Raw genomic sequence first — 57,077 nt, forward strand, 5'->3', positions numbered from 1 at the left:
GACGACGTCGCTGTGCCGGGCCACCGGCAGCGTCGCGTGTGGGTCCCCACCTTGGGCGGCGATCATCGCGCGCCACCGGTCCATGGCTGTGCCGTCGGCCAGTTTGTCGGCGGGGTCGATACCGTCGATCCCGGCCGCTGACAGCATCTCCCGCGCCAGGACCAGGGTCAGCTCGACGACGTCCGACGGCCCGCCGCCTGCCAGCACCTCGACGGATTCACGTACCTCGAGGGCGTTGCCCGCCGTCAATCCGAGCGGGGTGTCCATCCCGGTGATGAGAGCGCTTGTACGCACGCCGGCGTCGTTGCCAAGCTCGACCATCGTGCGTGCCAACTCTCGCGCGTCGCCGAGGTCCTTCATGAACGCTCCGGAACCGACCTTGACGTCGAGCACCAGGGCGCCGGTTCCCTCGGCAATCTTCTTGCTCATGATCGAACTTGCGATCAGCGGAATGGATTCCACCGTTCCGGTCACGTCGCGCAGCGCGTAGAGCTTCTTGTCCGCGGGGGCCAGATTCGCTCCGGCAGCGCAGATCACCGCGCCGATTTTCGGATCCGAGAGAATGTCGACCATCTCCGTCGCCGTGAGCTCGGCTCGCCAACCTGGAATGGCCTCGAGCTTGTCGAGAGTTCCACCGGTGTGGCCGAGTCCGCGGCCCGACAACTGCGGGACTGCAAGACCACAGGCAGCGACGAGGGGTGCGAGCGGAAGGGTGATCTTGTCCCCCACTCCACCGGTCGAATGCTTGTCGACGGTGGGCAGCGGCAAGTCCGAAAAGTCCATCCTCCCGCCGGATTCGATCATCGCCTCGGTCCATCGACCGGTCTCTGCTCGCGACATTCCGCGGAAGTAGATCGCCATCGCGAGCGCCGACATCTGCTCGTCGCCGACGATCCCCTGTGTGAACGCCTGAACTATCCAGTCGATCTCGGTTCCCGACAGCTCGCGGCCGTCACGCTTGGCGCCGATGATGGAAACTGCGTCAAACATGGCGGAGCCCCTCTGCTTGTTCCGGCCCGAAAGCATCAGGCAACAGCTCGCTCAGCGGCTTGAACCCACTGCTCGTGTCGACAAGCATCTCACCCCCGCCGTGCTCGAGGAGAAGCTGTCTGCACCGGCCGCACGGCATCAGAATCGAGCCCTTCGCGTCGCAGCACGTGAAGGCAAGCAGCCGGCCACCCCCGGTGGCGGCCAAGTTACCGACGAGTCCACATTCGGCACACAGGCTCAAACCGTATGAGACATTTTCCACATTGCATCCTGAGACGATCCGACCATCGTCTACCAGGGCCGCTGCACCCACCGCGTACCCCGAGTACGGCGCATAGGCGTGCCGCATGACCACTTGCGCGTTGTGCCGCAACAACTTCCAGTCGATGTCACCCATGGTTCGTTATCCAATCACGCCGACTGAATGGATGCAGAAACCACGCCGAAACCGTCTCGGCGAGATTGGAAAGGCAAACCTTACAAAGAGTTTGGTACGCGTACGAATCCCGCATCTGATTAGTTCCCGGTTTCACATAGGTTTAGAGTCTGAGTCAAGTCGGTTCAGGATCCCGTCGAGCCCGGGCTGAGGTACATCGAAGCTCTCTGCAGGCTCGACGCGTCCACCAATGACGTTGGAGGCACAGCACTCGATGAGTACTACGACTGAAGCCGCTCCTCAGAAGGAGCGCACGAGGTCGCTTTACCGGGGCGACCCCGGAATGTGGTCCTGGGTTCTACACCGGATCACAGGCGTCGCTACTTTCTTCTTCCTATTCGTACACGTTCTCGATACGGCACTCGTTCGGGTCAATCCCGATACGTACGACGCCGTCATCGACACGTACAAGAACCCCCTCGTCGGCCTCATGGAGATCGGCCTCGTCGGCGTAGTCCTCTACCACGCCCTCAACGGCGTGCGCGTGATGTTGGTGGACTTCTGGTCGAAGGGCCCGAAGTACCAGCGCGTCATGCTCTGGACCATTCTGACGATCTGGTTCCTGGTGATGATCCCAGGCGCCGGACGCATCCTCATCAACATGTTTGCGGAGCACTGACATGGCGACTACTCACGGACCCGAAGCCAAGAGCCTGGGCACCTCATACGACCGTCCCGCAAGCCTGGACAACCCGCGGTCCCCGCGCGCGAAGGCTCGGAACAACTTCGAGTTGTACGCATGGCTCTTCATGCGCTTCTCCGGCGTCGCCCTGATCGTTCTGGTCCTGGGCCACATGTTCATCATGCTGATGCTCGACGGTGGCGTTCACCGTTTGAACTTCGCGTTCGTCGCAGGTCGCTGGTCCAGCCCATTCTGGCAGTTCTGGGATCTGACGATGTTGTGGCTGGCACAGCTGCACGGCGGTAACGGTCTGCGCACGGTCATCGCGGACTACTCCCGCAAGGACTCCACGCGCTTCTGGCTGACCACGATCCTCGTTCTCTCGATGATCCTGATCATGGGCCTGGGCACGTACGTCATCTTCACCTTCGACCCCAATATCTCGGCGAGCTAGGGGAGCACAGACTTCATGCAGGAACATCGTTATGACGTGGTCATCGTCGGCGCCGGTGGCGCAGGCATGCGTGCGGCAATCGAAGCTGGCCCCCGTGCCCGCACGGCCGTACTGACCAAGCTCTACCCCACCCGCAGCCACACCGGCGCGGCCCAGGGCGGCATGTGTGCCGCACTGGCGAACGTGGAGGAAGACAACTGGGAGTGGCACACCTTCGACACCGTCAAGGGCGGCGACTACCTCGCCGACCAGGACGCCGTCGAGATCATGGCCAAGGAGGCCATCGATGCGGTGCTCGACCTCGAGAAGATGGGTCTGCCGTTCAACCGCACGCCCGAAGGCAAGATCGACCAGCGTCGATTCGGTGGCCACACACGCGACCACGGCAAGGCACCCGTCCGCCGTGCGTGTTACGCCGCCGACCGCACCGGTCACATGATCCTGCAGACGCTCTACCAGAACTGCGTCAAGCACGACGTCGAGTTCTTCAACGAGTTCTACGCGCTCGACATCGCCATCACCGAGACCGAGGACGGCCCGGTTGCCACCGGTGTCATCTGCTACGAGCTCTCGACCGGCGAGCTGCACATCTTCCACGCCAAGTCGATCGTCTTCGCGACCGGCGGCTCGGGACGCATGTACAAGACGACGTCCAACGCGCACACCCTCACCGGTGACGGCATGGGCATCATCTTCCGCAAGGGCCTGCCCCTCGAGGACATGGAGTTCCACCAGTTCCACCCGACAGGACTCGCCGGTCTCGGCATCCTGATCTCGGAAGCCGTCCGCGGTGAAGGTGGCATTCTCCGTAATGCCGACGGTGAACGCTTCATGGAGCGTTACGCACCCACCATCAAGGACCTCGCTCCGCGTGACATCGTGGCTCGTTCGATGGTCCTCGAGGTTCTCGAAGGCCGCGGCGCCGGCCCGAACAAGGACTACGTCTACATCGACGTGACGCACATCCCCGAGGAAGTTCTCGACGAGAAGCTCCCCGACATCATGGAGTTCTCGCGCACCTACCTCGGCGTGGACCCCGTCAAGGAGCCCGTGCCCGTCTACCCGACGTGCCACTACGTCATGGGCGGTATCCCCACCAAGATCAACGGTGAGGTGCTGCGCAACAACGACGAGATCGTCAAGGGTCTGTACGCGGCCGGCGAATGCGCCTGTGTCTCCGTACACGGTGCAAACCGTCTCGGTACCAACTCGCTCCTCGACATCAACGTGTTCGGCCGTCGCGCCGGCATCGCTGCCGCCGAGTACGCGAACTCCACCGAGTTCGTCGACATGCCGGAAACCCCGGCCGCGATGGTCGAAGACTGGGTCGGCGTCATCCTGTCCGATCACGGCCACGAGCGCGTTGCGGACATCCGCACCGAGCTGCAGCAGTCGATGGACAACAACGCCTCCGTCTTCCGCACCGAAGAGCGCCTCACCCAGGCTCTCAAGGATGTGCGTGCTCTCAAGGAGCGCTACAACCACATCACGGTCCAGGACAAGGGCAAGCGCTACAACAGCGACCTGCTCGAGGCCATCGAGCTGGGCTTCCTCCTCGAAATGGCAGAGGTCACCGTCGTCGGCGCCCTCAACCGCAAGGAATCGCGCGGCGGCCACGCTCGCGAGGACTTCCCGGATCGCAACGACGCCGAGTACATGAAGCACACGATGGCGTACAAGGAGGGTGACGGCCTGCTCTCCGACATCCGTCTGGACTACAAGCCGGTGATCCAGACCCGCTACGAGCCGATGGAGCGTAAGTACTGATGTCTGCGCCTGCTGTAGATGCACCCAAACTCCCCGCTGTTCCCGAGGGGGCCGTCATGGTCACTCTCAAGATCGCGCGGATGAATCCCGAATCGGGCGAGGGCCAGCACTGGGACAGTTTCCAGGTCCCGGCACTGCCCACCGACCGTCTGCTCAACCTGCTGCTGTACGTAAAGGGTTACCTCGACGGCACCCTCACGTTCCGTCGCAGCTGCGCACATGGAGTCTGTGGATCGGACGCGATGCGGATCAACGGTGTGAACCGTCTGGCCTGCAAGCTGCTGATGAAGGACATGCTGCCCAAGGACGGCAAGCCGGTCACCATCACGGTCGAGCCCATCAAGGGCCTGCCCGTCGAGAAGGACCTGGTTGTCGACATGGAGCCCTTCTTCGACGCATTCCGCGCCGTGAAGCCGTTCCTCATCACCAGTGGCAACGAGCCCACTCGTGAGCGCATCCAGAGCCAGCACGACCGTGCTCGTTTCGACGACACCACCAAGTGCATCCTCTGCGCATGCTGCACCACGTCGTGCCCCGTGTACTGGAGCGACGGCAGCTACTTCGGTCCCGCTGCCATCGTGAACGCACACCGGTTCATCTTCGACAGCCGTGACGAGGCCGCTTCCGAGCGTCTCGACATCCTGAACGACAAGGACGGCGTGTGGCGTTGCCGCACCACGTTCAACTGCACCGACGCATGCCCCCGCGGCATCCAGGTGACAAAGGCAATTCAGGAAGTCAAGCGAGCTCTGCTCTTCGCTCGATAGTCAGGCCTTCGGCCCTGTGCGCGGTTAGGGAGTCTCCGGACTCCTTGACCGCGCACAGCTATGTCGGGGGCATGTTGAGCGGTGTCACGACTTGAACCGGTGACGTCGTAAAGCCGAAGTGAGCGCCCATGGCGCCGTGTTCTTTCATGACCACTCGACAGGCAGTGCGAACATCCGCCCGCAGATCGTGGTGGAGCACCGCTGATATTCGCCTCTCCCCCAGCAACTTTCGATTGTCACCGTCGAGATCGTGAGCGATGAAGACACTGCACTCCCGGTTCAGTTCTTCGAACGCGTCGACAGTGGCCAGGTTGCCACCACCGATCGAATACACGGCACGGATCTGCGGATCGGATTCGAGTGCCGCTCGCACCAATTTCCTACTCGTCTGATCCAGACCGTCACTGTTCGGAATGTCGATCAAACGGCGATGCGGAGCCGAGACGCGCATAGCGGAGCGAAATCCCATCTCCCGTTCTTCCTCCCCACGGAAGAAGCCGCTACTCATGCTGACCAGCACGTTGCCGTCCCGATCCCCCAGCCACTGATCTATCAAGTACGCGGCGGTGGCTCCGGCGGCTCGGTTGTCGATGCCGATGTAGGCGGCTCGCCTGCTACCGGGAACATCGGTCACCAACGTGACGACCGGAATCTTGGCCGCCACCAACCGGTCGATCGCCGCCACGACTTCCGGAGTGTCGGGAGCCTTGACGATGACTCCGTGGGATCCGCGTCGGCGAATCTTGTCGAGCGTCGACGTCATCGCTTCGACCGAACCGGTTTCACGAAAGTGGAACCGAGAACGAACAACAGCAGGCGCAAGGGTCGGCAGTTCGGCCTCGAGCGCGTCACGGACTGCGTCGGAAAACCTTGCGGGAGTTTGCAACACGACGTCGACGATGAACGTGCGCCCGACCAGTTTCAGTTGCGAGCGTTGACGTTCCAGGTCCGTGATCGCCTGGCGAACCTCCGATCGTGTGCCGTCGCGAACTCCAGGACGGTCGTTGAGCACCCGGTCGACGGTGGCCTCACTCAGGCCCGACTGCTGAGCGATCTCCCGTACTTTGAATCGATGCGCCACAACTACCTCACGATGATGGATATTTGATGGTTTTTCGCTGTTGCTCGAGGTCTTCGTCACAGCCAGACTAAACCCATGACTTCTCCGCCGGGCGTAACCAGGCCCGCACTCCTAGCCGACACCGTCGTACTGGTCAGTGGCGGCTCGCAAGGCGTCGGCGCCGGCGTCGTTCGCGCCGCAGTCCGTGAGGGCGCTCAGGTGGCTTTCACCGGCCGACGCCCGGACGTCGGAAAGGCTCTCGAGGCAGAACTTCCGGGAACTCACTTCATCGAAGCCGATGTGGCGCAGACCGATTCCGCGCTCGCCAGCGTGGCCGAGACGATCTCTCACTTCGGCCGCGTGGATGCCCTCGTCAATTCTGCCGGACTCACCTCGCGCGGCACGCTGCTCGACACCACCGAGGAACTCTTCGACCAGCACATCGCGGTGAACCTCCGCGGTCCGTTCTTCACGATGCAGGCAGCCGTCAAGGACATGCGCGAGCGTGCGGTCCCCGGGTCCATCGTCAACATCATCTCCACGTCCGAACTCGGCGGGCAACCGTATCTCGCGCCGTACGTGGCAGCGAAGGCCGGGCTGGCGGGGCTGACCCGCAACGCCGTCCATGCGCATCGCTGGGATCGCATCCGGATCAACGGTCTCGACATCGGGTGGACACAGACCGAGGGAGAAGACCTCACGCAGAGAGCTTTTCACGACGCCGGTGACGACTGGCAGGAACGTGCGGGCAGCACCCTCCCCATGGGCAAGCTCGGACAGGTCGACGAAATCGCCGAATTCGTCGTCTTCCTGCTCTCCGATCGCAGCGGAGTCGTGACAGGTTCGATTATCGACTGGGACCAGAACGTCTTCGGAGGGCTGGACTGATGGGCGCTCGCATCGGAGTCATCGGGCTCGGACGAATCGGCAGCTACCACGCCCGAAACCTGCTGACGATGGACGGCGTCGACGCACTGATTGTCACCGACGTCGACGCACGTCGAACCTCGGACGTGGCAAGCGAACTCGACGTGGAGTCCGCTGCCGATCCCGACGCGCTTTTAGCGTCAGGCATCGACGGCGTTCTGATCGCCGCGTCGTCGAGTTCGCACGCCGACCTGATCGAAGCCGCTGTCCGCCGAGACATCCCGACGTTCTGCGAAAAGCCGGTAGCCGACTCGATCGAATCCTCGGTTCGTGTCCTCGCGACTGCCGAGCAGACGTCGGTACCAGTCCAGATCGGATTTCAGCGCCGATTCGACCCGTCATCTGTGGCGGCGTACGACGCAGTTCGATCCGGAGAACTCGGTTGGATCCACACTCTCCGATCGACCACCCTCGACCCCGCTCCCCCGCCGATCTCGTACATCGCACACTCCGGCGGCATCTTCCGCGACTGCTCGATCCACGATTTCGACATCGTCAGGTGGGTCAGCGGCCGCGAAGTCACCACGGTTTTTGCCACCGGCTCGAATCAGGGTGATCGCGGGATCGCCGATGCCGGTGACGTCGACACCGCCGCAACGGTTCTCACTTTCGAAGGCGGAACCATCGCGGTCGTGTCAAATACCCGCTACAACGGCCGCGGCTACGACTGCCGACTCGAGGTACTCGGCTCGGCGGACTCCGTCGTTGCCGGGCTGGACGACCGCTTGCCACTCCGCTCTCTCGACCCCGAAACATCGTTCCCCTCGAAGGAGCCGTACACGTTCTTCATGGACCGCTTCACGTCCGCCTACCGTGCGGAACTCGAAGCATTCCTCGGCGTTGTCGCCGGGCGTCGGGAATCACCGTGCACGCCCACAGATGCGGTCGAGTCGGCGTGGATCTCCGAAGCTGCAACGCACTCTCTGCGCGAGGGTCGGCCCGTCACGATCACCGAAGTCAAAGATCTGTTCCTTCACGACAAGAATGAGGCACACACATGAGCACTCCTCGCATCGCCGGCGCACCGATCTCCTGGGGCGTGTGCGAAGTCCCGGGCTGGGGCTACCAACTCGACCCTGCGCAAGTCCTCCGGGAAATGCGCGAAGTCGGTCTGGCGGCAACGGAAATCGGACCGGAGGGCTTTCTGCCGACAGCACCCGCCGAAATGGCCAAGGTGCTCGCGGATCACGACCTAAGCGCAGTCGGCGGGTTTGCACCAGTACTGCTGCACGATGACGATCATGATCCGGTACCCGGCATCTCCCCCATCCTCGACGGTTTTGTCGCCTCGGGTGCCGAGGTTTTGGTTCTGGCCGCCGCGACGGGTTCCGACGGCTACGATTCACGCCCAGAACTGGACGAGCAGAGTTGGAAAACCCTGCTACACAATCTCGATCGCCTCACCGACGCCGCGGCCGAGCGTGGAATCAGGGCAGTTGTCCACCCTCACGTCGGAACGATGATCGAGCAGCGCGACGAGGTCCTGCGAGTGCTCGACGGCTCGGCCATCCCACTGTGCCTGGACACCGGCCACCTGTTGATCGGCGGCACCGATCCGGTCGACCTGGCGCGTCAAGCTCCCGAGCGCATCACCCACGTGCATCTCAAGGACGTCGACGATGCCCTCGCATCACGCGTTCGCAGTGGTGAGCTCACCTACACCGACGGCGTGAAGGCGGGAATGTACCGTCCGCTCGGTGGCGGCGACGTCGACATCGCCGGTGTCACAGCCATATTGCAGCGCCACGGTTTCGACGGGTGGTACGTGCTCGAGCAGGACACCATTCTGGCCGAGGCTCCGTCCGACGAGGGACCGGTGCGCGATGTGCGAGCGAGCGTCGAGTATCTGCGGTCGGTTCTGTGACACCTGCCCCGCTGCGGATAGGCATTCTGGGAGCCTCACGCATCGCCGAGAACGGGATGATCAAACCTGCAACGGCCACCGGGCACCGCCTGGTGGCCGTTGCCGCACGCAGCCCCGAGCGGGCCAGAGCCTATGCAGCCCAGCATGGGATCGAACGGGTGGTCGATTCGTACGCCGAGCTGATCTCGGATCCGGAGGTGGACGTCGTCTACAACGCGCTGCCCAACAGCCTGCACGGACCGTGGAATCTCGCCGCCGTTCAGGCCGGCAAGCACGTGCTGACGGAGAAACCGTTTTCGAGCAACGCGGTGGAAGCGCGTGCTGTAGCCGAGGCAGCACGCGTGAGCGGCGTGACGCTGCTCGAGGGGTTCCACTACCTCTTTCATCCGGTGAACCGGCGCCTGCTGGATCTGGTTCGAAGCGGCGCCGTCGGCGCGGTCACTCGGGTGGAAACCGTACTGCGGATGCCCACACCATCCGAGAACGACCCGCGGTGGGAGCTCGCCTTGGCAGGCGGGTCACTGATGGACCTGGGCTGCTACGGGTTACATGCTTCCCGGACGCTGAGTGACGTCTGTGGTGGTGCGCCAGTGGTGACCGAGACCCGCCACGAGGAATATGCTCCGAGGGTTGATTCGTGGTTCGACATCGAACTCGAATACCCCAGCGGCGCCACGGCATCCGTGGTGACCACGATGTTGGACGAGCGGTATCACTTCACCTTCCGAGTATTCGGCACTGAAGGAGACGTCCTGGTACACAACTTCCTGCAGCCGGACATCGACGACCGTGTCTCCGTCACGGCCGGTGGGCGCACGAGCGTCGAGCATCTGGGCACGAAGTCGTCGTACACCTATCAACTCGAAGCGTTCGCCGATCATCTGTCCGGGGTCTCGGCGCTGCCGATCGGGCCGGGCGACGCGGTAGCCAACATGACGATGATCGACGAGGCGTACATGCATTCCGGCCTCGGGGTTCGGCCGACGACCATCCTGTGACGAAACGACTACAGCCTCGGTTCGATTCGAACCGAGGCTGTAGTCGCGAGGTTTTGATCTAGCGGCGAAGCTCGTGGGTCAGCGTCTCGAGCTCGTCACCGCCCGCCATCTCCTTGGTCAGTTCTTCGAGTGAGATGTCGTCGTACTTGGCGTCGAGCTTCTGCCTGCCTCGGTTGAGGAGCACGAAGTGATCGCCGACCATGTACGCGTGGTGCGGATTGTGCGTGATGAAGATGACGCCGAATCCCTGTTCCTTGGCAGCGGTGATGTAGCGCAACACCATTCCCGACTGCTTGACGCCGAGCGCTGCTGTCGGCTCGTCGAGAATCAGCACGCGCGCGCCGAAGAAGATGGCGCGGGCGATGGCAACACACTGACGCTGACCGCCCGAGAGACTACCGATCGGTGCGTCGACGTCAGGTAGTTCGATGCCCATCTTCGACAGTTCCGAAAGAGTCGTCGCGCGCATGGCGTTGGCGTCGAGCGACTTGATCAGACCGCCCTTGCGCAGTTCCTGCCCGAGGAAGAAGTTGCGCCACACCGGCATCAACGCAACGACGGCGAGGTCCTGATAGACCGTCGCGATGCCTTTGCCGAGAGCTTCTTTCGGCGAGTGGAATGTTGTCGGTTCACCGTCGACGAGTAGTTCACCTTCGCTCTGTTGGTGCAGACCGGCGATGATCTTGATCAGCGTGGACTTGCCTGCGCCGTTGTCACCGAGCACGCCCGTTACTTCACCCGCACCGACGCGCAGGTTGATTCCCTTGAGCGCGATGATGTTTCCGTATTGCTTACCGACGTCCTTGAGCTCGATCAGTGGCACGTTGCCGCCCGAGTTCGAGAGAGCGGGAACTTCAGCTGTGGTACTCATGTGTCACCTTTTCGCAGCGTAGTTGCGGAATGCGTTGTTGGCGATGACCGCGAAGAGCAGCATGGCGCCGAGGAAGAACTTGAACCAGTCCGGGTTCCAGCCTGCGTAGACGATGCCCTGGTTGGTCATACCGAAGATGAATGCACCGATCGCAGCGCCGATCGCGGTTCCGTAACCACCGGTGAGCAGGCAACCGCCGATGACTGCGGCGATGATGTACAGGAACTCGTTACCGACACCCTGACCGGACTGAACGGTGTTGAACGAGAACAGCAGATGCATGCCCACGAACCAGGCAGCAAAGCCGACGGTCATGAACAAGCCGATCTTGACTGCGGTCACGGGCACACCGATCGCGCGGGCACTGTCCTGATTGCCGCCGACCGCGAAGATCCAGTTGCCGATCTTGGTCTTGAACAAAACAAATGTTGCAATCGCGGTGAACAGCAGCCACCACACGACCGTGATCTTGACGGACACCCCGAAGACCGAGAACGACGACGCGAATACCTTTTTGGCGGAATCGAATCCAGCCATGTCGGAGACGCTGGGTGTGGCCACCTGACCACTCACGAGCTTGGTGACGGCCAGGTTGATACCGGTCAACATCAGGAAAGAACTCAAGGTGATGAGAAAGCTGGGAATCTTCGTCTTCATGACGAGGTAGCCGTTGAAGAATCCGACGGCGAGCGAGACGACCAGCGCCAGAATCGCGCCCACCCACAGGTTGAGGTGCAGGTTGTAGGCGATCATCGACGCGGCGAGCGAGGACGTGGTAACTGCGACGCCGGCGGAGAGGTCGAACTCGCCGCCGATCATGAGCAGGGCGACCGCGCAAGCCATGATGCCGATCGTGGAGCTGGAGTAGAGCACTGTCGCAAGCGCTTCCGGCGTACGGAACGGTGCCGCGACGATACAGAAGAAGATGAAGATGGCGATGGCGCCGACAAGTGAACCCATCTCCGGGCGGAGCAGCAGACGCTGAATGCGCTTTTGCTCCTTCACCCGTTCATCGGTCACGACTTTATGGGCGGCAAGGTCGAGATCTGCCTGAGTGGACATGATTTCCCTTCCGTGCTGGACAGGCGCACGGAGGGCGGACTCTCAGCCCTCCGTGCGCCCGGATCAGCGAGTTCCGTTCTTGGCGTACTCGGCGACCGAGTCGATGTTGGTGTTGTCGATGAACGCGGGTCCGGTCAGGGTGGGCAAGCCACCACCGATCACGTTGCCGTTGTTGAGGTAAAGCCACAGCGAATCGATGGCGAGGTAGCCCTGCAGGAAGGGTTGCTGGTCCACTGCCCACTGCACGTCACCGGATTTGATGGCGTCGACGAGCGCCGCGTTGGTGTCGAAGGTGACGACCTTCGCCTTGCTGCCCGCATTGCCGACCGACGTCACGGACGTCAATGCGAACGGCGCACCGAGCGCGAGAACTCGATCGATTGCCGGGTCCTGTTGAAGTTTCGCGGTGATGGTCGACTCCACCGACGGCATGTCCTTGCCGTTGACGTTGAGAATCTCCGTCGTTCCCTTGAACGACTTCTTCACACCGGCACAACGTGATTCGAGGCTCACGTTGCCCTGCTCTTGAATGACGCACAGCACCTTGGTGGCTCCTTCGGTGTTGAGTCGCTCGCCCGCAGCTTCACCGGCAATCGACTCGTCCTGACCGAAGTACTCCTTGACGCCCATGTCCTTCCAGGTTTCGAGGCCCGAGTTGAGGGCGACCACCGGAATGCCCGCGGCGGTGGCACTTTGGACCGCGGCAACCATGGCGTCGGGCTTCGCGAGGGTAACGGCAATCCCGTCGACCTTGCTGTCGATCGCGCTCTGAACCAAGTTGGCCTGATTCGGGGCCTCGGGATCGGCGGAGTACCGAAGTTCGATGTTGTCCTTGGCCGCTGCGGTTTCGGCTCCCTTGCGCACCAGATCCCAGAACGTGTCACCGGGAACTTCGTGGGTGATCATCGCAATGGTGGCGCGGGGCGTGTCCGCCGTACCCGCGCCCATTCCGGATCCGGATGAATCCGGCTTACCGCCGGTGCTGGAACAGCCGGCCAGACCCAAGACCACGACTGAGGCTCCGGCCAGTACGGCAACGCTCTTGCGCCCCGTGAGAAACGACATGTGAACTCCCTCTCGACATCAACCAACGGCCCGCGAACGGATGGTGCTCGGTTGTATGTGAAAGATGTAATACCCGTCACAGTCGAATGTCAATAGTTTGTTCTGACATTAGGACTGCTTATCAAAGACCAGACAAACTGAAGGGAGCGGAAAGGCCAGGTCAACGCGCTGCAGGTCCAGTTGAACCTCGAACCACTAGTTGTGGTTGCGCGACTATGTCCTTGCCCAAGAGTCCACTTCCGCCATCGAGACGTTCGGAGATTCGCTCCACCGCGGCGCCACCCAGAAACGCCGTGTCCTGCCCGACGCTGGTCAGATCGATGTGCACCAAACCTGCCAATGCACTGTTGTCGAATCCGATCACGGAGACGTCGCCGGGCACCGAGACCCCGGCACGCAGGAAGACGTCGAGAACCCCCAGTGCGCAGCGATCATTGAAAGCGAAGACCGCACCGGGAATCCCTTGTTCGACCATCGACCGCGCGGCGTCCGCGCCGAACTCCTCCGTGAGGCCGCCGGGAAGTATCCGCGATTCCAGTCCGGCCGCCCGCATGGCCTTCCGGTAGCCCTGACGCCTCTCCTGGGCGCCCGGACCGCGTCCGCCGTCGACATGGACAATCGAGCGGTGCCCGAGTCCGACGAGATGATTCACGGCCATCACGGCGCCCGCCTCGTCGTCCGTGCGGACAACGTCCACATGTGCTGAGGGCATCTTCCGGGCGAGCACGACGACGGGAACCTTGGCCGCCAGGTCGACGATCTCCGATTCCGGCGCCTGCGAACCCAACAGCAAGATCGCCTCGCATCGGTCGTCGAGCAGGGTGCGCACGGCGCGCGAGCCAGGCCTGCGGTCCGAGACAGCGCTGAGAACGACGTCGTAGCGCAAGCGTTCGGCTGCGTCGTAGATCTCGTCGAGCAGCTCCGCGTGAAAGGTTTGCGCGGCAACATAACTGACACCGATCAGGCGGCTGCGATGCTGGCGCAGCAGTCGCGCCGCGTTGTCGGGTCGATAGCCGAGTTCGTCCGCGGCCGCCTTGACCCGTACCCGCGTCGCATCGCTGGCACCCGGGACATCGCGAATGACGATGGACACCAGTGCGCGTGACACACCGGCCAGGTCTGCTACGTCTTGCAAGGTGGGGCGTCGACTGTTCACCTCCACAGACTAGATCGTTCCAGCGAATACACGCCGAAACGTTGACGCACGAGGCAACCAGCGCTTTACTGGCATGGACTAGAACGATCTAGTTCCTCATCCTCACTCCGAACGGAGCCCCCATGTCTGCCTCTGTTGCAGTCGGTCTGATCGGCGCTGGATGGATCGGCCGTTTCCACGGCGAGTCCGTCGCGCTGCGTGTCCCCGGCACCCGTCTCGTCGCCGTCGCCGATCCTGCGCCCGGCGCTGCGGCGTCGTTGATCGAACGTGTCAGTCCCGACGCCCGCGCGTACACCGACGCCCTTGAGCTGATTGCCGATCCGACCGTCGAAGCGGTGCTCATCAGTACGCCCGCATCAACTCACACCGATCTCGTGGTAGCAGCAGCGGAGGCAGGCAAGCATGTCTTCTGCGAAAAGCCGATGGCATTGACGCTCGAGGACGCCGATCGCGCAATCGGCGCATGCGCCGCGAACAATGTTGCGCTGCAGGTCGGTTTCAACCGGCGCTTCGCCGCCGACTTCGCCGCGGCACACGACGTGATCACCTCCGGTGGGATCGGGACACCGCAGCTACTTCGCTCTCTGACTCGCGATCCGGGAATCACCGCCGACGTCGCCTCTCGAGTCAAGCCGTGGACGATCTTCAACGAGACACTGATTCACGACTTCGACGCCCTGCTCTGGCTCAACCCGGGGGCACGCGTCGTCGAGGTGTTCGCGCAGGCCGATGCTCTCGTCCATCCGCAGTACAAGGAGCAGGGGTACCTCGATACGTCGATGGTTCAGTTGCGGTTCGACAACGGCGCCTTCGCGTCGGCCGAGGCCAACTTCCAGGCCACCTACGGTTACGACGTTCGCGGCGAGGTTTTCGGTTCCGGTGGAATGGTGAGTGCAGGCGAGGTCACGCGGACCGCGATGCGTCATTACAGCTCACCGGGCGTTCGGGCCGACACACCTCGGGTGAACATCGAACTGTTTCACGACGCCTATGTTGCCCAGCTGGCGCACTTCGCAGACTGCATCCGCTCCGGCAGCGCGCCGTCGGTCGACGGTCTCGATGCTCGCAACGCCCTGGAAATCGCACTGGCTGCAAAAGAATCCGTGGAAACCGGACTGCCCGTATCGCTGCTGTCGGTGCCGCAGTGAGCCCCTTCGATTTGGCGGTCTCTGCCGAGATGACGTTCACCGAACTCCCTGTCGTCGAACGCATTCGGCGGATCTCGGAGGCGGGGTTCGCAGCCGAGATCTGGAGTTGGCAAGACAAGGACCTCGATGCTCTGGTCGCCACCGGGGCTCGGTTCTCCTCGATGACCGGCTATCTTCACGGCGATTTGTTCGACGAAGCGGGCAGCGCCGAACTCGTACGTACAGCGGCGCTATGCCTCACGCCGGCAGCGAAACTCGGCGTTCCTCGGCTGAACTTCCATACCGGCGAGCTGATCGACGGACAGGCCGCGCGCCCGCAGTATCGAACTACGGGAGCGATGTGGCTGACGGCCCAACGCGCTCTCGAGAAGATCGCGCGACTGGGTGAAGACGCCGGAGTCGTCTTCTGCCTCGAGAATCTCAATACGATCGTCGATCACCCTGGCGTACCGATGGCCAGAGCCAAAGACACTCTGGCACTGGTGGAATCCGTCTCACACCCCAACCTCAAGATGATGCTCGACCTCTACCACGCACAGATCGGCGAAGGAAACCTCATCGAACTCGTGCGGCGTTGTGGTGACAACATCGGCGAGATTCAGGTGGCCGACGTACCCGGCCGATGCGAACCCGGAACCGGCGAGATCAACTACCCAGCCATCGCACGCGTTCTCGCCGAGCAGGGTTACACCGGCACGATCGGATTGGAGGGCTGGGCATCCGGAGACAGTGACACCGCACTCACTGCTTTCCGGAACGCCTTCACTCTCTAACTCTCACCCAGGAACGTGATCCCTTCGTAGCGCGCAGATCTTCCGTCACCGGTCGAGTCCACGGGGAGCGCTTCCTGAGGTCTTTTTGATGGATTTCAGGGGTAGTTTCGATGGCTTTTCCTTGGCAGTCTTTGAGTCACAGCACATCGTGAACTCCGCAGGAAGGCCCCCGAATGACTCCAGCACTGACCGACCACACCGTGCCGTTCGCGGGTAGATTGCACCGAGAAGATTGCAACATCGAAGACTTCGCCGCTCTGGTCGCACACGAGACAGACCCCGTCGATTACCCGTACGCCCATTCGGTGGCTGACGGCGTTCTTCTCTACCGCTCGGATGCTCTGGTCGACAAATTGTCGAATCCTGAAATCCGGGCGGAGATTCAGGACGAGATCGCCCGCGCGTTACTCACCGGTCCAGGCATCACGGTCTTCCAAGGCGCGTTCGACGCGGAGGTATTGGATCGCGCCAGTGCGGTCTTCCGTGAACTCATTGCGCGCCAACACGAAGCCGGCGCGGTGTCCGGAGATCACTTCGCCAAACCCGGAGCCAATGACCGGATCTGGGGAGCACAACTGAAGTTGGCGCTCGAAGATCCCAAGGCTTACGTCGACTACTACGCAAACAGCATTGTCGCTTTGGCTTCGGAAGCCTGGCTCGGCCCCATGTATCAGGTGACGTCGGACGTCAACGTCGTCAATCCCGGTGGCGCCGCACAGAATCCACATCGCGACTACCACCTCGGTTTCATGTCGAGCGACGTCGCTGCGAAGTTCCGAGCGCACGTTCATCGCTTGACCCCCGCCCTCACCTTGCAAGGTGCAGTCGCCCATGTGGACATGCCGGTCGAGACGGGCCCGACGAAATATCTGCCGTACTCCCAACAATTCGAATCCGGATACCTCGCGTTCGAGCGTCCCGAGTTCAAGGAGTTCTTCGAGACCAATTACGTCCAATTACCTTTGGAGAAGGGAGATGCCGTCTTCTTCAACCCTGCACTGTTCCACGCCGCCGGCCACAACAAATCCGCCGACGTCCTGCGCATGGCAAATCTTCTTCAGGTGTCGTCAGCCTTCGGTCGCGCCCTCGGAACCATTGACCGGGACGCGCTCGTCAACGCGATCTATCCGGCACTGCTCGCCCTCAGCGAAGCAGGTTCCGACGAGTCCGTTCGCTGTGCCGTCGCCGCTTCCGCTGAGGGCTACGCCTTCCCGACCAATCTGGACCGAGACCAACCGATCGACGGCCTCGCGCCTCAGACGCAGGCCGAACTAGTGATGGAGGCGGTTCGCGAGCGGATCTCGCCTGACCTTCTGGCCGAGTTGCTGAAGGCACAGTCCGAGAGACGAATGGCCTGAGGGACGACAGCGCTGACGAGACTTGGACCGCCCAATGCCGGTCAGTCGGTACGCTCGTGGCATGGGGTGGGACTTGTTAGTGCTGTTCGCCATGATCGGCCCGTTGGCGGTGTTCGGGTGGGCGGCTGTTCGGGCAAGGCGCCGCGGGCTTGGGGGGTCGTTCGTCGGGCCGTTTCAGGAGATGTTCGATCCCGGTGCGGCGCGAGCACAGACTGTCATCGAACAGATCGCGGAACTTCCGGATCCTGCGGACTCCGGCGACCCGGACAACGACGACGATGTGCCGTACACAGTCGCCTACGAGGGTGTTCGGCTCCACATCAACCCCGGTAAGGCTCGACAGCGCGGAGGCGACGGGACCACCAAGCGAGCTCAGTGAAAGTCGGACCGGATACAACGCGAGGGAGAACTGGTTCAGTCAGGGCCGGCGAAGTTGATAGGTGACACCGTTCTCCAACTCATCTGAGCTGAAGGACTCCGGAGAGAAGTGGCCCAAGCTCACCTCATAGTTTCTCTGGTTTGCGGGGACGGCATCAAAATGTGCGGTGTAGGAGCAGGTGCTCATTCCGTCGGGAAGTTGATCGATTGCCTCGACCTCGAGTGCCGACCTTGTGGATGCAGCGCCGCTGCCCTCGAAAATCTGAATCTGGTCGTTCGGAGCAACACGAATCATGTCGATCACGCACTCTCCAGAGACCGTCTCGGCCTGCTCTGCCTGACCGGTCACCGTTATCGTGGCGGCAAAGGTTTTCGGCACATCGACATTGGTCGTGCAGCTTGTCAGCATCAGCGCTCCCACAGAGCCCGCTGCCGCAGCCGCAACCTGTGCTGACCTTCGCCTCATAGTCGTCAACGGTAGTGCGTCCGAGTCGCCACGGTGCTCGGTTGCCGAATCCGAAGAGTCACACGGGGCCCGTCGCCGGCCGGCCGAACCACGTGGACAGCTGAGTATCCAACTCCGCCTGCGAATCCCCCACCCATGCCACGTGACCGTCCGGTCGAAGCAGGACAGCCGGTGAGTCCAATTCGGTGCTGGTGTCGACTACGTGGTCGACTCGATCGCTCCAACCATCTACCGCCAGTTGGCTACCCTGGTCGAGAAGAAGTCCGCGGCCGGATCGCATCAGGTCGTACAGGTTGCCGCGGGTCAACGCGATGTTCCGCAGCCGCCGACCGAGTAGGTCGTCGCCTTCGCCGAAATCGTAGCGAATCGAGATCGCAGTGATCTTCTCGGTCAGATAGCGCTTGACGTCTTCGAATTCCATCAGCTCGGAGATCAAGCGCCGCACGGCTTGTGGACCGGCAGCGGTGGAGATCAGCTCCGCCTGCGCGCGCGTGTTGTCGAGAACGTCGGCAGCCACCGGACGCCGTTCCGATTCGTACGTGTCGAGCAGGACGTCCGGTGCCCAGCCGTTGATCTCGGCGGCGAGCTTCCAGCCGAGGTTGAAGGCATCTTGCACACCGAGATTGAGACCTTGACCGCCCATCGGTGGGTGGATGTGTGCGGCATCGCCGGCGAGGAACACCCGGTCGCGCCGGTAGTGCTCCGCCAGACGGGTGGCGTCGCCGAAGCGCGAGAGCCACCGCGGCGAGTGCACACCGAAGTCGGTACCCGCAATGGCCAGTAGCTGTTGTTTGATGTCGTCGAGGGTGGTCGGTGTTGCGCGACCGTCGGCAACTTCGGCCGCAGGGACCACGACACGAAAAGCGCCGTTACCGGCGGGACCGACTCCGAATCGTTTGTGCGTTTCCCGGATTTCGGCGACAACGGCGGCCAGTTCATCAGCCGGCATGGTCACGTCCATTTCGCCGATCAGCGTGTCGGCGCTCGACGGCTCGCCGGGAAACCCGACGTCGATCAGCTTCCGAACAGTGCTGCGGCCGCCGTCGCAGCCCACGAGATAACGCGCGTGAAGTGTTGTGCCGTCGGACAATTCCGCTGTGACGCTATCGGTATCTTGACGGATCGCGACGACGCGCTTCCCTCGCTGAATGTCCGCACCGACTTCGGTGGCATGTTCGGCAAGAATCCTGTCGATCTCGGGCTGAGGTATTCCCAGTACGTACCCGTGGGCAGTATCGAGGTGCGCGGGTGCCGGTTTGCTGATCCCCGCGAAGAATCCACCGAGCGGATACTTGCGGCCGTGCGCGAGGAACTTGTCCAGCAACCCGCGCTGCTCCATGATTTCGATGCTGCGCACATGGATGCCGAGGGCACGGACGAACTGGGTCGGCTCCTCGTCCTTGTCCACGACGACGACATCGACGCCGTGTAGCCGGAGCTCACCTGCCAGCATCAATCCAGTTGGTCCAGCACCGACAATGATGACGTCACTCATGCGATCCCCTCCTTCGGGCAAGGCTTTTGCTTGCTCGCAGCAGACGAGTGTGCACCATCACCGGGGCCTTGCCGCAAGCCCCGGGTCCCGCGTTATGATGAAGGTGGCGGAAGACGCTTCATCATCGGCGCACCAACACCACAGCACCTGTATCGCGTGGGAGCCGCCAACTCTCGATCACCGTCGGCACCAGCATGGCCCCGAGAACACCCAGCGTCAGAGAAAACGGCACTCCGCCGCTCAGATCCCCCGACTCCGCCAACGGTGTGCAGAGCGTGATCACCAACGCGGACAGTGCAATACCTAGACCGGATGCCAACTCTTGCAGCGTTGCATGCAGAGTATTGGCATCGGTCAGCTCACCCGAGTCGACGTCGGCGAACGCCAAGCTGTTGTACGCGGTGAACCCGATGGATCGCAACGCGCCACTGACAAACAGTGCGACAGCGATTACGACGTCCGGTGTCGTCGACGAGATCAGTACCAGCGCACCGAAGCACACCACCGACAGAACTCCGTTTCCCACCAGAACTAGTCTGATCCCGAATCTGCGCATGAGCGGAGTGGTGAGCGGTTTGATCGCGATATTCCCCGCGAACAGGGCCATCACCAGCAGACCGGCCTTGAACGCCGACATTTCGAATCCCACTTGGAACAACAACGGCAGCACAAACGGCACGCCCATGATCACGAGCCGGTACAGCGAGCCGCTCGACGCGACGAGCCGAAACGATCGAAGTCGGAGGACGCCGAGCGCGATGAGCGGATGATCCGACCGGACGAGGTGAATGACGGCCAAGCTCAACAAGATCAGAGCCGCAACGATCCCGAGGCCCACTCGTAGCCAGTCGGTTCCGGCACTGTGCACGTTATCGAGCGCCACGACAAGCACTGCGACGCCTGCTCCGATCACCACCAATCCCAGCCAGTCGAGGCTCCGTTTCTGCGCCTCCCGAATGTCGGGCACCATGCGCAATGCCAGCAGAAACCCGACGATCCCGATCGGAACGTTGATCAGAAAGATCCAGCGCCACGAAGCGATCGACACGATGGCTCCACCCACAGCGGGCGCAAGAACCGGCGCTGTGAGCGCCGGCCACGTCAAGTAGGCGATAGCCCGTACGAGTTCCGCCTTCGACGTCACCCGCAATACTGCGAGCCGCCCCACCGGCACCATCATGGCGCCGCCTACCCCTTGTAAAGCACGCATTCCCACCAGCATCGGGAGGGAGGTGCTCAGTGCACATCCCACCGACGCCACCGTGAAAACGGCTATGGCAGAGATGAAGACACGTCGCGTTCCGAATCTGTCGGCCATCCATCCGCTCGCCGGGATCAGGACGGCCAACACCAGGAGGTACGAAGAAACGGCGACATTGACGTCGACGGCATCAACTCCGAAAGATTGGGCGATCGACGGCAGTGCCGTTGCGAGAATCGTCGCGTCCAGCATCTCCATGAACAGCGCTGCTGCCACGAGCAGCGCCAGTCCGCGGGGAAATGTCACTGCACCAGAGCCTTTCGGAGGAGCTGTCGATCAGCCGAGAGAAATCCAGCTGCCGGAGGTCACCGAGGCGACCATCGCGTCCAGAGCCTGTGCGGACGCGACTGCATCAGCGATGGTCGCGCCCTGCGGCGCTCCGTCCACGATCGAGGCGATGAAATTGCGAGCCTCGATCACTTTCAGGTCGTCGTAGCCCATCGCGTTGGCCGCGCCAGGCTGGAAGCGGCCGAACTCACCGGACTCGGGGCCGACCAGAACCGTCGTGACGGATTGGTCCTGGTACTTCGAGCCGAGGCTGGTGCCCAGTTCACCCATCCGGCGGTAGTCCCAGAACACGGCACCTTTCGTGCCGTGAATCTCGAATCCGTAATTGTTCTGCTCTCCCACGGCGACGCGGCATGCTTCGAGGGTGCACCGGCCACCCGACCCGAGGCGCAGCAGTGCGCTGACGAAGTCTTCGTTCTCGACAGCCCCCATCTCCCCACCGCTGGCCCGCGCATGTCCACTGGTAGCGGCGGACGGACGCGCACGCTCCGGGATGAAGATCGCAGTATCCGCAACGAGAGCGTCGACGTCACCGAGAAGATGACGAATCAGATCGATGCCGTGCGAAGCCAAGTCGCCCAGGACGCCGGCGCCGCCGCGCTCACGCTCGTATCGCCAACTCAAAGCACCTTCAGGGTGGGCCGCATAGTCGCTGAGGAAACGAAAACGCGAGTGCGTGATCGTGCCCAACTCCCCTGAGTCGATCAGGCTCTTTGCCAGGGCCACAGCCGGCGCGTTTCGGTAGTTGAAGCCGACGGTCGACTGCACACCGGCCTTCGAGACTGCTACGGCAACAGCTTTGGCGTCTTCCGTGGACAAGCCGACGGGCTTCTCGATCCAGATGTGTTTGCCGGCCTCTGCCATTGCGACGCCGATTTCACGGTGCAAGAAGTTCGGGGCCGTGATGCTCACCGCGTCGATGGCCGGATCGGCTGCGATATCGCGGCAATCCTGGGTGAAAGCTTCGAAACCGAATTGGTCCGCTGCTTCCTCCCCTCTGCCAGGCACCTCGTCGGCGACGGCGGCCATGCGGATCACGGGAAGCTGGGGATAGTGTTGCCGCAGAAGCAGATACGCCTGCGTGTGGACGCGGCCCATCCATCCGAATCCGGCAACTGCTACTGAAATGCCTGTCATGAGGCTCCGTTCGGGTCAAATGATCGAAGGATCGCAGAAATGCTGGGATCACAAATCACCCCCACTGACTCGGTCAGGCGGGTACTCGTGTCACCGGGATCGAGATCTAGCGGTCGACCACGGTGGTGTCGAAGTAGTAACGCGACGCTCGGTAGCAGTGGCTGCCGTACTCGACGGCGCTACCTGAATCGTCAAATGCAGTGCGGCTCATGGTCAAGAGGGCAGCACCCACTTTCTCGTCGAGCAATCCTGCTTCTTCGCGAGTCGCCGCCCGAGCGCCGATTCGCTGCCGCGCCACACGGATGTGAACCCCGCGAGTTCGCAAGGTTTGGTACAGCCCGTGCGTCTCCAACTCCTCGGGATCGGGTGCGATGTCCACCGGAATGTAATTGGTCATCACGGCAAGCGGTTCGCCGTTGGTGCTTCGCAGACGCCTGATGGTGGCCACTTCGGCGTCAGGTTCGAGGTTGAGTTCCGCGGCAACGTCCTCGGCGGGAACTCCCATCGTGAACTCGAGCAGCTTGGTCGTCGGCGCCTGGCCGGCCCTCGCAAGGTCGTCGAACAGGCTGGTGAGCTCGACCGGGCGGTGCACCGGACTTTGCACCACCTGAGTTCCGACTCCCCGCTTACGAACAAGTAGTCCCTTGTCCACCAGTTCCTGGATCGCGCGTCGAGTGGTCGGACGTGAGAGATTGAGCCGTTTGGCCAACGCCAGTTCGTTCTCGAAGCGATCACCTGGGGCAAGTTCGCCACCGAGAATAGCGCCCTCGATTGCCTGTGCCAGCTGAAAATACAGCGGCACCGGGCTCGAGCGGTCCAACTCGACGGCGAGTGCTGCGACCACGGCCAACTCCGATCTGTCTTGGGAAGGCGCCGTATCGACGCTACTTCTCTCGGCAGTGTATGCGAACACTAACATTCACTTGACCGCAAGTCATAATGTCCAGACAAACTATTGACAATCGCTGTGTCGCGGCGCACAGTTTCAGTCATACAACGGTGCCCTGCGCGGGCAGCCCACCACGAACTCTCGGGAGTCAGTCTTGACAAGCATCAACACTCACCAGAGCGGGTCACACATCCCTGACGCACCATTCGACGTGCTTGCCATCGGCCGATCAGGGGTAGACATCTACCCACTTCAAACCGGTGTCGGACTCGAAGACGTCGAGACGTTCGGCAAGTTCCTCGGCGGCAGCGCAGCCAATGTCTCGGTGGCGGCCGCGCGCCTCGGCCGGAGAGCAGCACTGATGTCCGGCGTAGGCAGCGATCCTTTCGGGAAGTTCGTCACACGCGAGTTGGCACGTCTGGGCGTCGACAACAGGTTTGTCGTCACCAATTCGGAGTATCCGACACCGGTGACGTTCTGCGAGATCTTCCCTCCTGACGACTTTCCGCTGTACTTCTACCGCAAGCCGCATGCGCCCGATCTTCGGATCACCCCGCAAGACATCGACCTCGACGCCGTTCGAGCATCGTCCCTCTACTGGTCGACTGTGACAGGGCTGTCCGAAGAACCGAGTCGCAGTGCACACTTCGCTGCCTGGGAAGCCCGCGAACGACGCCCGCTGACGGTCCTCGATCTGGACTACCGCCCGATGTTCTGGTCGACGCCCCAGGAAGCAACCAATCAGGTGCAGCGCGCTCTGGCGCACGTGACAGTAGCCGTCGGAAACCGCGAAGAGTGCGAGATCGCGGTCGGTGAGACCAATCCGAACAAGGCCGCCGACGCGCTTCTCGACCTCGGCGTCGAACTGGCCATCGTGAAGCAGGGCCCGAAGGGCGTACTCGGCAAAACGCGAAAGCAGTCGATCACCGTGCCGCCCAACGCCGTCGACGTGGTCAACGGGCTGGGAGCAGGCGACAGCTTCGGCGGATCACTGTGCCACGGACTGTTGGCCGGGTGGCCGCTGGAGAAGGTACTGCGGTACGCCAACGCGGCCGGCGCGATAGTCGCATCTCGGCTCGAATGCTCCACTGCGATGCCGACCGCCGAAGAAGTCCACGATCTCGCCGAAGCCACAGCCACGGAGGCAGTCAATGTCTGACAAGCTCGCCGCCCGCCCCCTCGCCACCACCTACGCCGAAGTGACGGAACTGCGTGCGAGCGATCCGCAGATCATCGAAAAGGCCTGGGCAGCGCGAACTCCTCGCGCCACTGTTCGAGGCAATGGCCGGCTCATGATCGTCGCGGCCGATCATCCGGCGCGTGGGGCGCTGTCTGTCGGCGGCAAGCCGACAGCGATGAACAGTCGTACCGATCTGCTGGACCGGTTGCGCACTGCTCTCGACAATCCCGGAGTCGACGGCGTTCTCGGTACTGCGGACATTCTCGACGATCTGCTCCTCCTCGGCGCCCTCGACGACAAGGTCGTCTTCTCGTCGATGAACCGCGGCGGCCTGGCAGGCGCCAGCTTCGAACTCGACGACCGCATGACGGGTTACACCGCGGCCGGTACCGCGAAGTTCGGTATGAACGGCGGAAAGATGCTGCTGCGCATCGCTCTCGACGACGCGGGCACTCTGCCCACCATGACGGCATGTGCGGAAGCCGTAGACGAACTGGCCGCGGCCGGACTGATCGCGATGCTCGAGCCGTTCCTCTCCAGCCGCGTGAACGGCAAGGTCGTCAACGATCTCAGCCCCGACGCCGTCATCAAGTCCATCCACATCTCCCAAGGTCTCGGCTCCACCTCGGCGTACACGTGGATGAAACTGCCGGTCGTCGACGAGATGGAACGCGTCATGGATGCGACCACCCTCCCGACGCTCCTCCTGGGGGGAGATCCGCAGATCGCGCCGGAAGAAACGTACGCAAAGTGGGACGCTGCACTTCAGCTGCCGTCCGTGCGCGGACTGATCGTCGGACGCGCGCTGCTCTACCCACCCGACGGCGACGTGACCGCGGCCGTCGACACCGCAGTCAAGCTCGTCCACTAGAACCGACCTGGCAGGAGCAAGATGTTCAGCAAGTACTACGTCCCCGCCGGATCGTCCGCCGACGGTGATTTCACGACAGTGGTCACGCCGGAGTCCGCCGGGTGGACCGAATCCAGCTTGTGGACACTCGAACTCGCCCCTGGCGCTGACGTCCACCTGCAGTCCGGCGAGAACGAGATCATCGTCGTTCCACTGGCGGGTTCGGCCGTGGTTGTTGCCGAGGGGACGGAGATTCCCCTCACTGGCCGCGCATCGGTTTTCGACGGTCCCAGCGATTTCGCGTACGTAGGACGCGACGCCGACTACTCGGTCAGCAGCGCTGACGGGGGCCGCTTCGCTCTGTGCGGAGCACGCGCCGGCGCAAAGCTCCCCCATCGATACGGTCCGGCTTCAGGAGTTGCGGTCGAACTCCGCGGTGCCGGGAACTGCAGCCGACAGGTTCACAACTTCGCCACTGCAGACACCTTCGAGGCCGACTCCATCATCGCGTGTGAGGTCATCACCCCCGGCGGGAACTGGTCGTCGTATCCCAGCCACAAACACGACGAGAACAGCGACGTCGAATCGGCCCTGGAAGAGATCTACTACTTCGAGATCGACAGAAGCCCCACCGGGACCGAAGGTTTCGGCTACCACCGCGTGTACGGAACCGCCGAGAGACCTATCGAGGTGCTCGAGGAAGTCCGCTCGGGCGACGTCGTCCTCGTGCCGCACGGCTATCACGGCCCGTCCATCGCAGCGCCGGGCCACCACATGTACTACCTCAATGTCATGGCAGGTTCGGGCGAGATCCGGGCGTGGAACATCTGTGACGATCCGCAACACACCTGGCTACGTGGAAGCTGGGATCACCAGGACATCGACCCTCGACTGCCGTTGCAGTCCCACAACTGACGGAAGTGAAAGCTGTGGCACCCACCAACAACGCAACCGGCAATCGTCCACCTCGCGACGAGCCGACCGTATACCTCACCGTTTCTCAAGCTGTCGTCCGCTTCCTCGCCAACCAGTACACCGAACGCGACGGCCAGCGCACCAAGCTGTTCGCCGGCTGCTTCGGAATCTTCGGGCACGGCAACGTCGCCGGACTGGGGCAGGCACTCTTGCAGGCCGAGATCCAGGATCTCGACGCCGGCCGTGAGCCGACACTCCCCTACGTGCTCGGCCGCAATGAACAGGCGATGGTGCACTCGGCTGTCGCGCACGCCCGCATGAAGGACCGCCTGCAGACGTGGGCAGTCTCGTCCAGCGTCGGCCCCGGTGCCACCAATATGATCACCGGCGCGGCACTGGCCACCATCAACCGTCTACCTGTATTACTCCTTCCCGCAGACACTTTCGCGACCCGCGCCAGTGCCCCCGTCTTGCAGGAACTCGAACTCCCGTCGAGCGGCGACGTCACAGTCAACGACGCTTTCAAACCGGTCTCACGATACTTCGATCGGGTATGGCGCCCGGAGCAGTTGCCGAGCGCTCTGCTCGCCGGGATGCGCGTTCTCACTGATCCCGTCGAGACCGGCGCGGTCACCATCGCCATCCCGCAGGACGTGCAGGCCGAGGCTTTCGACTGGCCCGAGTCCTTCTTCGCCGAGCGAGTCTGGCACGTGGCCCGCCCGCTCCCCGAACGATCGGTGATCGAACGCGCCGCCGCGATCATCCGCTCGGCTCGCAAGCCACTGATCGTCGCCGGCGGCGGCGTGATCTACAGCCAGGCCACCGACTCTCTGGCAGCGTTCTGCGCGCAGACCGGAATCCCCGTGGGGCAGAGCCAGGCCGGCAAGGGTTCATTGGTCTACGACCATCCACAATCCGTCGGGGCGGTGGGGTCCACCGGCACTACGGCTGCAAACGCACTGGCCACCGAGGCTGACGTCGTCATCGGAATCGGTACGCGGTACAGCGATTTCACGAGCGCGTCCCGCACCGCGTTCACCAATCCCGACGTTCGCTTCGTCAACATCAACGTCGCATCACTGGACTCCGTGAAGCAGGGCGGAGTCAGCGTTGTCGCCGACGCACGTGAGGCACTCGACGCGCTGGCACTTGCACTGAACGACTACCGGGTGGACGACGAATATGCGTCCAGGATCGGTGACCTCGCTCGCGATTGGGATGCGATCGTCGAATCCGTCTACAACCCAGCCGAACCCGCTGCCGACGGGTCACTGAATCAGAATCAGGTGATCGGCCTGGTCAACACACTGTCCGATCCACGTGACGTCGTGGTGTGCGCTGCCGGGTCCATGCCGGGTGACCTCCACAAGCTGTGGCGAACCCGTGATTCCAAGGGGTATCACGTCGAATACGGGTACTCGTGCATGGGATACGAAGTTGCCGGCGGTCTAGGCGTCCGCATGGCGTGCCCCGATCGCGACGTGTTCGTGATGGTCGGAGACGGTTCCTATCTGATGATGGCCACCGAATTGGTCACCGCCGTACAGGAACGCCTCAAGGTCATCGTCGTCCTGGTGCAGAATCACGGATTTGCCTCCATCGGTTCACTGTCCGAGTCGCTGGGTTCCCAGCGCTTCGGCACGCAGTACCGCTACCGCTCGAATGACGGACGTCTCGACGGAGGGGTTCTCCCGGTCGATCTGGCCGCGAACGCTGCCAGCCTCGGTGTCGACGTCATCCGCGCCAACACCGCTGCCGAGTTCGCCGACGCGATCAAGGTTGCCAAAGCAAGCGACACCAGCACCGTCATCCACGTCGAAACCGATCCGCTGATCGGCGCCCCGGACAGCGAATCCTGGTGGGATGTACCGGTATCGGCCACCTCCGAACTGGAGTCCACCAAGAAGGCACGGACAACTTACGAGTCCTGGAAGAAGATCCAGCGACCGTACCTCCGTCCATCCGAATGAAAATTCCGCACAACCACACCCCATAAAGCTTGCCCGCGAAAGGAATCTAGACATGAGCGCGATTCGCGTCGGATCAGCCCCCGACTCCTGGGGCGTGTGGTTTCCGGACGATCCACAGCAGACCCCTTACACACGATTCCTCGACGAGGTATCCGCGTCGGGATACGAATGGATCGAACTCGGCCCGTTCGGATACCTTCCGACCGATCCAGCCAAGTTGACGGACGAACTCGGCGCCCGCGGCCTGAAGCTTTCGGCCGGTACCGTTTTCGAACACCTGCACCAGGACGATTCCTGGGATGCCGTCTGGAATCAGATCAAGGACGTCGCCAAGTTGACCGCAGCCGTCGGCGGCAAGCACGTGGTGGTCATCCCTGAGATGTGGCGCGACCCTTCCACCGGAGCGGTACTCGAAGACCGCAATCTGACGCCCGAGCAGTGGCGTAAGAAAACCGACGGCATGAACGCTCTCGGGAAGGCAATGCTCGAGGAGTACGGCGTCATGGCGCAGTACCATCCTCATGCCGACAGTCACGTCGACATCGAAGACAACGTCTACAAGTTCCTCGAAGGGACCGACGAGCGTTTCGTGAATCTGTGTCTCGACACCGGCCACATCAGCTACTGCGGCGGCGACAATCTCGCAATTATCAACAAACATCCGGAGCGCATCGGGTACCTACACCTCAAACAGGTGGATCCGGCGATAGTCGCCAAGGTTGAGGCGGAGGACCTGCCGTTCGGTGAGGCCGTCAAACTCGGTGCCATGATCGAACCGCCGCGCGGAATCCCCGACATGCCGCCGCTTCTGGAGGCCATCGAGAAGCTCGGCATCGACGTGTTCGCGATCGTCGAGCAGGACATGTATCCCTGCCATCCCGACACACCGCTGCCCATCGCAGCGCGCACTCAGAAATACCTGTCCACCTGTGGCGTCCCCGCCGTCCGTTTCAACTGAGCAACACAATCGAGGAGTACCACCGCATGTCTGACAACCAGGATCTCCGGATCGCAGTGCTCGGCGTCGGCATCATGGGGGCCGATCACGTCGACCGCATCACCAACAAAATCGGCGGTGCCCGCGTCACCGTCGTCAACGACTACTCTCTCGCCCGCGCCGAGGAAATCGCAGCACTGACGCCAGGGGCGCGCGTCGTCGTCGATCCGTTCGATGCCATCGCAGCCGAGGACGTCGACGCCGTTGTTCTCGCAACCCCGGGCCCGACCCATGAGAAGCAGGTTCTTGCCTGCCTCGAAGCGGGCAAGCCTGTTCTCTGCGAAAAGCCGCTGACCACCGACGCGGACAGTTCGCTCACGATCGTCAAAGCCGAAGCAGCGCTGGGAAAAAGACTGATCCAGGTTGGTTTCATGCGCCGGTTCGACCACGAATACACCCAGCTCAAGGATTTGATCGACAGCGGCGATCTCGGTCGCCCTCTCGTTGTGCACTGCGCGCACCGCAATCCTGCGGTTCCGAACGGCTTCGACAGCGCGATGATCGTCAAGGACTCACTCGTCCATGAGGTCGACGTGACACGATTCCTGCTCGACGAAGAGATCACCTCGGTGCAGATCATCCGACCGGCCGCGAATTCGTTTGCTCCCGAGGGCATTCAAGACCCACAGATCGCGATATTCGAGACCGAGTCCGGTAGACACGTCGACGCCGAGGTGTTTGTCACCACCGGAGTTGCCTACGAGGTGCGCACCGAAGTTGTCGGCGAACTCGGAAGCGCGATGATCGGACTCGACGTGGGACTGATCCGAAAGACCAAGCCCGGCAACTGGGGTGGGCAGATCACCCCAGGATTCCGCGAACGCTTCGGGCAGGCATACGACACCGAGTTCGCCCGGTGGATCAAGGCAGTGAAGACGGGCGCCGGCACCGGCAACTACATCGACGGACCAGGTGCTTGGGACGGGTACGCCGCGGCCGCTGTCTGCGCCGCCGGTGTGAAGTCTCTGGAGACGGGTCAGCGCGTCGTCGTAGACATGGTTGCGCGCGACTCTGTGGCCGGAGCTTAGCGATGAAGGTCGCACTCGACCCCACACCTTTCCATCACGATTACTCACTACTCGAGCTACCCCGAGTTGTTGCCGATCTCGGGTACGAGTACCTGCAGCTCACACCGCACGTCGACATGATCCCGTTCTTCAATCACCCGAAAGCCGACGACGCGCTCGTCACCGAGTTCCGGAAGACCTGCGCGAGTGCGGGAGTCGGCATCGCGTCGGTGCTCCCGGTCCTTCGGTGGTCCGGCCCGGACGAGGACGCTCGCGAAGCAGCCGTGCGCTACTGGAAGCGGGCCATCCAGATCACGGTCGATCTCGGTGTCAACGTCATGAACACCGAATTCTCCGGCCGCCCCGAAAAGGCCGAAGAGTCCGAGCGTGCGTTCTATCGTTCGATGGAGGAACTGGTTCCGATCATCGAACGCGAGGGAATCGACGTCCTGATCGACCCCCACCCGGACGATTTTGTCGAAGACGGACTAGCCGCGATCCGCACGATCCGTGGTGTGAACTCCAAGAACCTCGGCATGGTGATCGTGGCGTGCCACCAATTCCACATGGGTGGGGACCTTCCCGCCATCATGGAGGCCGCCGGCGACATGGTCCGACTCGTTCACGTGGCGGACACCATGGATCATCACCGTTCCCACGGACTGCGCTACATCACCAACCCGCCAGGCAATGCCGTTCGAGTGCATCAGCATCTCAAAATCGGTGACGGAGACGTCAACTGGGACGAATTCTTCGGCGGTCTCGGCAAACTCGGCTTCTACGAACGTGAGAACACCGTGATGGTGTCGAGCGTCTTCGCCGAGAACGAAAACGCGCACGAGGTTTCCCGGTACCAGCGCGAGACGATGAACGACTACGTCGCCAAGTACACCTCCCCGAACTCCTGAGTCACCAGACCACTAGGAAATACCATGACCAGCACTGATACTCGCGTCATCGCGCACTGGCTGGACGGCAAGCCGTTCGCCGGAACGTCCGAGGACACCGCCACCGTCACCAACCCCGCCACCGGACAGATCACCGGCCGACTGGCCCTGGCGAACCTCGAGGACGCCCGCGCTGTCATCGACGCGGCTGCGGCGGCCTTCCCCGCCTGGCGTGACACCTCACTGGCCCGGCGCACACAGGTACTGTTCAGCTTCCGCGAACTCCTCAATGCTCGCAAAGGTGAACTCGCCGAGATCATCACAGCCGAGCACGGCAAGGTTCTCTCCGACGCCCTCGGCGAAATCAGCCGCGGGCAGGAAGTTGTCGAATTCGCTTGCGGAATACCGCATCTCCTCAAGGGCGGATACACCGAGAATGCATCGACCAAGGTCGACGTCTACTCCATCCGCCAACCCCTCGGCCCCGTCGGCATCATCTCGCCCTTCAACTTTCCCGCGATGGTCCCCATGTGGTTCTTCCCGGTCGCCATCGCCGCCGGGAACACCGTGATTCTCAAGCCCTCGGAGAAGGACCCCACCGCGGCGATCTGGCTCGCCGAACTCTGGGCCGAAGCCGGTCTGCCCCCCGGCGTCTTCAACGTCCTCCAAGGTGACAAGCTCGCCGTCGACGAACTTCTGGAAAACACAGCAGTCAAAGCGATTTCGTTTGTCGGATCCACCCCCATCGCCCAGTACGTCTATGCCACCGGCACCGCCAACGGCAAACGCGTGCAAGCACTCGGCGGCGCCAAGAACCACGCCATCGTTCTGCCGGACGCCGACCTCGACCTCGCCGCCGACGCAATGGTCAACGCGGGATTCGGCTCCGCGGGCGAACGATGCATGGCGATCTCCGCCCTGGTCGCAGTCGGCGACATCGCCGACGAACTTGTTGCCAAGATCGTCGAACGCACCACTCCCCTCGTCACCGGTGACGGCACCAAGAACTCCGACATGGGTCCGCTCGTCACCAAGGCCCATCGCGACAAGGTCGCGTCCTATGTCGATGCCGGCGAGAAGGACGGTGCCACGATCGTGGTCGACGGACGCACAGTTCAGGCCGATGGTGGACCGGACGGCTTCTGGCTCGGGCCCACCCTCATCGACCACGTCACCACCGACATGTCGATCTACACCGACGAAATCTTCGGACCTGTCCTGTCCGTCGTGCGTGTCGATACCTACGACCAAGCCCTCGAACTGATCAACAACAACCCGTACGGAAACGGCACCGCCATCTTCACCAACGACGGCGGCGCTGCCCGACGCTTCCAGAACGAGGTGGAGGTCGGAATGATCGGCATCAACGTCCCCATCCCGGTTCCCATGGCCTACTACAGCTTCGGCGGCTGGAAGAACAGCCTCTTCGGTGACACCCACGCTCACGGGACAGAAGGTGTTCATTTCTTCACGCGAGGTAAAGCCGTCACCAGTCGCTGGCTCGACCCCAGCCACGGCGGCATCAACCTCGGCTTCCCCGAAAACAGTTAGCCGGCAAGACATCTGTGGCCGAGACTCTCGAAGAGGCTCGGCCACAGATGTCTTCGAGAGGTCTACGTGACCGTGGGGTGGTACGTCAGTACCTGAACTCCGGATTCGTACCGACGATCGTCCTTCAATTCGAGGACGATCTTGTCGGCCGATTCGGGGAACACTCTCCCGCCCGACCCGAGAATGACCGGGAAGACCATCAGGCGCAACTCGTCGACCAGACCGGCCAGCAACAACGCGTGGACGAGCGTCCGACTTCCCGCGACCAGGATCTCGCCGTCGATCTGCTCCTTGAGCTTCGGGACAGATTCCTCGATGGGACCGTCGAGCGCCGTCGAGTTGTTCCATTCGAGCGGTTCGGTCGAACTCGTGACGACGTACTTGGGCATCTCGTTCATCTTGTCCGCAAAGCCTTGGTCGTCCTCGCGCTCAGGCCAGGCACCGGCGAAGCTCTCGTAGGTCCGCCGCCCGAGCAGAAGGACGTCCGCGGCGAGGGTTTCGTCGAGTTTGAACTTCATCTGATCGCCCTCCTGGTACGGAAAGACCCATCCAGTGTGCGCATAACCCGGTTCGCCACCGGGCGCTTCCATGACCATGTCCAAGGACACGAATTCTGTCACCACGATATTGCCCATACCGATCCCCTGTCGTCAGTGCGTGTGCGCCATTCGAGTAGCCGACTACCCCACTGTTACAGACTCTGCGTGGTGGTGGAACTCATCGGCGGCGATCGTCCACTATGACCGATGTACAAACCGAATCGCCTGTTTTCGATCCCTCTGCTTGCGTGGCGATTCGGACGTTCCCTCAGGTTCGCATACCCTCGTATATCGATGATGTGGCGTCGAAAGTGTGCAGTGGCAGTAGCCGGAACAGTGCTCTCAGGGAGCATTGCGTTTACCGGTGTCGTAGAGACCTCGGGAGTGGCCGGCGCCCAACCGGCCCCGCCGCCGCCCACCACCACCGAAGCGCCGTTCACAACACCCAACACCGACAGCTGCCCGTTCACGAGTAGCCCGGCACCGGCGATCGATCTCTCCGAAGCACCCGCGCCCGGATCTACGGCCCCGACTGCTGTCCCGATTCCGGAAAGCCCTGTCGGTGGAGACAAGCTCGGCGAGTGCGGTGTTGTACTCCCTGACGGCGCTCCCCCGCTCCCGGCGGATATCGCGGCATCCGGATGGGTACTCGCGGACGCCGAAACCGGTGAGGTCCTCGCCGCGAAAGATCCGCACGGTCGCTACCGACCGGCCAGCACCATCAAGATGCTCTTGGCTCTTGTCGCGCTCGACGAACTCGATCTCGACACCGAAATCACCGCAACTGCCGAAGACGCGGACGCTGAAGGTAGCGCTGTCGGCATCGGCAAGGGCGGCAAGTACACCAACCGGCAACTGATGCAGGGTCTGGTCATGGCGTCGGGAAACGATGCCGCGCATGCTCTTGCCCGCCAACTCGGCGGTGACGCTGCAGCCGTGTCGAAAATGAACGCGCTCGCGGCCGAACTCGGCGCCCTCGACACTCGCACGGCAACTCCATCCGGACTCGACGGCCCGGGGATGAGCAGCTCGCCGTACGACCTGGCCGTGATTTTCCATACCGCCCTGCAGAATCCGACGTTTGCCGGTCTGATCCATACCGAGACCGTCGAATTTCCCGGCTTCCCCAAGGATCCGACGATTCCCGACGATCAGGACCGCCCCGGATTCACTCTCGCCAACGACAATCAGCTGCTCTACAACTACGACGGCGCATTGGGCGGCAAGACCGGCTTCACCGACGACGCCCGCCACACGTATGTGGGTGGCGCGGAGCGTAACGGCCGGAAACTACTGGTGACATTGATGGGCGGCGAAGCCAAGCCGATCCGTCCGTGGGAACAAGCTGCCCGTCTACTCGACTACGGATATGCACTCCCCGCGAGCACAGCCGTCGGCTCGTTGACGGACCGATCCACCGACGATTCCAGTCCCGATGTCACTCGCACACCGTCTGCCGCTGCACCAGGCTCGATCTCGGCAGCACCCACCGCTACCGACGCCGAATCCGACACCACTGACCGCATCCTCATCGGTGCTGTCGGTGGAGTAGTGGTGATCGCGCTGGTGGCGGGAGCCGTTGCCCTCAACCGTCGGAGGCGCTAGCGCGGCCGACGACGCATGAAGCCCGAAAGACCCAGGCCGGCAACCGCACCCGTGGCGATCAGCGCAGCCACGCGAGACGGTGAAGCACCGTCACTGACAACGATTCGCGGCGAGATCACGGCGGGATCCGGCGGCGGAACGAACGCCAGGGCCATACTTTCCTTGGTCGTCGCCGCCCACGCCGTGCAGAACAGCAGCATCCGTGACGCCGTGAACACGAACACGAGCAAACCGATGATCGGACCGAATGCCACGCCCGCTGGTCCGTTGGTGACGGCAGCGAGGTAGATCGCACCCACCTGCTTGAAGATCTCGAACACAATCGCGGCGATAACCGCTGCCTGCGCAGCGCTACGCAGCGTGACAGGCTCGCGCGGCAGCCGGGCGATCACCCACAGGAACACCGCCCACGTCGCCAGGAGTGAGAGCAAGAGTGAAGCAACTCTGAGCCCCACGCCGACACCGGTGATGTTCTCGAGGTTGAGCCATTTCACGATCTGAGTCGCAACCGGCCTACTGCTCAGCGCCGACATTCCCAGTGAGACGACCATGGCGAGAGCCAGACCGACGAGGGCCCCTGCGTCACCAAGTTTGGTACGTACGAAACCCTTCGGCTCGCGCTTGCTCTCCCACATCGCCGTCAGCGCGTCTCGAACGTTTGCCATCCAACCGAGACCCGCGTACGCAGCACCCAGGAGGCCGAAGATTCCGACGCTCGCGCGCGAGTCGATGGCCGAATCGATCAGCGTGTTGATGGTGTCACCCAAGCTGCCCGGAATGCTCTTGGTGATCTGCTCCTGAATCGACTCCAGGTACTCGGGATGCCCGGCCAATACGAAACCGGCCACTGCAAACGCGACCATCATGATCGGAATCAACGCGAGAACGCTGAAGTACGTGATACCAGCAGCGTAATAGTCGCCTTTTTGCTCTTGAAACCGTCCGGCCGCGCGAACCAGATGATCGAGCCAGGGTCGCGCTGCCCTTTGCTTCTCGAGGAAGCTCGGTGCGTCGTCGTCCGTGTCAGCCATTGCCGTCCCCCTCATGTTCGGTCAGGCGTCGTGAGTCCGAATTCGCGTAAGTCAGCCCTTCGGTGCCAGGAATCCGACCTTGTCATAGACAGCGGCGAGAGTGCGTGAAGACACCTCACGGGCGCGGTGCGCTCCAGCCGCGATGATGCGATCCAGCTCTGCCTCGTCGGCAAGGTAACCGTCGACCTTCGCCTTGAGTGGGGTGACGAACTCGGTCAGCACGTCAGCGGTATCGGTCTTGAGGTCGCCGTACCCCTTGCCCTCGTAACCGGCCACCAGAGTCTCGATCGGTACTCCCGAGAGAGCCGACTGAATGGTGAGCAGGTTGCTGACGCCCGGCTTGGCCTGCGGGTCGAAACGAATCTCGCGCTCGTTGTCGGTGACGGCCGACTTGATCTTTTTTGCCGACACCTTCGGATCGTCGAGCAGATTGATCAGTCCGGCCGCACTGGCGGCGGACTTGCTCATCTTGGCGGTCGGATCCTGCAGGTCGTAGATCTTTGCCGTGCCCTTGATGATCTGCGGCTCGGGAACGACGAACGCCTTGCCGTAGCGGGTGTTGAACCGGCCGGCCAGATCGCGTGCGAGTTCGAGGTGCTGACGCTGATCCTCACCCACGGGGACGCGCTGCGGGCGGTACAGAAGGATGTCCGCGGCCATCAGAACCGGATACGTGAACAAGCCGACACTGGCGTTGTCGCTGCCTTGCTTGGCGGACTTGTCCTTGAACTGCGTCATACGGCTGGCTTCACCGAAACCGGTGATGCAGTTCAGGACCCACGCCAACTGTGCGTGCTCGGGAACCTGACTCTGCACGAACAGCGTCGCCCGATCCGGATCGATCCCCACCGCAAGGAGCTGAGCGACCGCAACCTTGGTGCGACGACGCAATTCCTTCGGGTCCTGCGTCACCGTGATGGCGTGAAGATCCGGAATGAAGTAGAAAGCGTCGAAATCGTCCTGCAACGGAACCCACTGCTGCAGCGCACCCAGGTAGTTGCCGAGGTGGAAAGAATCCGACGTCGGCTGGATTCCGGAAAGCACGCGAGGCTTTGCGGTGGGCTTCTGTTCTGCAGGGGTCGACATGGTTCCGATCTTTTCACGAGTGGAAATCAGTGCAGTGGCGTGGTGCCCGGGTAGTCGAGTTCGACGAGGTCTTCACCGTGGGCGGCGAGGTCCTCCGCACCGAACTGGTAGACGGTCCGGAAAACGACGGGTTCCCATTCTTCGGCGTAGAAGTCCATCGTTTCGCAGAACCACTCCAACTGATCCTGTTGCTCGGACAGTAGAGAACCCGCGCCTCGGACCACAACTACATATCCGGCGCCGAGTCCGAGGACGTCGTCGAGATCGCGCATGACATCGTCGAAAGCGTCTTTGTTTCGTCCGAAGTGGGACGGAAACTGGAAGGCTGCCGCGAACTCGTCGAAGACCTGCGCCGTTGTCCGCATGTTCTCTCCGCGAACCACCCGAACGACAAAATTCTCGGCACGGAGTTGACGTGCAAGATCATCTGCAACGGCCGGGTCGCTCTGCAGCGCCACCGAAGCCACATCCGAAGACGGATCCAGCCACTGCGCCACGCTGACCGTAGACGAATCGGACATCAGCGAATCCTCACAAACGTGTCGTAGTGATCGAGGGTGTACCACGCCGAACCGTCGTTGCCGGTGACGATTCGCTCGGCGTCGCGTCCTTGGCCGTTCTTCTTCGGGTTCACGTCCCATTCCTGATAGACGACACGTCCGCCACCGGCACCGACAGCGGGTAGGCGGCCTTCGCTGTTGCGGAAGGTGATGCCGCCCTTGGTGCCCGGCGCATTGGCGGAATCCGGCCACCTCCCGGCGTCGATCTCGACCAGCGTGGCGAGCACTCGCGCCGGCGCATCGGTGCTTGTCTGCTGCGTTGGCTTGGCAGCGGAATTCGAGGGCGCGGAACTCGACGGCGCAGCCTTGGTGGTGGCGCCGGGCTTGGCTTGAACACTCGAGGACTGAACGCTCGAGGACTTCGTACCCGACGACGCCGAACTGTCGGAGTCACGTGAAGAAAGGGTGACCGCCAGTACGAGCGCAACCACCGCCACCACGACGGTGATGATGGCGTTGCGCGTCTTTGCGCTCGGCATTTTCAGACCTTCAGACATACGCGTCTCTATCGGTACGAGACGGTGACAGGCGCATGATCCGACCAACGGAGGTCGTAGGACTCAGCGCGTTCCACGAGCGCGACCTTGGCCCGCTCGGCGTATCCGCGAGTGGCAACCTGGTAATCGATACGCCAACCCGAATCGTTGTCGAATGCCTTTCCGCGGTACGACCACCACGAGTACGGGCCGTCGACACCCGGATGGAGGGTGCGGAAGACGTCCACCCACGCGGAATCTTCGGCGAACAGCAGATCCATCCAGGCGCGCTCCTCGGGGAGGAATCCCGAAGACTTCTTGTTGGTCTTCCAGTTCTTGAGGTCGAGTTCGGTGTGCGCGATGTTCCAATCGCCGCTGACCACCACGTGACGATCGGCAGCCTCGGCCGCCGCAGCGGTGGTAGCGAGGTGAACTGCGAAGGACGCCATGAACCGCTCCTTCTCCTCCTGCTTCGGCGTGAGCGCCTCACCGGAGGGCAGGTACAGGCTCGCGACGGTCAGATCGGCGAAGTCGGCTTCGATGTATCGACCGGCGTCGAGAAACTCGTCGTCCCCGTGACCGATCCGCACCGCTTCAGGTTCCGTGCGTGAGAGCACCGCGACTCCGTTGCGTCCCTTCGCGGACGGCTCGGCGGAGACGAGGAACCATCCGTTGCCGAGCGCTGGTTCGAGAGTCTCGCGAAGCTGATCGTCCGACGCACGCGTTTCCTGAAGGCAGATGAAATCCGCCGACGTCTTCTCCAGCCAGTCGAGCATGCCCTTGCGGGCAGCTGCTCGAACGCCGTTGACGTTCACGGACGTGATGGTGTGGGGCGCAAGAATGTGGGAGTCAGCAGTTTGTGGCACGGCAAGCACCGTAGCCGATTCCACCGACGCGGATGGGCGCCCAGGTCAGCGCGCGGCCCTACGCTGCAGAATCACCGCTACCGCCAGCACGACGAGACCCGCGACGGCCAGCAACGACCCCACCGCTGCCGGCGCGGTGTACCCGTAACCGGCTGCGATGACGACGCCGCCGATCCACGCTCCGAAGGCGTTGGCGATGTTGAGTGCGGCGTGATTGAGAGACGCGGCCAAGGTCTGAGCATCCTCGGCGACATCCATCAACCGTGTCTGGAGGCCAGGCACCATCGACGACCCGGCGAGCCCGATGAGGAAGACGAAGATCAGTGCCGTGTACGGATTGCGCACGGCGATCACGAAGACCGCGAGGATCACAACGAGGGATCCCATCGACAGGAACAAGCCCTTCATCAGTGCGCGATCCGCGAGGTATCCACCGACGAAGTTGCCGGCCACCATGCCCAGTCCGTACAGCATGAGTGCGAGGGGAATGAACGAAGCGCCAAGCCCGGACACGTCGGTGAGAGTCGTACTGATGTAGGTGTAGACGGCAAACATCCCGCCGAATCCGACCATGCCCACGATCAAGGTCATCCACACCTGAACGCGGCCCAGTGCCCCGAGTTCGGTGATCGGATTCGTCACCGGCATACCGTCCAACCGCGGAATCCAGACGAACAGCGAAGCAACCGTTGCCACTCCGATCACCGCAACCAAGGCGAAGGCGCTGCGCCAGCCGAGTGCCTGGCCGATCCAGGCCGCGACCGGCACACCGATCACGTTGGCCACGGAAAGACCCATCATCACCATGGCGACGGCCTTCGCGCGTTTTCCCGGTTCGGCCAGGTGAGCTGCGACCAGTGCGGCGACTCCGAAATACGCGCCGTGCGGCAATCCGGCGACGAAGCGGGCCATCATCAGCGTCGTGTACGAGGGCGCGAAAACCGAGGCGGCATTGCCGACGGTGAACGCGACCATGAGTGCGATCAACAGGGTGCGGCGCGGTACTCGTGCGGTGAGTGCAGCGATCAGCGGAGCGCCGACGACAACCCCGAGCGCGTACGCCGAGATCACGTGACCCGCGACGGGTTCCGAGACGCCGAGTCCGGATGCCATTTCCGGGAGCAACCCCATGGCGACGAACTCGGTTGTGCCGATACCGAAACCGCCGAGAGCGAGAGCGAGCATCGCCGGACCTCTGGCGGAACGAACCCCGGGTGTCGAGGTGTCAGAACGGGAGAGGGTAGACGAAGTCACTGATCAATTGTGGTCTCACACCTGGTTGAACTTCCAAGTGAGAGCGGGTGAGTTCACTCACGTGAGACCGCGAACACAAATGGGACGCCCGGTTTCCCAGACGTCCCATTTGACAGGTGAAGCGGTGAATCTACTTCGCGGCCATGGCCTTCTGCAGGTTCACGTCGAGCGCGCCGAGGAACTCCTCGGTGGTCAGGTAGCCCTGATCGCCGCCGACCAGCATCGAGAGGTCCTTGGTCATCTGGCCGCTTTCGACGGTCTTGATGACAACGTCTTCGAGCGCCTGCGCGAAGCCGATGACCTCAGGGGTGCTGTCGAGCTTGCCACGATGCTCGAGCCCGCGGGTCCACGCGAAGATGGACGCGATCGGGTTGGTCGAGGTGGGCTTGCCCTGCTGGTGCTGACGGTAGTGACGCGTCACGGTGCCGTGAGCAGCCTCTGCCTCACAGGTCTTTCCGTCCGGTGTCAGCAGAACCGACGTCATGAGGCCGAGCGAGCCGAAGCCCTGGGCCACGGTGTCGGACTGGACGTCGCCGTCGTAGTTCTTGCATGCCCAGACGTATCCGCCCTCCCACTTGAGAGCGGAAGCGACCATGTCGTCGATGAGGCGGTGCTCGTAGGTCAGACCTGCAGCATCGAACTCAGCCTTGAACTCGGTCTCGTAGACGTGCTGGAAGATGTCCTTGAAGGCACCGTCGTACGCCTTGAGAATGGTGTTCTTGGTGGACAGGTACACCGGGTAGTTCTGCTGCAGTCCGTAGGTGAGCGACGCGCGAGCGAAGTCACGGATGGACGTGGTGAAGTTGTACTGCCCCTGGACGACGCCGCCCTCTTCGGGGAAGTTGACCAGTTCGTGCTCGATCGGTGCGCTGCCGTCCTCAGGCGTGTAGGTGATCATCACCTTGCCGGGGCCGGGGACCTTGAAGTCTGTGGCGCGGTACTGGTCGCCGAATGCGTGACGGCCGATGATGATCGGCTTGGTCCAGCCCGGAACGAGTCGCGGAACGTTGGAGATGATGATCGGTGCGCGGAAGATCGTGCCGCCGAGAATGTTGCGGATCGTTCCGTTCGGGGAACGCCACATCTTCTTAAGACCGAATTCCTCGACACGTGCCTCGTCCGGCGTGATCGTGGCGCATTTGACGCCGACGCCGTGCTTCTGGATCGCGTGCGCTGCGTCGATGGTGACCTGGTCGTCGGTCTCGTCGCGGTACTCGATACCGAGGTCGTAGTACTCGAGGTTCACATCGAGATACGGATGGATCAACTTGTCTTTGATGAACTGCCAGATAATGCGCGTCATCTCATCGCCGTCGAGTTCGACGACGGTGCCCTCAACCTTGATTTTGGACATGGGTGCTTCGCGTCCTCCTAGGAAGTTTCCCTGGTTACACGGTTGCGGTCACACTTTGTGAGTGGGTCCGCGAACGGTTCGATTATCAAACCTAGACGGTGTGGACTGATCTCGGGAGATGAGTCCCAAACAAGACAAGCGTACTGCTAACCCATGAGGCCGCAACCGGCAGGTCCACTCATCGGTCTCTACTCGCGAGTAACTTTTGCCTGCTAGTGGGCTGCGTCGCTCTGCCTCGCGTGCGGTTGCGGCTCACATTTCGCCCCGTGTCAGGACTGCGCTCACTTCCCGGTAGAATCCGACTTGGTCATGAGTGCCAGCGTCAAGCCCCGGCTCGCTGGACGGCAACCCTCCAACCGCGGTGGGGTGCCCCGGGTGATGACCAGGTTTCCCGACGTGGATCTGCTCGCGCAGTTCCACCGCAATTCGGGTGACAAGCGCGGGTCCGACAGGGACGGACCCCAGACCGGGCCGAGCCCCACGGAGGTATTTCAGTATGTGTCGCACTTGTAGATAGACCCCAGCACGGGGCGGCGATCATTCGCCCCCGTCCGACATCTATCCGTCAGACCACTGGAGTGAACAAATCATGACCGACAACACAGCCGACGCCGCAGCAACTTCGGATCCGACCGCGAACTGGTCGTTCGAGACCAAGCAGGTGCACGCCGGACAAACAGCGGACACCGCCACAAATGCGCGCGCTCTGCCGATCTACCAGACCACCAGCTACGTCTTCGACAGCACCGATCACGCTGCGGCACTGTTCGGCCTCGCCGAGCCGGGCAACATCTACACGCGGATCATGAATCCCACACAGGACGCCGTCGAGCAGCGCATCGCTGCCCTCGAAGGCGGGGTCGCCGCACTCCTCCTCTCCTCGGGTCAGGCCGCCGAGACCATCGCGATCCTCAACATCGCCGAGGCCGGCGACCACATCGTCTCCAGCCCGTACCTGTACGGCGGCACGTACAACCTCCTGCATTACACCCTTCGTAAGCTGGGCATCGAAGTCACGTTCGTCGAGGATCCCGACAATCTCGAGCAGTGGCGCGAAGCCATTCGCCCGAACACGAAGGCGTTCTACGGCGAAACGATCGCCAATCCGAAGAACCACATCCTCGACCTACCCGGTATCTCGTCACTGGCCCACGAGAACGGTCTTCCGTTGATCGTGGACAACACAGTCGCGACGCCGTACCTGCTTCGCCCACTCGAACACGGCGCCGACATCGTCGTTCACTCCGCCACCAAATACCTTGGTGGACACGGCACCGCGATCGCCGGCGTCATCGTCGACGGTGGCACTTTCGACTGGACGCAGGGTCGCCACACGAACTTCACGACGCCTGATCCCAGCTACCACGGCGTCACCTTCGCGGACCTCGGCGCGCCGGCGTTCGCACTCAAGGCCCGCGTCCAACTGCTGCGCGATCTCGGTTCCGCCGTGGCGCCGTTCAACGCGTTCCTCATCGCGCAGGGTATCGAAACCTTGAGCCTGCGCATCGAGCGCCACGTATCCAATGCACAGAAGGTCGCCGAATTCCTCGACGGTCACGTCGAGGTCGCCTCCGTTTCCTACGCGGGACTCCCCTCCTCGCCATGGTTCGAACGCGGAAAGCAGCTGACGCCCAAGGGAACCGGCGCCATCGTCACCTTCGAGCTGCCCGGCGGTATCGATGCGGGCAAGACGTTCGTCAACGCCCTGACGCTGCACAGCCACGTCGCCAACATCGGTGACGTTCGCTCACTCGTGATCCACCCCGCCTCGACGACACACTCGCAGCTCACCCCCGAAGAGCAGCTCGCCTCCGGTGTCACACCCGGGCTCGTTCGCCTCGCGGTCGGCATCGAAGGAATCGACGACATCCTCGCCGATCTCACCGTCGGCCTGGCAGCGGTGGCAAACTCGTGACCGTGAACGAATTGGAGCCCAGGATCGACCTCCTGCCCCCACCCGACGGCCAGGTGGGGTTCGTCGACATCGGTGCCTTGGAACTCGAGAGCGGCGCGGTGCTCCCATCGGTTTCGCTCGCCGTTCAGCGGTGGGGTGAGCTTTCCCCGAACCGCGACAACGTCGTACTCGTCGAGCACGCACTGACCGGAGACTCACACGTCACCGGACCGATCTCCGCGAATCAGCCCTCCCCCGGCTGGTGGAACGGGATGGTCGGCCCCGGCGAACCGATCGACACCGGCGAATGGTGCGTCATCGCAACCAATGTCCTCGGTGGTTGTCGCGGCACGACCGGTCCCAGTTCGCCGGCCGACGACGGCAAGCCGTGGGGCAGCAGGTTCCCGGAGATCTCCATCCGGGATCAGATCGCGGCGGAGAAGAAGCTCGTCGATCTCCTCGGGATCGACCAGTTGGCCTCGGTAGTCGGCGGATCCATGGGGGGCATGCGCACCCTCGAATGGGCAGTTACCTACCCGGACGGCATTCGCTCCGCGTTGGTTCTCGCAACCGGTTCACGGGCCACTGCAGATCAGATCGGCACCCAGACGACGCAGATCGCTGCCATCGTCTCCGATCCGGATTGGCAGGGCGGTGACTACCACGGAACGGGGCGGGCACCTCGCACCGGACTCGGCATCGCCCGTCGCATCGCGCACCTGACGTACCGCACCGAGTCCGAACTGGACGCACGCTTCGAGAACTCCGCTCAGAACGACGAAAATCCTTGGAACGGTGGACGATACGCCGTACAAAGTTACCTGGAACATCAGGCAGACAAGCTGGTCGACCGCTTCGACCCGAGCACGTACGTCCTACTGACCGAGGCCATGAACCGGCACGACATCGGTCGTGGACGCGGCGGTGTTGCGGCGGCGTTGGCATCGATCACGGCACCGGTCGTGGTGGGCGGCGTCGACTCGGATCGGCTGTATCCCCTTCGCTTGCAGGAGGAGATCGCCGACGGAATTTCCACGTGCAGCGGCCTCGAGATTCTCAAGTCCAAGGACGGCCACGACGGCTTCCTGACGGAGGCGGACGCCGTCGCCGGACTGCTTCGCCGAACGATGGAGTTCGCGCGTACGGCTCGCTGATTCGGCACAGAGCCACGTTTTCAGGATTCGTCAATGTCGGGAAAACCACAGCTGATCTGCGGGTTTTCCCGACATTCTCATTGGCGAACGTGAGCCGGCGCGGCTAGCATCGGCGAACGTGAATCAGCCATGCTCGACGCGCCTGCAGGCTACGTACATTCCCGAGCACATGTCCTTCGCGTTCTGGGGTGACGCAGACCCGGCAGCGCGGCTGTCGGCACTGGGGATGCCGACCGGGTCGCCGGGCGTGTGCAGGCTTGCGATCCCGGTCGACGAGTCGATCACAGCAACCGACGTCGAAGCGCAACTGCTCGACCTCACCACCGCGATCGACGCGTTCCACAACCTCGATGCTGGTCGCGGCGACCTCGGATCGTCGCTGCTCGCGTGGAAGCGCGTCATCGACACCGGCGCACATGACATTCCGACCGCAGCGCATGCCGCTATCGAGCGCGACGACACGAAGATCCGAAGCGCCGCGTCCACGGTGCGGTTGTTCACGGAAGCGCGCGCGGCCATCGAGAGTCTTCGCCGAGCAAAGATTCAGGCGACTCTGCGCCCGTATCAAATGCAGGGAGTTGCCTGGCTGACGGCTCTGTCGGGTTCGGGCGGTGGGATCTTGGCCGACGAGATGGGTTTGGGTAAGACACTGCAAGCGATTTCGATGATCGCGATCCGCGCCGGCGACGGTCCGCATCTGGTTGTGTGTCCCACCTCGGTGATAGGAAACTGGCGCCGCGAGATCGAGCGATTCGCTCCGCATCTGCCACTGCACGTTCATCACGGGGCCGCCCGTGCACTTCCCACTCGTATCCCCGCCGGCACTACGGTTCTGACCAGCTACAGCGTCTTGCGTTCCGACGCAGCCCAATTGGCCCCGGTCCATTGGAGTTCAGTGGTCTTCGACGAGGCGCAACAGATCAAGAACCCCGCTTCCCTCGCCGCGAAAGCAGCAATGCAGTTGTCGGCGGACGTCAAGGTAGCGATGACCGGCACGCCGGTGGAGAACCGTCTCGAAGAATTGTGGTCGCTCTTTCGCGTCGCCAATCCCGACGTCCTCGGAACTCGCGCACGGTTTCGTCAACGCTTTGCCGTACCGATCGAATCCGGTCGATCGGCCACCGCGGCGACCAGGCTTGCCGCGGTCATCGATCCCTTCATTCTGCGCAGAACCAAAGACACAGTGGCCAAGGATCTTCCGCCCAAGCAGTTCTCCACGGTCTCGTGCACTCTGACGTCGGAACAGGCGCGCATCTACCGGTCGGCAGTTGCCGATGCGCTCGACTCCGGATTGGGCACGGGAATTGCCCGGCGTGGCAACATCCTTGCGCTTCTGACCACTCTCAAGCAGGTATGCAATCACCCGGCGCAGGTCACCGGCGATACGGACGACCTCTACGGAAGATCCGGAAAGCTCGACCGCGCAACGGAAATGATCGCCGAGATCGTCGACGACGGCGATCGCGCGCTGATATTCACGCAGTACCGGACGATGGGCGAGATGCTCTCGCGACACCTGGGAGCCGAACTGGGTATCGGTGCCGTGCCTTTCCTCCACGGCGGCCTGAACACCGACAAACGAGACGCGATGGTCGACGCGTTCCAGAACGAGACGGATTCACCACCGGTTCTGATTCTGAGCTTGCGCGCCGCCGGCTTCGGCCTCAACCTCACGCGCGCAAGTCATGTCGTGCACTACGACCGGTGGTGGAACCCAGCCGTCGAGGATCAAGCAACCGACCGGGCACACCGCATCGGCCAGAAACGCACCGTCAACGTCCACACCTTGGTGACGGGCGGTACCGTGGAGGATCACATAGCAGCGATGCACGAGTCCAAACGAGCTGTGGCCGATGCTGTCTCCGGGAACGTCGAGGCCGCGCTGGCCGATCTCCCCGACGCCGAACTGCGTGAACTTCTCGAACTCGACGGCGCGGTGATCATCTGATGGCCAACGAATTCGGCGTCACCGCTTGGGGTCGAGCGTGGCTGCGCACGGTGGAGCGGACCGCGGCATCCGGTCCGAACCCGTCCCTGCCGACGGCTCGCACCCTGGCACGCAACGGTTCCGTGGAGTTCACCGTCGTCTCGTCGGGGACCGTCGTCGCCGAGGTGAGCACCAAGGCAAAAACTTCGTCAGTGACGATTGGTGTCCCGCTCTGGACCAAATCCGAGATCGCTGCAGTGAAGAGCCTTCTCCGTTCGGCTGGAAAGGCGAACAGATCCGTCTCCACCGGCGAACTGCCGGACAGCGTCGTCACCGAACTGCAGGCTCGAAATATCGCAGTAGCCGTTGATCTTTCGGAGTGCACTTCCAGCTGCGACTGCTCAGGTCGACGCTCGCCGTGCGTTCACCATCTCGCCGCGATCTACGCCCTCGCCGGGCGAATCGACGAGGAACCTGCACTTGCGGTGACGTTACGGAGTGCACCGGTCAAGGCTGGAAAGAAGTCGACATCCACACATTCGCCGGAGTGGATCCCTTTGAGTGATATCGACATTCGCTCGTTCTACGGGGACTGACCTTCTCAGTCGGTACCGAGCGGATCGATGGTCAGGGCGAGCGTCGCGATCAGCACACCCATAACGCCCATCGCCGCAGTGTCGAAGACCCTTCCACGCACCGCGAGCAACCCCACACGGTTCTCGGGAACGAACCACCGAGCGGCAGCTCCGATGATGACGGCAACACCGAAGACGAGGGCGCCGCGGCGCCACCGGTCGGCCAGCACGAGAACCACGGCCGCCGCGATCACGGCGAGGACCGCGAGCATGGGCAGATTCTTCTTCGCGAGGCCGACCAGTGAGGACATCGGACTCAGACTCCGGCCAGAACCCGCTCGGCGCGCTCGACCACGTTGGTGATCAGGAACGCGCGGGTCAGCGGTCCGACACCACCGGGGTTGGGTGAGACGAAGCCGGCGACCTCGTTGACGTCGGCTGCGACGTCGCCGCGCAGGCCGTCGTCGGTGCGACTGACGCCGACGTCGAGGACCGCTGCCCCGGGCTTGACCATGTCTGCGGTGATGAGGCCGGGAACGCCGGCGGCAGCGACGATGATGTCGGAGCGGCGAACCTCGGCCGCGAGATCGCCGGTACCGGTGTGGCAGAGCGTGACCGTCGCGTTCTCGCTACGACGCGTCAGCAGCAATCCGATCGGGCGACCGACTGTGACGCCTCGTCCGACTACCACCACGTGTGCGCCCGCAATAGGGACCTCGTAGCGGCGCAGGAGATGCAGGATTCCACGCGGGGTGCACGGCAGCGGGGCTTCCTTGCCCAACACCAGTCGACCGAGGTTGACCGGGTGCAAGCCGTCGGCGTCCTTGTCGGGGTCGATGCGCTCGAGGGCTGCGTTCTCGTCAAGGTGCTTGGGAAGCGGCAACTGCACGATGTAGCCGGTGCACTCGGGATTGGCATTGAGCTCGTCGATCGTCGCGTTGAGCTGCTCCTGCGTGATGTCGGCAGGCAGGTCGCGTCGCAAAGAATTGATACCGACCTTGGCGCAGTCGTTGTGCTTGCCGCGCACGTAAGCCGCGGATCCGGGGTCGTCGCCCACCAGGATGGTGCCCAAGCCGGGTGTGATGCCCTCTGCCTTCAGAGCGCTCACCCGCACCTTCAGGTCTTCGAAGATTTCGTCGCGGGTAGCTTTGCCGTCGAGGATCGTTGCAGTCACGGCGACCATTGTTCCAGGTTAGGGTCGATGAGTGACAACGGCTCCGGAACTACGCGGCCCGAGGGTGCTCCTCTCCCCCGTCGCGCCCGATCATCACGCCCGTCTGCGGGCAATTCACCTGCACCCGGACGTCGTGCACTGGTGGCAAAATCCCGACGACGACTGGCCTGCAGCGCCGGAGGCTGGCACCACGCGCTACAGCATCTTCCACGGCGACCACCTGATCGGCTTCATCCAGTGGTATGAGGCGGAGGACAACCCCGACTTCCGCCACGCCGGGCTCGACTTGTTCCTCGATCCTGACTTCCACGGCCGAGGGTTCGGTCGCGAATCGATTCGCGTGCTGTGTGCCCACCTGATCGACGACCTCGCATTCCACCGTCTGGTCATCGACCCGGAGGTCGACAACTCCGTCGCCATCGCGTGCTACCGATCGGTGGGGTTCAAAGACGTCGGGGTGATGCGCGAGTATTCGCGAGATCGCCATGGTGTGTGGAAGGACGGACTGCTGATGGATCTGCTCGCACGGGAATTCATCCGCTGATCGACTGGGACGAGTTCGAAAGGACCGACATCATGTTGCTGGACAAGGAATTCACGGCCACCCTGCAGAAGAGCGACGCCAAGGGCGGGTGGACTTATGTGATCTGGCCGGAGTCCGCCGAGTTCTTCGGCACCCGCGGCCTGGTCAAGGTACGCGGGACGATCGACGGACATCCGTTCCAGAGTTCGTTCATGGCGTTGGGAGACGGTAACCACAAGCTGCCGGTCAAAGCCGATCTTCGCAAAGCCATCGGCAAGGAGACCGGCGAGCTGGTGACGGTGCGCCTCGAGGAGCGCTTGGAGAGCTAGGCGCTGCTACTTCATGTCGACGACAAGACCGTGCGCCGACGCGTACGCCACCGCCTGCATCAACTCGATCTGCGCGTTTCCGACGGACGCGGACGTCCACAGGCTCGGATCGATCCGTGCACCGCGCAGGTCTGCACCTTCGAGTTTGAGTCCACCCGTACGAGCACCGGACAGATCCGCCGACGCCAGCACCGCGCCCCGCATGTCGGCCCGAACCAGGTTCGCTTCACGGAAGCGGCATGAGGTGAAGTCGATCTTTCTCAGGTCCGCCCCGCCGAGTGAGGTCAACGAGAAGTCGACTTCGTCGAGCGTCAACGGCCGGATGCGGCAACCGTCGAACGCCGACCCGAGCAGACTGCAGTTTCGGAACGTGCTGTGCCACAGGCTAGTCCGGGCAAAATTGCACGAGCGGAACGCAGTTCCCGTGTGCACGGACTCCCCCAGATCGGTGCCGGTGAAATCACAATCCGTGAACACCACCGACTCCGTCGTGAGTCCGGTGAGGTCGGCGTCTCGGAAATTGCAGTTGGTGAAAGTGCGCTGACGCCACTTCTGCCCGGCCAGCCGCGCGTCTGAATAGTCTTCGCCGACGACATCGTCGGATTCTTCGGGGAGCATGCCGTCCATACTGCCCCGCCGCACCGACACCGGTTCGATCGCCTAGGTCTCGCAGGCCACGCCGTCACCGTCACGATCAAGCTTGGACGAATAGCCGGGATCGCCGCGGTAGATCGGGGCAGCACCGGCCGCTCGCACGGCTGCACAGTTGGCGTAATACACCCCCGCGTCGGGCACCTTGGCCGGCGGCGGAACGTACGCCGGTTCTGTTGTCTTCGGCGGTGTGTACGCAGGAGCGGGCGGAACATACGGCGTAGTCGTGGTCTCCGGGACCTGCGGAACCAGCGGCACGATTGCCACGGTGGTTGTCGTCGGTGGCGGCACGATCGTTGTCGTCGTCGGCAAGAGGGACGAAGTCGTGGTCTTCGTCGTCGACGGGACCGTGCTTTTGGTTGTCGTCGCTGCAGCTGTCGTCGAAGAGGTCGCAGCAGGCGTCGTCGATTCTTCCGACTTGCCCGCTCCCGTCGCCGCGGCGATGGCAACCAGCCCCACGACTGCCGCGCCGGCGATCCACGGCCACTTACGCCGCGTCTTGCCTTCCTCGGCGTTAGTGTCCGGCACCGCCGATCCGGGTGCGCCGAAGACCTGCGTGGGAGTGCCGAAAGCCTGAGTGGGTGCGTCGACGCCCTTGGGCCGTGTCTGCGCGGTCCACTGCTGACCGTCCCAGTAACGGTCGATCGTGGGGTCGAAGGGGTCGGGGTTCCAACCGGCGGGAGGGTTCATCAAAATGTCCGTTCTGCGTAGAGTGCCGGAAATAGATTCGCACGGACTGGCCGGTTTGTTACCAATTCGCCCACACTTCCCGACCGGGTCTTCTCACGGACGTGGTCACCGATACGTCGCCCGGTACAGTTCCTCGAGTGTTCCGAGTGATGTTCCACGAGCCCCGCATCCCACCCAACACCGGAAACGCGATCCGCATGGTCGCAGGCACCGGTTGCGAACTCCACCTGGTCGGCCCTCTCGGGTTCGACTTGTCGGAGCCGAAGCTCAAGCGCGCAGGCTTGGACTACCACGACCTGGCGACTGTCACGGTCCACGAAAACCTGACCGCTGCCTGGGAAGCCGTCACCCCCGCTCGCGTGTTCGCCTTCACCGCGCACGCGACCACGTCGTATGCCGATATCGCCTACCAACCCGGCGACGTCCTGCTGTTCGGGCCCGAACCCACCGGACTGTCCGAAGAAGTATTGGCGGACGAACACGTCACCGAGCGCCTGCGTATCCCGATGCTGCCCGGACGCCGGTCCCTCAACCTGTCCAACGCTGCCGCCCTCGTCACGTACGAGGCCTGGCGTCAGCACGGGTTCAAGGGCGCTGTCTGATCGACGTCAGTAGACGTCCCGGACATAGCGCTTCTCCGCCGAAAGAGCCTTCACGTATGCCTCGGCACTGCGAGGAGCCAGTTTTCCGTGTTGAGCGACCACCCCGTTGAGGGCACTGTCGACGTCCTTGGCCATCCGGTTGGCATCGCCGCAGACGTAGAAGTGCGCTCCCTTCTGCAACCACTCCCACAGCAGCGCACCCCGCTCACGCATCCGGTCCTGCACGTAGACCTTGTCGGCTTGATCCCGGGAAAACGCGAGGTCGAGTTCGGTGAGGAATCCGTCTTTCCGCAATTCTTCGATTTCTTCGCGGTAGTAGAAGTCGGTCGCGGCGTGCTGTTCTCCGAAGAACAGCCAGTTCGGGCCCGTGTGCCCCAATGCCCGCCGCTCATGCAGGAAGGCACGGAACGGTGCAATGCCGGTCCCCGGACCGACCATGATCATCGGGGTCTCGGGATCGGAAGGTGGCCGGAAGTGGGTCGACTTCTGCACGTAGATACCGATGTCGTCATCGTGAGCGTGGTCGGCGAGGTAAGTCGAGCACACTCCACGCCGTGGGACACCCGCAACGTTGTATCGCACCGCGGACACCGTCAACTGCACTTCGCGTGGGTTCTCCTTCGGACTGGAAGATATCGAATACAGCCGCGGCTGAATCGGTTTGAGCAGCGAGAGCCATTCGTCTGTCGAGGCACGAACGGGCGACTGCGCGAGAATGTCGACGGACTGTCGTCCCCACGACCAGTCTTTGAACGTGGAGACATTCTCCGGCTTCAACAACTCGGCCAGGTCCGAATCGCGGGTTCGTTGATGCACGAATCGAATCATGTCGGTCGAGATTCGAGTGATCTCCAGGCGCTCGGTGAGCGCGGTACGCAGCGTCATTTCCCCGTACTGCCCCAGTTCGACGGTCTCGTCACCGTCGAGGCCAGTAAGGGTGAGCCACTCGTCGACAAACGGAGAGCTGTTTCGGGGCCAGACTCCGAGAGCGTCGCCGGCTTCGTAACTGACCGTGTCACCGGGAAGGTGAAAGCCCAACTGCCGCACGTCTTTGGAAGAACCCGGACGGTTGAGCACGACATTGCGCGTCAAGGCTGTGGTCAGTGGCGCCTTCTTGTTGTATCGCAGCGGCGGCGACATCGCCGGTGAAATCGGCGCGGCTGCAACGGTTGTCCCAGAATTCTTCTTTGCAACGAGGACGTCGGTCGTCTCGCCGGCCACCGAGCTCCGAAGCTCAGCCGTGACCGCCTCCAGCCATCCAGCAGCGGTGTCCTCGAAATCGGGCTCGCAGTCGGCGCGATCGACGATACGACTGGCTCCCAGTTCGGCAAGGCGGGCGTCGAGCTTTCGTCCGTGTCCACAGAAGTCGGCATAGTTCGAGTCGCCGAAAGCGATGACTGCATAACGTGTCTCGGACATGCGGGGCGCCGTGTCAGCAGACAACGCATCCCAGAAACCGCTGCCGTTGTCCGGGGATTCGCCGTCACCGGAGGTACTGGTGATCAGCAGGACCTCTCTGGTAGCTGCCAGGTCGGCGGCGGGGAACTCGTCCATCGCGTGCATCACCACGGGTAAGCCGATTCCCCCGAGACGAGTGGCGCACTCAGCAGCGAATTCTTCCGCGTTTCCGGTCTGCGATGCCCAGAGCACCACGATCGGCGCGCGCTCGGATCCAATACTCGGACTCGATGACAACGCAAGCCCGTCGGTGTCAGGAAGTGAGATCCGCGAGTACAGGCCGGCCAGAACACCGTCGACCCACATCCGCTTTTCGGCATCGAAGGGTGCCGTCGACGGCAAGGTAGGTACCCCGGCAGTGCGATCGGCGTCCGCACGCAACGCAGCGAGAAGGCCGGCCAGGTAGCTCTGCTGGAGCGGATCGAATACCACTGCAGGTGTTCCTGTTTGACCGAGGACGCCCGCGAGGACATCGGTTCGCGACAAAAGCCCGATCAGCTGGCGCGGGAGCCACCAGCGCCGCCTCGGCGAGCACTGTTTCAGGTGTGTTCACGGCGACCTTCGTCATCGTGACAGCGCAGGCTTTGAACTCCGGTTGCTGCGAGGCAGGGTCGATGGCGTCGTTGGTGACGGCGTTGATGGACAGATATTCACCGAAGGCGTCGTTCCAGTGAAATGGGGCAAAGCAGTTCCCCGGACGCACTCGGTCGGTGACAACAGCCGGAAGCACAGCGCGACCGCGACGTGAGGCAACCTCGATCGCATCCTGGTCGACGATGCCGAGCCTGGCGGCGTCGTCGGGATGGATCTCGACGAAGGGACCTGGGTTGAGCTTGTTCAACTTGGCCACCTTGCCGGTCTTGGTCATGGTGTGCCACTGGTGCGCGAGACGACCGGTGTTGAGCAGGAAGGGGTAGTCGTCGTCGGGCATTTCGGCGGGAAGCATGTGCGGCCGTGCGAAGAACATCGCACGGCCAGTAGCGGTGGGAAATGCGAGCCGCGGAGTGCTGCCGTCATCGCGGATCAGGAGCCTTTGACTGACACCGTCATTGACGTATCGGATGGGATGACGGTCCTGATCACTGTCTGGCGGGCATGGCCACTGGATCGATGTCTTGCGGAGGCGCTCGTAGGTGACGCCGCGTAAGTCGTAGCCGGTCTTCGGATTCCAGAACTGCTTGATCTCTTCGAACACCTCTTCGGCACAGGTGTAGGTGAACGCTTCGGCGTACCCCATCTCGCAGGCGATCCGGGCGATGATCTGCCAATCAGGCAGCGCCTGCCCAACCGGATCCAGTGCCTGCTGAAAGAGCGTCAGGTTGCGTTCGGAATTGATCATCACTCCGTCGGACTCTGTCCACAGCGAAGCAGGCAGCAGAACATCGGCGTATTCGTTGGTCTCGGTGCCCAGGAAAGCATCCTGGGTGATGACGAGGTGGGCCTTCTCCAAGCCGTCGATGACGGTCTTGCGGTTGGCTACCGTCGCAACGGGATTGGTGCAGATGATCCAGCACGCTTTGATGTCGCCCGCCGCCATTCGGGAGAACATGTCAATGGTGCCACCGCCGATGTCGGTGCGCAGCGAGCCCTGCGGGATCCCCCATCGGTCCTCGACGAAGTCGCGATCGGCGTCGACCATCACGGCACGCTGGCCGGGCAAACCTGGCCCCATGTAGCCCATTTCACGCCCACCCATGGCGTTCGGCTGACCGGTCAACGAGAACGGACCGCTGCCGGGCTTGCAGATCGCACCGGTCGCAAGGTGAAGGTTGCAGATGGCGTTGGTGTTCCACGTGCCGTGGGTGCTCTGGTTCAAACCCATTGTCCAACAGCTCATCCAGTTTGCAGCCTCACCGATCCACTGCGCTGCAGTGCGGATGTCGGCCTCGGGGATACCGGTGATCTCGCTGACCTTCGCAGGCGTGTACTCCGCGAGGAAACTGGGCATGACCTCCCAGCCTTCGGTGAAGTCGGCGATGAAGTCCGGATCTGTGTGGCCGTTCACGACGAGCAGGTGGAGTAGTCCGTTGAGTAGCGCGAGATCGGTGCCGGGAGCGATCTGCAGGAACAAGTTCGCCTTGTCGGCGGTGGCGGTGCGTCGAGGATCGACGACGATCAGCTTCGCGCCTGCCTTGATCCGCTCCTGCACCCGCAGAAAAAGGATCGGATGGCAGTCCGCCATGTTCGCGCCGGTCACGAAGAACACGTCGGCGTGTTCGAAGTCCTGATAGGAACCGGGCGGTCCGTCGGCCCCGAGTGACTGCTTGTAGCCGGTGCCGGCACTCGCCATGCACAAACGGGAATTCGATTCGATCTGATTGGTCCCGATGAAGCCCTTGGCCAGTTTGTTCGACAGGTACTGAGCTTCGAGTGACATCTGCCCGGACACGTACAACGCAAACGCGTCGGGACCGTGCTCGTCGATTATTGCCCGCAGGCGCTGGGCGGTGTCAGTGATGACTGCGGCCATGTCCGCCGCTTCGATCGCATCACCTCGGCGCGGACGGCGATATGCAGATTCCATGCGCCCCGGGCCGGCGAGCATGTCTGCGGTCGTGGTGCCTTTGGTGCACAGACGCCCGAAGTTGGTGGGATGTGTCTTCAGACCGGAAGACTTCGCAGCCTTCCGACGACCCGTCTCGGGATCGGTGATGATGTCGAGGACAAGACCACAGCCCACCCCGCAGTATGCGCAGAGTGTGTCGACACTGGTGGTGGTGAGTTGAGCGCCCATCGATTCATGCATCCCTTCGACCGAGGATCAAGGTCGACTTCTATCTTCGGATGCAGTTGTTTCGGGAGTTCATGCTCGATGTTGCGTATCAATCACTCTTTCCTCACCGCGCCCTTCGGACCGATGTGCGGTCCCGGGACCGGCGGTCGTCGACGGGCAGCTGTACGCGAATGCCCAGTTCTACGCTCTGCCGCCGAATCGAGCGATGTAGTGCCAAACCTTCTTGACGTCCTGCGGATCGAAGGATGCACCCCGTGCGAGCCCCAGTACGGCAGGCGTCAGCCGCCTGCCGTGCGCAATTTCTCGGGCAAGGTCGATCACGGCCGCTCCCCGGTATTCGGGATGTTCGGCTATCTCGTCGACATCGACCGCGTATCCCTCGTGCCACAGCACCGGGCACGTGAGCGAGTGGGCGATCTCTTCGATCCGTGTGCCCCGGTAACTCGGATCCAGAACGAGCGCCTCGACGTCCGTTCCGATGTCGACGGCGCCGTGGACGTGCGCCTCGATGTAGTGGTCGAGCGGATCGTCGAGCTCGGCAGCCCGTGCGGCGTCGACCAAGCTCATCGCTTCGGCCGTTCCGAAATGATCAGGCTCGAAGACGCTGTCCGGAAAGCAGAAGGTGGTGCGGTCGAGTGTGTGCTCGGCAAGCCGGAAGTAGGACGAGCCGAACCGAGGGGATGCCCCGTAGGGATCGGAGCGATAGTTCAACGATCCGTACTTCGGCCGTTCCGAGGGCTCTCGCTCGTCGTAAGCTCCGCCGAATATCCGACTCTCCCAACGCCAACGATCGCCGCCGTGATGCGCCGTCAGTCCGCCGTTGCTCGTTCGAGTCTCGAACTGGGTCACATAGGTGCCTTGACGTGCGATCGAGGCCAGTGTCAGACCACGTTCAGACGGGAGGTCCGGATGAAAGTGCAACGTCACCCGGTGATTTCGATCCAACGGGCCGCCCTTCGAGAGACCGCTCACGTGCGCAATCGCGGCAGACCAGGGAGTGGAATCAACAGGCATTCGCCCATTATCCGGATTTGGAAGCAGCGCCGGTGAAGAAATCGACCAGTGAATACGGTGTGCCTTCACCGAGGCAGAGATCAAGGATCACGTGCGAGTCCGCGGCCTCGGATGCGCTGCGCACGAACATCGCTTCTTCGTACTCGGCGAGTGCCCCTTCGATGCCGTCGGGGTGCGTGGCGATCGCCTTTCCCAGTTCGGCGCCGTCGAACATGGCCAAGTTCGCACCCTCACCGGACGGGGCCATCAGGTGCGCCGCGTCACCGAGGAGCGTCACCCCAGGCACGCGATCCCATCGGTGCTCGTCGGGAAGTGCATGGATCGCGCGCGGAATCGGAGCGGTTTCGCCATCGGTGATCAGCGCCGTGAGTTCCGGTGCCCAACCGTCGAACTCGGCCGCGACCCGCGCTGTCGCAGCGGCGGCGTCGGTGAAATCGATACCGGCAAACCACTCCGCCGGACGGTTCAGCTGAACGTAGGTGTGCACGATGTCTCCCGCCTCTCGATGCGCGGCGATCGCTTTTCCTGGTGCGGGCGCGTACATCGCCCCGTCCCCGACGGCTTCGGCTGCAGCCGAATGCTTCTCGTCGACGTCGTAGAGGTAGGTCTCGACGAACGTAGTGCCGACGTATTCCGGCTTCGCATCGGAGAGCAGCGGCCGGATCTTCGACCAGGCACCGTCTGCACCGACGAGAAGGTCGGTGGTCACTGTCGAACCGTCGACGAAGGTCAACTCGTGGCGATCATCTCCGAGCGAGCGCACAGTGTCGACTTTGCGTCCCCATTCGATCGTGTAGTCCGGAAGGGAATCAATCAGGATTCGACGGAGGTCGCCGCGCAGCACCTCGGGACGTGTTCCCGTGCCGTCGTCGGGTTCGTCGAGGAGCACGGCGGCGTGTTGATCGAGTACGCGCGACGCGGCGCCGCCCGCGTGGATGATCGCGCGGAACTCGTCGGTAAGGCCGGCAGCGTCGAGCGCGGCCTGACCGTTG

The 57,077-nt window shown here is 62.7% G+C and carries 54 protein-coding genes, 1 pseudogene and 1 riboswitch (2 of these 56 only partly in view); of the genes and pseudogenes, 28 read left to right on the forward strand and 27 right to left on the reverse strand.

The window, feature by feature from the left end:
* Together ABIE52_RS11505 and ABIE52_RS11510 are read right to left on the reverse strand one after the other, a co-directional pair.
* A protein-coding gene (locus ABIE52_RS11505; protein WP_042923519.1) for a thymidine phosphorylase crosses the window boundary here: on the reverse strand, positions 1-990 show its 5' portion. It extends 306 nt beyond the left edge of the window; the window shows 990 of its 1,296 coding nt (coding positions 1-990); it begins with the start codon at positions 988-990; the stop codon falls past the left edge of the window.
* Positions 983-1,387: a cytidine deaminase gene (locus tag ABIE52_RS11510; protein ID WP_042923516.1), complete on the reverse strand. Its 405-nt coding sequence runs from the start codon at positions 1,385-1,387 to the stop codon at positions 983-985. Before ABIE52_RS11510 ends, ABIE52_RS11505 begins: the two co-directional genes overlap by 8 nt.
* 253 nt (positions 1,388-1,640) lie before the next feature.
* Here ABIE52_RS11510 and sdhC point away from each other — a divergent pair, with 253 nt between their 5' ends.
* The 4 genes from sdhC to ABIE52_RS11530 are packed head-to-tail and all read left to right on the forward strand — an operon-like array spanning position 1,641 to position 5,036.
* The gene (sdhC, locus tag ABIE52_RS11515; RefSeq protein WP_020969155.1) at positions 1,641-2,045 is read left to right on the forward strand and encodes a succinate dehydrogenase, cytochrome b556 subunit; all 405 of its coding nucleotides are present in this window, start codon (positions 1,641-1,643) and stop codon (positions 2,043-2,045) included.
* Position 2,046: 1 nt separating this feature from the next.
* The gene (locus tag ABIE52_RS11520) at positions 2,047-2,502 is read left to right on the forward strand and encodes a succinate dehydrogenase hydrophobic membrane anchor subunit (RefSeq protein ID WP_003940699.1); all 456 of its coding nucleotides are present in this window, start codon (positions 2,047-2,049) and stop codon (positions 2,500-2,502) included.
* Positions 2,503-2,517: 15 nt separating this feature from the next.
* A complete protein-coding gene (gene sdhA / locus ABIE52_RS11525; protein ID WP_003941011.1) occupies positions 2,518-4,269 on the forward strand; it encodes a succinate dehydrogenase flavoprotein subunit in 1,752 nt (583 codons plus the stop codon).
* On the forward strand, positions 4,269-5,036 hold the full coding sequence (locus tag ABIE52_RS11530) for a succinate dehydrogenase iron-sulfur subunit (RefSeq protein ID WP_003940925.1): 768 nt from the start codon (positions 4,269-4,271) through the stop codon (positions 5,034-5,036). Before sdhA ends, ABIE52_RS11530 begins: the two co-directional genes overlap by 1 nt.
* Before the next feature lie 58 nt (positions 5,037-5,094).
* On the opposite strand, the gene ABIE52_RS11535 is transcribed toward ABIE52_RS11530, so the two are convergent.
* Positions 5,095-6,117: a LacI family DNA-binding transcriptional regulator gene (locus ABIE52_RS11535; RefSeq protein ID WP_192712601.1), complete on the reverse strand. Its 1,023-nt coding sequence runs from the start codon at positions 6,115-6,117 to the stop codon at positions 5,095-5,097.
* A gap of 75 nt (positions 6,118-6,192) precedes the next feature.
* Between ABIE52_RS11535 and ABIE52_RS11540 the strand changes: the two genes are divergently transcribed.
* Genes ABIE52_RS11540 through ABIE52_RS11555 form a run of 4 tightly spaced genes read left to right on the forward strand, consistent with a single transcriptional unit; the run spans position 6,193 to position 9,885 of the window.
* Positions 6,193-6,984, forward strand: a complete 792-nt coding sequence (locus tag ABIE52_RS11540) for an SDR family oxidoreductase (RefSeq protein ID WP_192712559.1) — start codon at positions 6,193-6,195, stop codon at positions 6,982-6,984.
* Complete coding sequence (locus ABIE52_RS11545; RefSeq protein WP_192712560.1) at positions 6,984-8,024, forward strand: Gfo/Idh/MocA family protein; 1,041 nt, start codon at positions 6,984-6,986, stop codon at positions 8,022-8,024. Before ABIE52_RS11540 ends, ABIE52_RS11545 begins: the two co-directional genes overlap by 1 nt.
* Positions 8,021-8,887, forward strand: coding sequence for a TIM barrel protein (locus ABIE52_RS11550; RefSeq protein WP_020969151.1), 867 nt, complete (start codon positions 8,021-8,023; stop codon positions 8,885-8,887). The genes ABIE52_RS11545 and ABIE52_RS11550 overlap by 4 nt, the downstream gene beginning before the upstream one ends.
* The gene (locus ABIE52_RS11555; protein WP_192712561.1) at positions 8,884-9,885 is read left to right on the forward strand and encodes a Gfo/Idh/MocA family protein; all 1,002 of its coding nucleotides are present in this window, start codon (positions 8,884-8,886) and stop codon (positions 9,883-9,885) included. The genes ABIE52_RS11550 and ABIE52_RS11555 overlap by 4 nt, the downstream gene beginning before the upstream one ends.
* Positions 9,886-9,943: 58 nt before the next feature.
* Here the strand turns inward: ABIE52_RS11555 and ABIE52_RS11560 are convergent, their stop codons facing one another.
* From ABIE52_RS11560 to ABIE52_RS11575, 4 genes are all read right to left on the reverse strand, one after another.
* Entirely contained in the window at positions 9,944-10,756 is an 813-nt protein-coding gene (locus tag ABIE52_RS11560; protein WP_007727336.1) for an ATP-binding cassette domain-containing protein, read from the reverse strand.
* A 3-nt stretch (positions 10,757-10,759) separates the two neighbouring features.
* On the reverse strand, positions 10,760-11,818 hold the full coding sequence (locus ABIE52_RS11565; protein ID WP_003940759.1) for an ABC transporter permease: 1,059 nt from the start codon (positions 11,816-11,818) through the stop codon (positions 10,760-10,762).
* Between the two features lie 63 nt (positions 11,819-11,881).
* Entirely contained in the window at positions 11,882-12,883 is a 1,002-nt protein-coding gene (locus ABIE52_RS11570) for a substrate-binding domain-containing protein (protein ID WP_042449647.1), read from the reverse strand.
* A gap of 160 nt (positions 12,884-13,043) precedes the next feature.
* Entirely contained in the window at positions 13,044-14,045 is a 1,002-nt protein-coding gene (locus ABIE52_RS11575; protein ID WP_118602482.1) for a LacI family DNA-binding transcriptional regulator, read from the reverse strand.
* Positions 14,046-14,161: 116 nt separating this feature from the next.
* Here ABIE52_RS11575 and ABIE52_RS11580 point away from each other — a divergent pair, with 116 nt between their 5' ends.
* The 4 genes from ABIE52_RS11580 to ABIE52_RS11595 all read left to right on the forward strand — a co-directional run bounded on the left by ABIE52_RS11580 (position 14,162) and on the right by ABIE52_RS11595 (position 17,697).
* Positions 14,162-15,187: a Gfo/Idh/MocA family oxidoreductase gene (locus tag ABIE52_RS11580; RefSeq protein ID WP_192712562.1), complete on the forward strand. Its 1,026-nt coding sequence runs from the start codon at positions 14,162-14,164 to the stop codon at positions 15,185-15,187.
* Positions 15,184-15,960: a TIM barrel protein gene (locus tag ABIE52_RS11585; protein ID WP_080726629.1), complete on the forward strand. Its 777-nt coding sequence runs from the start codon at positions 15,184-15,186 to the stop codon at positions 15,958-15,960. Before ABIE52_RS11580 ends, ABIE52_RS11585 begins: the two co-directional genes overlap by 4 nt.
* A gap of 173 nt (positions 15,961-16,133) precedes the next feature.
* Positions 16,134-17,318, forward strand: a complete 1,185-nt coding sequence (locus ABIE52_RS11590) for a phytanoyl-CoA dioxygenase family protein (RefSeq protein ID WP_192712563.1) — start codon at positions 16,134-16,136, stop codon at positions 17,316-17,318.
* Positions 17,319-17,379: 61 nt separating this feature from the next.
* Entirely contained in the window at positions 17,380-17,697 is a 318-nt protein-coding gene (locus ABIE52_RS11595) for a hypothetical protein (protein WP_037125592.1), read from the forward strand.
* 39 nt (positions 17,698-17,736) lie between these two features.
* On the opposite strand, the gene ABIE52_RS11600 is transcribed toward ABIE52_RS11595, so the two are convergent.
* The 5 genes from ABIE52_RS11600 to ABIE52_RS11620 form a co-directional block, all read right to left on the reverse strand.
* Complete coding sequence (locus ABIE52_RS11600; protein ID WP_354541486.1) at positions 17,737-18,162, reverse strand: hypothetical protein; 426 nt, start codon at positions 18,160-18,162, stop codon at positions 17,737-17,739.
* 58 nt (positions 18,163-18,220) lie between these two features.
* Positions 18,221-19,657 carry a rifampin monooxygenase Iri gene (gene iri, locus ABIE52_RS11605; protein ID WP_192712564.1) on the reverse strand — a complete coding sequence of 479 codons (1,437 nt, stop codon included), beginning with the start codon at positions 19,655-19,657 and terminating at the stop codon, positions 18,221-18,223.
* Positions 19,658-19,778: 121 nt separating this feature from the next.
* Positions 19,779-21,164 carry an MFS transporter gene (locus tag ABIE52_RS11610; RefSeq protein WP_192712565.1) on the reverse strand — a complete coding sequence of 462 codons (1,386 nt, stop codon included), beginning with the start codon at positions 21,162-21,164 and terminating at the stop codon, positions 19,779-19,781.
* A gap of 30 nt (positions 21,165-21,194) precedes the next feature.
* Positions 21,195-22,343, reverse strand: coding sequence for a Gfo/Idh/MocA family protein (locus ABIE52_RS11615; RefSeq protein WP_192712566.1), 1,149 nt, complete (start codon positions 22,341-22,343; stop codon positions 21,195-21,197).
* Between the two features lie 106 nt (positions 22,344-22,449).
* A complete protein-coding gene (locus ABIE52_RS11620) occupies positions 22,450-23,187 on the reverse strand; it encodes a GntR family transcriptional regulator (protein WP_192712567.1) in 738 nt (245 codons plus the stop codon).
* A gap of 199 nt (positions 23,188-23,386) precedes the next feature.
* Here ABIE52_RS11620 and iolC point away from each other — a divergent pair, with 199 nt between their 5' ends.
* The 8 genes from iolC to ABIE52_RS11660 are packed head-to-tail and all read left to right on the forward strand — an operon-like array spanning position 23,387 to position 32,589.
* Positions 23,387-24,391: a 5-dehydro-2-deoxygluconokinase gene (gene iolC, locus ABIE52_RS11625; protein ID WP_192712568.1), complete on the forward strand. Its 1,005-nt coding sequence runs from the start codon at positions 23,387-23,389 to the stop codon at positions 24,389-24,391.
* Positions 24,384-25,283 (forward strand): Cgl0159 family (beta/alpha)8-fold protein, encoded by a 900-nt coding sequence (locus ABIE52_RS11630; protein WP_021332504.1) that lies wholly within the window; start codon positions 24,384-24,386, stop codon positions 25,281-25,283. The genes iolC and ABIE52_RS11630 overlap by 8 nt, the downstream gene beginning before the upstream one ends.
* Before the next feature lie 21 nt (positions 25,284-25,304).
* Positions 25,305-26,177, forward strand: coding sequence for a 5-deoxy-glucuronate isomerase (iolB, locus tag ABIE52_RS11635; RefSeq protein WP_192712569.1), 873 nt, complete (start codon positions 25,305-25,307; stop codon positions 26,175-26,177).
* 14 nt (positions 26,178-26,191) lie between these two features.
* On the forward strand, positions 26,192-28,147 hold the full coding sequence (iolD, locus tag ABIE52_RS11640) for a 3D-(3,5/4)-trihydroxycyclohexane-1,2-dione acylhydrolase (decyclizing) (RefSeq protein WP_030535076.1): 1,956 nt from the start codon (positions 26,192-26,194) through the stop codon (positions 28,145-28,147).
* A 52-nt stretch (positions 28,148-28,199) separates the two neighbouring features.
* Positions 28,200-29,105, forward strand: a complete 906-nt coding sequence (locus ABIE52_RS11645) for a sugar phosphate isomerase/epimerase family protein (protein WP_007727370.1) — start codon at positions 28,200-28,202, stop codon at positions 29,103-29,105.
* A gap of 26 nt (positions 29,106-29,131) precedes the next feature.
* The gene (locus ABIE52_RS11650) at positions 29,132-30,172 is read left to right on the forward strand and encodes a Gfo/Idh/MocA family protein (protein WP_042449660.1); all 1,041 of its coding nucleotides are present in this window, start codon (positions 29,132-29,134) and stop codon (positions 30,170-30,172) included.
* A 2-nt stretch (positions 30,173-30,174) separates the two neighbouring features.
* Positions 30,175-31,059, forward strand: coding sequence for a sugar phosphate isomerase/epimerase family protein (locus ABIE52_RS11655; protein ID WP_192712570.1), 885 nt, complete (start codon positions 30,175-30,177; stop codon positions 31,057-31,059).
* A gap of 24 nt (positions 31,060-31,083) precedes the next feature.
* Positions 31,084-32,589, forward strand: coding sequence for a CoA-acylating methylmalonate-semialdehyde dehydrogenase (locus tag ABIE52_RS11660; protein WP_354541487.1), 1,506 nt, complete (start codon positions 31,084-31,086; stop codon positions 32,587-32,589).
* Between the two features lie 62 nt (positions 32,590-32,651).
* Here ABIE52_RS11660 and ABIE52_RS11665 read toward each other — a convergent pair whose 3' ends face one another.
* Complete coding sequence (locus tag ABIE52_RS11665) at positions 32,652-33,224, reverse strand: dihydrofolate reductase family protein (RefSeq protein WP_021343647.1); 573 nt, start codon at positions 33,222-33,224, stop codon at positions 32,652-32,654.
* Between the two features lie 198 nt (positions 33,225-33,422).
* On the opposite strand from ABIE52_RS11665, the gene ABIE52_RS11670 reads away from it, so the two are divergent.
* The gene (locus tag ABIE52_RS11670; RefSeq protein ID WP_080726637.1) at positions 33,423-34,733 is read left to right on the forward strand and encodes a D-alanyl-D-alanine carboxypeptidase family protein; all 1,311 of its coding nucleotides are present in this window, start codon (positions 33,423-33,425) and stop codon (positions 34,731-34,733) included.
* On the opposite strand, the gene yhjD is transcribed toward ABIE52_RS11670, so the two are convergent.
* The 7 genes from yhjD to ABIE52_RS11705 form a co-directional block, all read right to left on the reverse strand.
* Entirely contained in the window at positions 34,730-35,764 is a 1,035-nt protein-coding gene (gene yhjD / locus ABIE52_RS11675) for an inner membrane protein YhjD (RefSeq protein WP_192712571.1), read from the reverse strand. The genes ABIE52_RS11670 and yhjD overlap by 4 nt on opposite strands.
* Before the next feature lie 51 nt (positions 35,765-35,815).
* Entirely contained in the window at positions 35,816-36,850 is a 1,035-nt protein-coding gene (gene trpS / locus ABIE52_RS11680) for a tryptophan--tRNA ligase (protein WP_003941025.1), read from the reverse strand.
* 26 nt (positions 36,851-36,876) lie between these two features.
* Positions 36,877-37,371, reverse strand: coding sequence for a barstar family protein (locus ABIE52_RS11685; RefSeq protein WP_007727381.1), 495 nt, complete (start codon positions 37,369-37,371; stop codon positions 36,877-36,879).
* On the reverse strand, positions 37,371-37,889 hold the full coding sequence (locus tag ABIE52_RS11690) for a guanyl-specific ribonuclease (RefSeq protein WP_054800923.1): 519 nt from the start codon (positions 37,887-37,889) through the stop codon (positions 37,371-37,373). Before ABIE52_RS11690 ends, ABIE52_RS11685 begins: the two co-directional genes overlap by 1 nt.
* A 26-nt stretch (positions 37,890-37,915) precedes the next feature.
* Positions 37,916-38,761 carry an exodeoxyribonuclease III gene (locus ABIE52_RS11695; RefSeq protein ID WP_007727385.1) on the reverse strand — a complete coding sequence of 282 codons (846 nt, stop codon included), beginning with the start codon at positions 38,759-38,761 and terminating at the stop codon, positions 37,916-37,918.
* Positions 38,762-38,797: 36 nt separating this feature from the next.
* A complete protein-coding gene (locus ABIE52_RS11700; RefSeq protein ID WP_371714359.1) occupies positions 38,798-40,006 on the reverse strand; it encodes an MFS transporter in 1,209 nt (402 codons plus the stop codon).
* A 130-nt stretch (positions 40,007-40,136) separates the two neighbouring features.
* Positions 40,137-41,360 carry an NADP-dependent isocitrate dehydrogenase gene (locus ABIE52_RS11705; protein WP_003940772.1) on the reverse strand — a complete coding sequence of 408 codons (1,224 nt, stop codon included), beginning with the start codon at positions 41,358-41,360 and terminating at the stop codon, positions 40,137-40,139.
* 305 nt (positions 41,361-41,665) lie between these two features.
* Positions 41,666-41,806: riboswitch (SAM riboswitch) on the forward strand.
* A 143-nt stretch (positions 41,807-41,949) separates the two neighbouring features.
* On the opposite strand from ABIE52_RS11705, the gene ABIE52_RS11710 reads away from it, so the two are divergent.
* The 4 genes from ABIE52_RS11710 to ABIE52_RS11725 all read left to right on the forward strand — a co-directional run bounded on the left by ABIE52_RS11710 (position 41,950) and on the right by ABIE52_RS11725 (position 46,931).
* Positions 41,950-43,275: a bifunctional o-acetylhomoserine/o-acetylserine sulfhydrylase gene (locus tag ABIE52_RS11710; protein WP_007727392.1), complete on the forward strand. Its 1,326-nt coding sequence runs from the start codon at positions 41,950-41,952 to the stop codon at positions 43,273-43,275.
* Positions 43,272-44,408, forward strand: a complete 1,137-nt coding sequence (gene metX / locus ABIE52_RS11715; RefSeq protein ID WP_007727395.1) for a homoserine O-acetyltransferase MetX — start codon at positions 43,272-43,274, stop codon at positions 44,406-44,408. The genes ABIE52_RS11710 and metX overlap by 4 nt, the downstream gene beginning before the upstream one ends.
* 169 nt (positions 44,409-44,577) lie before the next feature.
* On the forward strand, positions 44,578-46,356 hold the full coding sequence (locus tag ABIE52_RS11720) for a DEAD/DEAH box helicase (protein WP_192712603.1): 1,779 nt from the start codon (positions 44,578-44,580) through the stop codon (positions 46,354-46,356).
* On the forward strand, positions 46,356-46,931 hold the full coding sequence (locus tag ABIE52_RS11725) for an SWIM zinc finger family protein (RefSeq protein WP_007727398.1): 576 nt from the start codon (positions 46,356-46,358) through the stop codon (positions 46,929-46,931). The genes ABIE52_RS11720 and ABIE52_RS11725 overlap by 1 nt, the downstream gene beginning before the upstream one ends.
* Positions 46,932-46,936: 5 nt before the next feature.
* Here ABIE52_RS11725 and ABIE52_RS11730 read toward each other — a convergent pair whose 3' ends face one another.
* Positions 46,937-47,221, reverse strand: a complete 285-nt coding sequence (locus ABIE52_RS11730) for a DUF3017 domain-containing protein (RefSeq protein ID WP_003940740.1) — start codon at positions 47,219-47,221, stop codon at positions 46,937-46,939.
* Positions 47,222-47,226: 5 nt separating this feature from the next.
* Positions 47,227-48,084 (reverse strand): bifunctional methylenetetrahydrofolate dehydrogenase/methenyltetrahydrofolate cyclohydrolase, encoded by an 858-nt coding sequence (locus tag ABIE52_RS11735; protein WP_192712572.1) that lies wholly within the window; start codon positions 48,082-48,084, stop codon positions 47,227-47,229.
* A gap of 31 nt (positions 48,085-48,115) precedes the next feature.
* On the opposite strand from ABIE52_RS11735, the gene ABIE52_RS11740 reads away from it, so the two are divergent.
* Both ABIE52_RS11740 and ABIE52_RS11745 read left to right on the forward strand, forming a co-directional pair.
* Positions 48,116-48,628, forward strand: a complete 513-nt coding sequence (locus tag ABIE52_RS11740; RefSeq protein ID WP_063836256.1) for a GNAT family N-acetyltransferase — start codon at positions 48,116-48,118, stop codon at positions 48,626-48,628.
* A gap of 32 nt (positions 48,629-48,660) precedes the next feature.
* A complete protein-coding gene (locus ABIE52_RS11745) occupies positions 48,661-48,936 on the forward strand; it encodes a DUF1905 domain-containing protein (protein ID WP_007727403.1) in 276 nt (91 codons plus the stop codon).
* A 6-nt stretch (positions 48,937-48,942) separates the two neighbouring features.
* Here ABIE52_RS11745 and ABIE52_RS11750 read toward each other — a convergent pair whose 3' ends face one another.
* On the reverse strand, positions 48,943-49,563 hold the full coding sequence (locus ABIE52_RS11750; protein ID WP_007727404.1) for a pentapeptide repeat-containing protein: 621 nt from the start codon (positions 49,561-49,563) through the stop codon (positions 48,943-48,945).
* A 33-nt stretch (positions 49,564-49,596) separates the two neighbouring features.
* Entirely contained in the window at positions 49,597-50,277 is a 681-nt protein-coding gene (locus ABIE52_RS11755) for an excalibur calcium-binding domain-containing protein (protein WP_042923481.1), read from the reverse strand.
* Positions 50,278-50,414: 137 nt separating this feature from the next.
* On the opposite strand from ABIE52_RS11755, the gene ABIE52_RS11760 reads away from it, so the two are divergent.
* The gene (locus ABIE52_RS11760; protein WP_007727408.1) at positions 50,415-50,879 is read left to right on the forward strand and encodes a tRNA (cytidine(34)-2'-O)-methyltransferase; all 465 of its coding nucleotides are present in this window, start codon (positions 50,415-50,417) and stop codon (positions 50,877-50,879) included.
* 6 nt (positions 50,880-50,885) lie between these two features.
* On the opposite strand, the pseudogene ABIE52_RS11765 reads toward ABIE52_RS11760, so the two are convergent.
* The 3 genes and pseudogenes from ABIE52_RS11765 to ABIE52_RS11775 all read right to left on the reverse strand — a co-directional run.
* Positions 50,886-55,071: pseudogene (locus ABIE52_RS11765) on the reverse strand (bifunctional nitrate reductase/sulfite reductase flavoprotein subunit alpha).
* Between the two features lie 180 nt (positions 55,072-55,251).
* Complete coding sequence (locus tag ABIE52_RS11770) at positions 55,252-56,085, reverse strand: DUF3626 domain-containing protein (protein ID WP_192712574.1); 834 nt, start codon at positions 56,083-56,085, stop codon at positions 55,252-55,254.
* Positions 56,086-56,092: 7 nt separating this feature from the next.
* Positions 56,093-57,077, reverse strand: partial view of an FAD-dependent oxidoreductase gene (locus tag ABIE52_RS11775; RefSeq protein WP_192712575.1) — the 3' portion only. Its footprint extends 152 nt past the window's final position; the window shows 985 of its 1,137 coding nt (coding positions 153-1,137); its start codon lies off the right edge, out of view — the gene reads right to left on this strand; its stop codon occupies positions 56,093-56,095.

This window comes from Rhodococcus sp. OAS809 (assembly GCF_040546695.1).
In the GTDB taxonomy this organism is placed as follows: Bacteria; Actinomycetota; Actinomycetes; order Mycobacteriales; family Mycobacteriaceae; genus Rhodococcus_F; species Rhodococcus_F qingshengii.

Excerpts from the sequence above, each read along its gene's own strand:
- ABIE52_RS11510 (WP_042923516.1), bottom strand. The coding sequence starts at position 1,387 with ATGGGTGACATCGACTGGAAGTTGTTGCGGCACAACGCGCAAGTGGTC.
- sdhC (WP_020969155.1), top strand. The coding sequence starts at position 1,641 with ATGAGTACTACGACTGAAGCCGCTCCTCAGAAGGAGCGCACGAGGTCG.
- ABIE52_RS11520 (WP_003940699.1), top strand. The coding sequence starts at position 2,047 with ATGGCGACTACTCACGGACCCGAAGCCAAGAGCCTGGGCACCTCATAC.
- sdhA (WP_003941011.1), top strand. The coding sequence starts at position 2,518 with ATGCAGGAACATCGTTATGACGTGGTCATCGTCGGCGCCGGTGGCGCA.
- ABIE52_RS11530 (WP_003940925.1), top strand. The coding sequence starts at position 4,269 with ATGTCTGCGCCTGCTGTAGATGCACCCAAACTCCCCGCTGTTCCCGAG.
- ABIE52_RS11540 (WP_192712559.1), top strand. The coding sequence starts at position 6,193 with ATGACTTCTCCGCCGGGCGTAACCAGGCCCGCACTCCTAGCCGACACC.
- ABIE52_RS11545 (WP_192712560.1), top strand. The coding sequence starts at position 6,984 with ATGGGCGCTCGCATCGGAGTCATCGGGCTCGGACGAATCGGCAGCTAC.
- ABIE52_RS11550 (WP_020969151.1), top strand. The coding sequence starts at position 8,021 with ATGAGCACTCCTCGCATCGCCGGCGCACCGATCTCCTGGGGCGTGTGC.
- ABIE52_RS11560 (WP_007727336.1), bottom strand. The coding sequence starts at position 10,756 with ATGAGTACCACAGCTGAAGTTCCCGCTCTCTCGAACTCGGGCGGCAAC.
- ABIE52_RS11565 (WP_003940759.1), bottom strand. The coding sequence starts at position 11,818 with ATGTCCACTCAGGCAGATCTCGACCTTGCCGCCCATAAAGTCGTGACC.
- ABIE52_RS11570 (WP_042449647.1), bottom strand. The coding sequence starts at position 12,883 with ATGTCGTTTCTCACGGGGCGCAAGAGCGTTGCCGTACTGGCCGGAGCC.
- ABIE52_RS11580 (WP_192712562.1), top strand. The coding sequence starts at position 14,162 with ATGTCTGCCTCTGTTGCAGTCGGTCTGATCGGCGCTGGATGGATCGGC.
- ABIE52_RS11590 (WP_192712563.1), top strand. The coding sequence starts at position 16,134 with ATGACTCCAGCACTGACCGACCACACCGTGCCGTTCGCGGGTAGATTG.
- ABIE52_RS11595 (WP_037125592.1), top strand. The coding sequence starts at position 17,380 with ATGGGGTGGGACTTGTTAGTGCTGTTCGCCATGATCGGCCCGTTGGCG.
- ABIE52_RS11600 (WP_354541486.1), bottom strand. The coding sequence starts at position 18,162 with ATGAGGCGAAGGTCAGCACAGGTTGCGGCTGCGGCAGCGGGCTCTGTG.
- iri (WP_192712564.1), bottom strand. The coding sequence starts at position 19,657 with ATGAGTGACGTCATCATTGTCGGTGCTGGACCAACTGGATTGATGCTG.
- ABIE52_RS11615 (WP_192712566.1), bottom strand. The coding sequence starts at position 22,343 with ATGACAGGCATTTCAGTAGCAGTTGCCGGATTCGGATGGATGGGCCGC.
- ABIE52_RS11630 (WP_021332504.1), top strand. The coding sequence starts at position 24,384 with ATGTCTGACAAGCTCGCCGCCCGCCCCCTCGCCACCACCTACGCCGAA.
- iolB (WP_192712569.1), top strand. The coding sequence starts at position 25,305 with ATGTTCAGCAAGTACTACGTCCCCGCCGGATCGTCCGCCGACGGTGAT.
- ABIE52_RS11645 (WP_007727370.1), top strand. The coding sequence starts at position 28,200 with ATGAGCGCGATTCGCGTCGGATCAGCCCCCGACTCCTGGGGCGTGTGG.
- ABIE52_RS11650 (WP_042449660.1), top strand. The coding sequence starts at position 29,132 with ATGTCTGACAACCAGGATCTCCGGATCGCAGTGCTCGGCGTCGGCATC.
- ABIE52_RS11655 (WP_192712570.1), top strand. The coding sequence starts at position 30,175 with ATGAAGGTCGCACTCGACCCCACACCTTTCCATCACGATTACTCACTA.
- ABIE52_RS11660 (WP_354541487.1), top strand. The coding sequence starts at position 31,084 with ATGACCAGCACTGATACTCGCGTCATCGCGCACTGGCTGGACGGCAAG.
- ABIE52_RS11665 (WP_021343647.1), bottom strand. The coding sequence starts at position 33,224 with ATGGGCAATATCGTGGTGACAGAATTCGTGTCCTTGGACATGGTCATG.
- ABIE52_RS11670 (WP_080726637.1), top strand. The coding sequence starts at position 33,423 with ATGATGTGGCGTCGAAAGTGTGCAGTGGCAGTAGCCGGAACAGTGCTC.
- yhjD (WP_192712571.1), bottom strand. The coding sequence starts at position 35,764 with ATGGCTGACACGGACGACGACGCACCGAGCTTCCTCGAGAAGCAAAGG.
- trpS (WP_003941025.1), bottom strand. The coding sequence starts at position 36,850 with ATGTCGACCCCTGCAGAACAGAAGCCCACCGCAAAGCCTCGCGTGCTT.
- ABIE52_RS11685 (WP_007727381.1), bottom strand. The coding sequence starts at position 37,371 with ATGTCCGATTCGTCTACGGTCAGCGTGGCGCAGTGGCTGGATCCGTCT.
- ABIE52_RS11690 (WP_054800923.1), bottom strand. The coding sequence starts at position 37,889 with ATGCCGAGCGCAAAGACGCGCAACGCCATCATCACCGTCGTGGTGGCG.
- ABIE52_RS11705 (WP_003940772.1), bottom strand. The coding sequence starts at position 41,360 with ATGTCCAAAATCAAGGTTGAGGGCACCGTCGTCGAACTCGACGGCGAT.
- ABIE52_RS11710 (WP_007727392.1), top strand. The coding sequence starts at position 41,950 with ATGACCGACAACACAGCCGACGCCGCAGCAACTTCGGATCCGACCGCG.
- ABIE52_RS11720 (WP_192712603.1), top strand. The coding sequence starts at position 44,578 with ATGTCCTTCGCGTTCTGGGGTGACGCAGACCCGGCAGCGCGGCTGTCG.
- ABIE52_RS11725 (WP_007727398.1), top strand. The coding sequence starts at position 46,356 with ATGGCCAACGAATTCGGCGTCACCGCTTGGGGTCGAGCGTGGCTGCGC.
- ABIE52_RS11730 (WP_003940740.1), bottom strand. The coding sequence starts at position 47,221 with ATGTCCTCACTGGTCGGCCTCGCGAAGAAGAATCTGCCCATGCTCGCG.
- ABIE52_RS11745 (WP_007727403.1), top strand. The coding sequence starts at position 48,661 with ATGTTGCTGGACAAGGAATTCACGGCCACCCTGCAGAAGAGCGACGCC.
- ABIE52_RS11750 (WP_007727404.1), bottom strand. The coding sequence starts at position 49,563 with ATGGACGGCATGCTCCCCGAAGAATCCGACGATGTCGTCGGCGAAGAC.
- ABIE52_RS11755 (WP_042923481.1), bottom strand. The coding sequence starts at position 50,277 with ATGAACCCTCCCGCCGGTTGGAACCCCGACCCCTTCGACCCCACGATC.
- ABIE52_RS11770 (WP_192712574.1), bottom strand. The coding sequence starts at position 56,085 with ATGCCTGTTGATTCCACTCCCTGGTCTGCCGCGATTGCGCACGTGAGC.